At 43.4% G+C, this 57,671-nt stretch carries 44 protein-coding genes (1 of these 44 running past the window's edge); 23 read left to right on the forward strand and 21 right to left on the reverse strand.

The features are described 5' to 3' along the window. Positions 1-636 precede the first annotated feature (636 nt). The 4 genes from OD355_RS10825 to OD355_RS10840 form a co-directional block, all read right to left on the reverse strand. Complete coding sequence (locus OD355_RS10825; protein ID WP_263038497.1) at positions 637-1,779, reverse strand: dipeptide epimerase; 1,143 nt, start codon at positions 1,777-1,779, stop codon at positions 637-639. Positions 1,780-1,795: 16 nt separating this feature from the next. Further along, positions 1,796-2,779, reverse strand: a complete 984-nt coding sequence (locus OD355_RS10830; protein ID WP_263038498.1) for a C40 family peptidase — start codon at positions 2,777-2,779, stop codon at positions 1,796-1,798. A gap of 281 nt (positions 2,780-3,060) precedes the next feature. Then, a complete protein-coding gene (gene pckA, locus OD355_RS10835; RefSeq protein WP_263038499.1) occupies positions 3,061-4,665 on the reverse strand; it encodes a phosphoenolpyruvate carboxykinase (ATP) in 1,605 nt (534 codons plus the stop codon). 170 nt (positions 4,666-4,835) lie between these two features. Next, on the reverse strand, positions 4,836-5,759 hold the full coding sequence (locus OD355_RS10840) for a PfkB family carbohydrate kinase (protein ID WP_263038500.1): 924 nt from the start codon (positions 5,757-5,759) through the stop codon (positions 4,836-4,838). A gap of 182 nt (positions 5,760-5,941) precedes the next feature. Here OD355_RS10840 and OD355_RS10845 point away from each other — a divergent pair, with 182 nt between their 5' ends. The 4 genes from OD355_RS10845 (at position 5,942) to OD355_RS10860 (ending at position 8,218) form a co-directional block, all read left to right on the forward strand. Next, positions 5,942-6,337: a c-type cytochrome gene (locus OD355_RS10845; protein WP_263038501.1), complete on the forward strand. Its 396-nt coding sequence runs from the start codon at positions 5,942-5,944 to the stop codon at positions 6,335-6,337. Positions 6,338-6,349: 12 nt separating this feature from the next. After that, a complete protein-coding gene (locus OD355_RS10850) occupies positions 6,350-6,805 on the forward strand; it encodes a nucleoside deaminase (protein ID WP_263038502.1) in 456 nt (151 codons plus the stop codon). A 94-nt stretch (positions 6,806-6,899) separates the two neighbouring features. Further along, positions 6,900-7,505, forward strand: a complete 606-nt coding sequence (locus OD355_RS10855; RefSeq protein WP_263038503.1) for a superoxide dismutase — start codon at positions 6,900-6,902, stop codon at positions 7,503-7,505. Positions 7,506-7,588: 83 nt separating this feature from the next. Beyond that, a complete protein-coding gene (locus tag OD355_RS10860) occupies positions 7,589-8,218 on the forward strand; it encodes a hypothetical protein (RefSeq protein ID WP_263038504.1) in 630 nt (209 codons plus the stop codon). Between the two features lie 294 nt (positions 8,219-8,512). Here the strand turns inward: OD355_RS10860 and carA are convergent, their stop codons facing one another. The 4 genes from carA to OD355_RS10880 all read right to left on the reverse strand — a co-directional run bounded on the left by carA (position 8,513) and on the right by OD355_RS10880 (position 14,296). Continuing rightward, a complete protein-coding gene (gene carA / locus OD355_RS10865; RefSeq protein WP_263038505.1) occupies positions 8,513-9,643 on the reverse strand; it encodes a glutamine-hydrolyzing carbamoyl-phosphate synthase small subunit in 1,131 nt (376 codons plus the stop codon). Between the two features lie 72 nt (positions 9,644-9,715). After that, positions 9,716-11,929 carry a DUF4954 family protein gene (locus OD355_RS10870; RefSeq protein WP_263038506.1) on the reverse strand — a complete coding sequence of 738 codons (2,214 nt, stop codon included), beginning with the start codon at positions 11,927-11,929 and terminating at the stop codon, positions 9,716-9,718. Positions 11,930-11,933: 4 nt separating this feature from the next. Next, a complete protein-coding gene (gene glmS, locus OD355_RS10875) occupies positions 11,934-13,775 on the reverse strand; it encodes a glutamine--fructose-6-phosphate transaminase (isomerizing) (protein WP_263038507.1) in 1,842 nt (613 codons plus the stop codon). 143 nt (positions 13,776-13,918) lie between these two features. Continuing rightward, positions 13,919-14,296, reverse strand: a complete 378-nt coding sequence (locus OD355_RS10880; protein WP_263038508.1) for a DUF1573 domain-containing protein — start codon at positions 14,294-14,296, stop codon at positions 13,919-13,921. Positions 14,297-14,691: 395 nt separating this feature from the next. On the opposite strand from OD355_RS10880, the gene OD355_RS10885 reads away from it, so the two are divergent. Continuing rightward, on the forward strand, positions 14,692-15,795 hold the full coding sequence (locus tag OD355_RS10885; protein WP_263038509.1) for a glycosyltransferase: 1,104 nt from the start codon (positions 14,692-14,694) through the stop codon (positions 15,793-15,795). Here OD355_RS10885 and OD355_RS10890 read toward each other — a convergent pair. Further along, positions 15,792-16,799 carry a DUF3810 domain-containing protein gene (locus OD355_RS10890; protein WP_263038510.1) on the reverse strand — a complete coding sequence of 336 codons (1,008 nt, stop codon included), beginning with the start codon at positions 16,797-16,799 and terminating at the stop codon, positions 15,792-15,794. The two genes, OD355_RS10885 and OD355_RS10890, sit on opposite strands and share 4 nt — an antisense overlap. Positions 16,800-16,919: 120 nt before the next feature. On the opposite strand from OD355_RS10890, the gene OD355_RS10895 reads away from it, so the two are divergent. Next, positions 16,920-17,279, forward strand: a complete 360-nt coding sequence (locus OD355_RS10895; protein WP_263038511.1) for a DUF4157 domain-containing protein — start codon at positions 16,920-16,922, stop codon at positions 17,277-17,279. 5 nt (positions 17,280-17,284) lie between these two features. Here the strand turns inward: OD355_RS10895 and OD355_RS10900 are convergent, their stop codons facing one another. The 6 genes from OD355_RS10900 to OD355_RS10925 form a co-directional block, all read right to left on the reverse strand. Further along, positions 17,285-19,225 carry an ATP-binding cassette domain-containing protein gene (locus tag OD355_RS10900; protein ID WP_263038512.1) on the reverse strand — a complete coding sequence of 647 codons (1,941 nt, stop codon included), beginning with the start codon at positions 19,223-19,225 and terminating at the stop codon, positions 17,285-17,287. A 503-nt stretch (positions 19,226-19,728) separates the two neighbouring features. Then, positions 19,729-20,487, reverse strand: a complete 759-nt coding sequence (locus OD355_RS10905; protein WP_263038513.1) for an FkbM family methyltransferase — start codon at positions 20,485-20,487, stop codon at positions 19,729-19,731. 451 nt (positions 20,488-20,938) lie between these two features. Beyond that, positions 20,939-22,120: an MFS transporter gene (locus tag OD355_RS10910; RefSeq protein ID WP_396327193.1), complete on the reverse strand. Its 1,182-nt coding sequence runs from the start codon at positions 22,118-22,120 to the stop codon at positions 20,939-20,941. Positions 22,121-22,354: 234 nt separating this feature from the next. Next, positions 22,355-25,525 (reverse strand): glycoside hydrolase family 2 TIM barrel-domain containing protein, encoded by a 3,171-nt coding sequence (locus tag OD355_RS10915; RefSeq protein ID WP_263038515.1) that lies wholly within the window; start codon positions 25,523-25,525, stop codon positions 22,355-22,357. 99 nt (positions 25,526-25,624) lie between these two features. Further along, entirely contained in the window at positions 25,625-26,155 is a 531-nt protein-coding gene (locus OD355_RS10920) for a DNA-3-methyladenine glycosylase I (protein WP_263038516.1), read from the reverse strand. A gap of 30 nt (positions 26,156-26,185) precedes the next feature. Beyond that, a complete protein-coding gene (locus tag OD355_RS10925) occupies positions 26,186-27,877 on the reverse strand; it encodes an amino acid permease (protein WP_263038517.1) in 1,692 nt (563 codons plus the stop codon). A 122-nt stretch (positions 27,878-27,999) separates the two neighbouring features. On the opposite strand from OD355_RS10925, the gene OD355_RS10930 reads away from it, so the two are divergent. The 4 genes from OD355_RS10930 (at position 28,000) to OD355_RS10945 (ending at position 31,431) form a co-directional block, all read left to right on the forward strand. Continuing rightward, on the forward strand, positions 28,000-29,379 hold the full coding sequence (locus tag OD355_RS10930) for a dicarboxylate/amino acid:cation symporter (RefSeq protein WP_263038518.1): 1,380 nt from the start codon (positions 28,000-28,002) through the stop codon (positions 29,377-29,379). Positions 29,380-29,453: 74 nt separating this feature from the next. Continuing rightward, positions 29,454-30,437 carry a DedA family protein gene (locus OD355_RS10935; RefSeq protein ID WP_263038519.1) on the forward strand — a complete coding sequence of 328 codons (984 nt, stop codon included), beginning with the start codon at positions 29,454-29,456 and terminating at the stop codon, positions 30,435-30,437. Positions 30,438-30,441: 4 nt separating this feature from the next. Further along, the gene (gene hxpB, locus OD355_RS10940; RefSeq protein ID WP_263038520.1) at positions 30,442-31,098 is read left to right on the forward strand and encodes a hexitol phosphatase HxpB; all 657 of its coding nucleotides are present in this window, start codon (positions 30,442-30,444) and stop codon (positions 31,096-31,098) included. Positions 31,099-31,224: 126 nt separating this feature from the next. Then, entirely contained in the window at positions 31,225-31,431 is a 207-nt protein-coding gene (locus OD355_RS10945) for a hypothetical protein (protein ID WP_263038521.1), read from the forward strand. A gap of 71 nt (positions 31,432-31,502) precedes the next feature. Here the strand turns inward: OD355_RS10945 and OD355_RS10950 are convergent, their stop codons facing one another. After that, positions 31,503-33,518: a M3 family metallopeptidase gene (locus OD355_RS10950; RefSeq protein ID WP_263038522.1), complete on the reverse strand. Its 2,016-nt coding sequence runs from the start codon at positions 33,516-33,518 to the stop codon at positions 31,503-31,505. A 232-nt stretch (positions 33,519-33,750) separates the two neighbouring features. Continuing rightward, positions 33,751-35,376, reverse strand: a complete 1,626-nt coding sequence (locus OD355_RS10955) for an ABC-F family ATP-binding cassette domain-containing protein (protein WP_263038523.1) — start codon at positions 35,374-35,376, stop codon at positions 33,751-33,753. Positions 35,377-35,781: 405 nt separating this feature from the next. Here OD355_RS10955 and OD355_RS10960 point away from each other — a divergent pair, with 405 nt between their 5' ends. Both OD355_RS10960 and OD355_RS10965 read left to right on the forward strand, forming a co-directional pair. Further along, entirely contained in the window at positions 35,782-39,129 is a 3,348-nt protein-coding gene (locus OD355_RS10960) for a protein O-mannosyl-transferase family (protein ID WP_263038524.1), read from the forward strand. Positions 39,130-39,238: 109 nt separating this feature from the next. After that, positions 39,239-40,552: a UDP-glucose dehydrogenase family protein gene (locus tag OD355_RS10965; RefSeq protein ID WP_263038525.1), complete on the forward strand. Its 1,314-nt coding sequence runs from the start codon at positions 39,239-39,241 to the stop codon at positions 40,550-40,552. Here the strand turns inward: OD355_RS10965 and ytxJ are convergent. Further along, on the reverse strand, positions 40,549-40,878 hold the full coding sequence (gene ytxJ / locus OD355_RS10970) for a bacillithiol system redox-active protein YtxJ (protein WP_263038526.1): 330 nt from the start codon (positions 40,876-40,878) through the stop codon (positions 40,549-40,551). The genes OD355_RS10965 and ytxJ overlap by 4 nt on opposite strands. 98 nt (positions 40,879-40,976) lie before the next feature. On the opposite strand from ytxJ, the gene OD355_RS10975 reads away from it, so the two are divergent. The 9 genes from OD355_RS10975 (at position 40,977) to OD355_RS11015 (ending at position 53,479) form a co-directional block, all read left to right on the forward strand. Further along, positions 40,977-42,350 (forward strand): UDP-N-acetylmuramate--L-alanine ligase, encoded by a 1,374-nt coding sequence (locus tag OD355_RS10975; RefSeq protein ID WP_263038528.1) that lies wholly within the window; start codon positions 40,977-40,979, stop codon positions 42,348-42,350. A gap of 45 nt (positions 42,351-42,395) precedes the next feature. Beyond that, a complete protein-coding gene (locus OD355_RS10980; RefSeq protein ID WP_263038529.1) occupies positions 42,396-43,178 on the forward strand; it encodes a 3'-5' exonuclease in 783 nt (260 codons plus the stop codon). A gap of 122 nt (positions 43,179-43,300) precedes the next feature. Continuing rightward, positions 43,301-44,305, forward strand: coding sequence for a M28 family metallopeptidase (locus tag OD355_RS10985; protein ID WP_263038530.1), 1,005 nt, complete (start codon positions 43,301-43,303; stop codon positions 44,303-44,305). A 120-nt stretch (positions 44,306-44,425) separates the two neighbouring features. Then, complete coding sequence (locus OD355_RS10990; protein WP_263038549.1) at positions 44,426-46,315, forward strand: RecQ family ATP-dependent DNA helicase; 1,890 nt, start codon at positions 44,426-44,428, stop codon at positions 46,313-46,315. A 56-nt stretch (positions 46,316-46,371) separates the two neighbouring features. Continuing rightward, the gene (locus tag OD355_RS10995) at positions 46,372-46,884 is read left to right on the forward strand and encodes a shikimate kinase (protein ID WP_263038531.1); all 513 of its coding nucleotides are present in this window, start codon (positions 46,372-46,374) and stop codon (positions 46,882-46,884) included. Further along, a complete protein-coding gene (locus OD355_RS11000; protein ID WP_263038532.1) occupies positions 46,871-47,266 on the forward strand; it encodes a DUF423 domain-containing protein in 396 nt (131 codons plus the stop codon). The genes OD355_RS10995 and OD355_RS11000 overlap by 14 nt, the downstream gene beginning before the upstream one ends. Further along, positions 47,267-49,186, forward strand: coding sequence for a DNA primase (dnaG, locus tag OD355_RS11005; protein ID WP_263038533.1), 1,920 nt, complete (start codon positions 47,267-47,269; stop codon positions 49,184-49,186). 140 nt (positions 49,187-49,326) lie between these two features. After that, positions 49,327-51,165: an alpha-L-fucosidase gene (locus OD355_RS11010; RefSeq protein ID WP_263038534.1), complete on the forward strand. Its 1,839-nt coding sequence runs from the start codon at positions 49,327-49,329 to the stop codon at positions 51,163-51,165. A gap of 28 nt (positions 51,166-51,193) precedes the next feature. Beyond that, positions 51,194-53,479: a cation:proton antiporter gene (locus OD355_RS11015; protein WP_263038535.1), complete on the forward strand. Its 2,286-nt coding sequence runs from the start codon at positions 51,194-51,196 to the stop codon at positions 53,477-53,479. A gap of 5 nt (positions 53,480-53,484) precedes the next feature. On the opposite strand, the gene OD355_RS11020 is transcribed toward OD355_RS11015, so the two are convergent. After that, the gene (locus tag OD355_RS11020) at positions 53,485-54,000 is read right to left on the reverse strand and encodes a DUF4112 domain-containing protein (protein WP_263038536.1); all 516 of its coding nucleotides are present in this window, start codon (positions 53,998-54,000) and stop codon (positions 53,485-53,487) included. 147 nt (positions 54,001-54,147) lie between these two features. Here OD355_RS11020 and OD355_RS11025 point away from each other — a divergent pair, with 147 nt between their 5' ends. Further along, on the forward strand, positions 54,148-54,738 hold the full coding sequence (locus tag OD355_RS11025; RefSeq protein WP_263038537.1) for a superoxide dismutase family protein: 591 nt from the start codon (positions 54,148-54,150) through the stop codon (positions 54,736-54,738). Positions 54,739-54,813: 75 nt separating this feature from the next. Next, a complete protein-coding gene (locus OD355_RS11030; RefSeq protein ID WP_263038538.1) occupies positions 54,814-55,797 on the forward strand; it encodes a 1-acyl-sn-glycerol-3-phosphate acyltransferase in 984 nt (327 codons plus the stop codon). A 421-nt stretch (positions 55,798-56,218) separates the two neighbouring features. Here OD355_RS11030 and metK read toward each other — a convergent pair whose 3' ends face one another. Beyond that, positions 56,219-57,472, reverse strand: a complete 1,254-nt coding sequence (gene metK / locus OD355_RS11035) for a methionine adenosyltransferase (protein WP_263038539.1) — start codon at positions 57,470-57,472, stop codon at positions 56,219-56,221. A gap of 36 nt (positions 57,473-57,508) precedes the next feature. Beyond that, positions 57,509-57,671, reverse strand: partial view of a DUF4270 domain-containing protein gene (locus OD355_RS11040; RefSeq protein ID WP_263038540.1) — the 3' portion only. The gene runs 1,322 nt beyond the window's last position; the window shows 163 of its 1,485 coding nt (coding positions 1,323-1,485); its start codon lies beyond the right edge, outside the window — the gene reads right to left on this strand; the stop codon is at positions 57,509-57,511.

The raw sequence follows: 57,671 nt of genomic DNA on the forward strand, positions 1-57,671 counted from the left end.
GAAAATGAACTTGAGCTTCTTGCATTTCTCTGAAATTTAATAACGCTAAGCTACAAATTCATCCCCGGTTGGTGTGCATATTATTGCTCATGAATATTTCATGTGTGTATAATTAATTTTTTCTGTTTGCCACATGGAATAACCAGCTTTTTAGATTCATACTCATTCACGGTTGGTATAGATTCCTAATCTTTATGGCTATTTCATGTGTTAATATTTAATTTTTCTGTTTGCCACACGGAATAACCAAAACCTTAATCTTTATTATCATTCCCGGTTGGTATAGATTCTTAATCTTTATGGTTATTTCATGTGTGTATAATTAATTTTTTCTGTTTGCCACATGGAATAACCAAAACCTTAATCTTTATTATCATTCCCGGTTGGTGTAGATTCCTAATCTTTATGGCTATTTCATGTGTATTTATTTCGTGCGCCGCTTGCGGCTGTTTTTAATGGTCACATGGAATAGCCTTTATTCATCCGCGGTTGGTATGCAACCTTGCTTATGGCTATTCATGTGTTATTATTTTATTTTTTCTGTTTGCCACATGGAATAACCAAAACCTTAATTCTTTATTATCATTCCCGGTTGGTATAGATTCGTAATCATTATGGTTATTTCATGCATGTTTTTTAGAAAAGTTTCTTCACAGGCTTTACCCCGATGCCCGGCAGGTCATTTGGAATAATTTTCCCACCGGTAAATTTTGCTCCGTAGAATGCATCGTTTTGTATCAGCAGCGCGCCGTCAAGATCGGCGAAGTCCATGCCGGCTGCCAGTTGCGCAGCCGCGGCGATAGCACAGGAAGTCTCCGTCATACAACCTATCATTACTTTCATGCCTAAAGTACGCGCAAAGTTGCGCATCTGCCAGGCTTCACGCATGCCTGTACACTTCATCAGCTTAATGTTGATGCCGGAGAATACACCTTTCATTCTTTCCACGTCGCGCAGCCTTTGTACAGACTCGTCGCCAAACACCGGCAGGGGACTTCTTTCCGTGATCCAGGCATTATCGTCAGGCCTGTATTTATTCATAGGCTGCTCTACCATTACAACGCCTTGTTCTTTCAGCCAATGGATCATGTCAAGCGCCAGATGCTTGTCTTTCCAGCCCTGGTTGGCATCTACTGCCAGCGGCACATTGGTTGCTGTGCGCACGGCGTTGATAATGCGTTTGTCATCATTGCTGCCGAGTTTTACTTTCAGTATTTTAAATTGCCCTTCTACTTCTTTTATTTTCTTCCCGATCATCTCGTCGGTGTCTATGCCAATCGTGTAGGTAGTGTGTGGTATTTTATCGGTGTGCAGGCCATACATCTTATGCCAGGGTTGTTGCATCAGCTTGCCCGTGAGATCGTGCAAAGCTATATCTACTGCGGCTTTCGCGGCTGTGTTGTTTTCTGCCAGCTTATCTGTATACTCCAGGATTTCTTCTGTATGAAAAGGGTTGGCAAAAGCTGACAGGTCCATCTTCTTTAAAAATTCCATTACAGAAGCCTGCGACTCGCCAAGGTAGGGCGGCAGGGAAGCTTCTCCATAACCTGTGATGCCATCGTATGTTAAGGCAGTAAGTACTACAGGCGTGGTTTTGCGCGAACTGTTCGATATGCTAAACACATGCTTTAGTTGCAGATCATAAGGCATCCATTGCAATTTCAGTTTTGAAGTGCCGGGCCTTTTGTAAAATCTTGATGCGGTAGCCGGAAAACCAACCAGTGAGGCGCCGCCCAGCAACCCGAGTGATTTCAGAAAACTTCTTCTTCTTATTTCCATTGTTTACAGATATATTTTACCGGTACCAGGGATGCTCAAATATGCTCCAGGTGCCGTTTACAGGCTGGTTTAAAATTCTTTTGGCTGCCACATACCGGCTGTGGTTGTGTTTATCGTAGTTCTTATCAGCGGGGTTTAAACTGTTTATCTGCACATAGCCATCATTGGCGTGTATGAATTGTGCATTTTGCAGGTAAATGGCTGTGTGGATGATGTTGTATTTTGTGGAGTCTGTTTTGTCTTTTCTTCCAAAAAACAACAGGTCTCCTTTGGCCAGCTTACTGAAACTGCCAGCAGAATCTACGGGTGTGCCTGTGAGATACTGCTGGCGTGCATCGCGTGGCAATATAATGCCATGCATCAGGTAGGTGGTTTTGGTAAGCCCGCTGCAATCCAGGCCCCGAGGTGAAGTGCCGCCCCAAAAGTAAGGCACGCCTAAAAATCTTTTAGACAGCTTTTCAATACTTGTGCCGGTAAGCAATATGGATGTTTTCCAGTCATTCCATTTCTTTACGGCAGCGCGGTTAATGAATCCTTTCCTGCCATCGGGCAGGGCAACTTTATACAAGTGTTTTTGAGCGTTGAAATTTTCCAGGTATAAAATGTTGCCCATCACCACCTCGGTAACTATTTCGCCGTGCTCATTGGCTGTGGCGTAAACAAAACTGTTGTTGTCTGTAACAATCACGCGCGGTTGTTTATTTCTCTTATGCAATTCCAGCGAGTCGATAGGCGACAGCGGCGCGCTTGTCCAGCCTTCATATCCTTCCGGTGTCTGCACCTTTGTCCAGCCGCGGGTTTTAGCCATCAACTTCAATGGTGTGCCCAGCAAGGCCTGTGTTGTCATTTCTGCCCTATAGTCCGGTTCCCTGCGGATATTCAACACCGATTGTGAAACCAGCGCCCATGTTTCTGCGTGCGGTACTCCTGTAGTATCTGCCTGTGCATTAGAAGCGTGCGTGCAGCACAACAACAATACGGCAAGCATCCATCTTTGCATATTTTCAAGTTTATTGTTTAATGTAAAGTTATTGAAATTTAATTGTTGTTTATGGAGAATTTTTAAACAAAATGTGCTGTCAATGTCCCTGATAAAAGCCGATGGAGCGATGTACTTGTCATCCGTAAATATTTTATGTTTGTAATGGGAGGATATACATTACTCCCCATAGCGATAAGGATTCCTATGCGTGATTATTTTTATGATGTATATACATGCTTACCAAAAAAAAGAGACTGTCCCGCAATGAGACAGTCTCTGTAATAATTAAAATCGTGTAATTAAACTGTTGGACCTGCTGCCACCAGTTTTTTACCTTCTTCAGTATCTGTGTATTGCTCAAAGTTAGCAATATATTTAGCAGCAAGGCTTTTTGCTTTTTCTTCCCATTCAGAAGCGTTGGCATAAGTAGCTCTCGGGTCTAAAATATCAGAAACGTTTGGTAAAGATTTAGGATAAGTCAGATTCATTACAGGGATTGTATCTGTTTCTGCCTGGTCGATAGAGCCATCTAAGATCGCATCGATAATTGCTCTTGTATCTTTCAGGGAAATCCTTTTGCCTGTACCGTTCCAGCCTGTATTTACCAGGTAAGCTTTTGCTCCGTGCTCTTTCATTTTACCAATCAGTGTTTTAGAGTACATGGTTGGGTGCAATGAAAGGAAGGCTTCGCCAAAGGCAGGTGAGAAAGACGGGGTAGGCTCAGTAATGCCTCTTTCAGTACCGGCCAGTTTAGAAGTATAGCCGCATAGGAAATGGTATTGTGCCTGCTGATCGGTAAGGATAGAAACCGGGGGCAATACGCCAAAGGCATCTGCAGATAAGTAAACGATCTTTTTAGCGTGTCCTGCTTTGGAAGGAAGTACTATTTTGTTGATGTGGTAGATCGGGTAAGAAACTCTGGTGTTTTCAGTGATAGAGCCGTCTTTATAATCTACCTTTCCGTCTTCGCTTACAACAACGTTTTCCAGTAAAGCATCGCGTCTGATAGCTCTCCAGATATCGGGTTCTCTTTCTTCAGAAAGATCAATCACTTTAGCATAGCAACCACCTTCGTAGTTGAATACACCATTGTTGTCCCATCCGTGCTCGTCATCACCGATCAGGTAACGTTTAGGATCGGCAGATAAAGTAGTTTTACCTGTACCGGAAAGACCGAAGAATACGGCTACATCGCCGGCTTCACCTACGTTTGCAGAGCAGTGCATAGAAGCCATGCCTTTCAGCGGCAGGTAATAGTTCATCATAGAGAACATGCCTTTTTTCATTTCACCGCCATACCAGGTACCACCGATGATCTGAATTTTTTGTGTAAGATCAAACATTACAAAGTTCTCTGAATTTAAACCGTGTTCTTTCCAGTTGGGGTTGGTAACTTTTGAACCGTTCATTACCACAAAGTCAGGATTACCATAGTTTTGCAGTTCGTAGTGAGACGGGCGGATGAACATGTTGGTTACGAAGTGTGCCTGCCAGGCTACTTCCACGATGAACCTTACTTTCAGCCTTGTATCCGGGTTGGTGCCGCAGAAGGTATCTACTACATATAATTTTTTGTTTGAAAGCTGGTTGGTAACCAGGTCTTTTAATTCGTTAAAAACTTCTTTGGTTGTAGGCACGTTGATCTTGCCGTCCCACCAGATTGTATCAGCAGAAGTTTCGTCTTTTACAATATACCTGTCCTTAGGAGAACGGCCGGTGAATATGCCTGTTTTCACGGCAACAGCACCACTTTCTGTAACTATACCTTTTTCAAAGCCTTCGTTTGCAGGATCTACTTCTGCCTGGTAAAGTTCTTCGTAAGAAGGATTGTAAACTACTTCCGTTGTGCCGGAGATGCCGTACTGGCTGAGGTTGAGATCTTGTGCAGATTTTTGTGTTGCCATAGTTATTTATACTTTTTATTTATGAGAAATTAGAATTTGTTTCCTGAGGGTAATGGGCGCCTACTGTATTTCTAACCCGTCAGATGCAAAATTACTCATACAAAAACTAACAAAAAATGATTTTCGTCAGTTTTTGCATAAAATAACTATTTCGTAAAATAAAAGGTAACTTATTCGAGTGAATAATTGAAACTGCACAGGCTTATAAACTGCTGCAGCCTTTTGTTGACCTCGGTTTTAGTGATTTCCCTCAGTTTTTGTGTGCCTAGTTTTTCAACGCAGAAGCTGGCAACAACAGAGCCCATAATTACAGCGGTCTTCATATTTTCAAAAGAAATATCGTCTGTTTTGGCAATGTAGCCGATAAATCCACCCGCAAAGGAGTCTCCTGCACCGGTCGGGTCAAACACTTCTTCCAGCGGCAGGGCGGGAGCAAAGAAAACCTCGTCCTGGTTAAACAACAAAGCGCCGTGCTCACCTTTTTTGATCACCAGGAATTTTGGCCCCATCTGCAGGATTTTACGGGCTGCTTTTACCAGTGAATACTCCCCGGAAAGCTGGCGTGCTTCGCTGTCATTCACTACCAGCACATCTGTCATGGTCAGCACATCTTTCAGGTCTTCCAAAGCTGTTTCCATCCAAAAGTTCATGGTATCCAGCACAATCAGTTTTGGCCTTGTGTCAAATTGTTCTATCACACTTTTCTGTATGTTGGGGCTAAGGTTGCCCAGCAGGAGGTATTCAGAGCTTTTATAAAAGTCGGGTATTACCGGGTCAAAGTCTGCCAGTACATTCAGGTCTGTAACCAGCGTATCGCGGGTGTTCATGTCCATGTGGTATTTGCCGCTCCAGAAAAAAGATTTCTTGTCGCTGATCTTTTTCACGCCTTCTGTTTTCACGCCCTGCTCATTGAGTTCGTGCAATACGTCTTCAGGGAAGTCGTAACCCACAATAGATACCTGGTTAATATCGTTGATAAATTTACCTGCGGAGTAAGCGCAGTAGGTTGCAGAGCCGCCGATGGTTTTTTCTGTTTTTGCAAATGGAGTTTCAATAGCATCGAATGCCATGGTACCCACGATAGTTAAAGACATATGATTTAGATTAAAAATTTTCGCTGCAAATATAATTTTAATAAAAAGATTATTTTAAAATTAATTTATATGCTGCAGGCAGCTGCATTATTTATGATTATTATCATATCGATTGGCGATAAAATATGGTATCTTAGCAAATTAGAATAAACACTAACACAAAAACTATAAAATTTCCAGTTATGAAAAAACTTGTATTTTCTCTCTCTGTAGTATTGGCATTAGCAGCCTGCGGCGGAAACGATACTGCTACAACCACCACCACTGAAGCAGAAGCTCCTAAATCAATGGTAGAGGAAAGTGTGGCAGATTCACCGGAAGGCATTGCGCTTAAGAACCTGATGGCAAAAAGCGATTGTGCGGCTTGTCACCAGATAGATACCAAATCTATTGGCCCGTCTTATGTAGATGTGTCTAAGAAATATGACAACACGCCCGAAACAATCAAATACCTGGCTGAAAAGATTAAGAACGGGGGCAGCGGTGTTTGGGGACAGGTGCCCATGACTGCGCATCCCGATATGAAAGTAGAGGAAGCGGAAGCTTTGGCCAAAGACATTATGGCTTTAAAAAAATAAGGGTTAATATCCATGTACGGTTTAACCGGCTACAAGCCTGATGAATATTTTATGCGCCTCGCCCTTAACGAGGCGCATAAAGCTTTTGACATGGGGGAAGTACCCATAGGCGCTGTATTGGTGATGCATGAAAAAATCATTACCCGTGCACACAACCAGGTTGAATTGCTGAAAGATTCCACCGCACATGCAGAAATACTGGCACTTACAGCTGCTTACAACGTATTAGGGGCCAAATACCTGCCAGATGCTACTTTGTACATTACTTTAGAACCGTGCCTGATGTGTTGCGGCGCCATGTACTGGTCAAAACTGGGCAGGATCGTATACGGCGCTGCTGATGAAAAGAACGGTTATAAAAAATATACGGTTCAAAATCCTTTTCACCCGAAAACAGAGATCATCCAGGGCACCCTTGCCGAAGAATGTGCTATGCTTATGAAAGATTTTTTCAGGCTGCGAAGGTGATTCTACAAAGCAATCTTAACATTTTTACAGTACAATGTTTTTTTAATTAAGGAGTTATTAAGGTATATTTGTTTTAAACAAAAAACTAACAACTATGTCATTTACATTACCTGATCTGCCGTATGCATTTGAAGCTTTGGAACCGCATATAGATGCAAAAACTATGGAAATCCATCATGATAAACACCACAATGCTTATGTTACAAATCTTAATAAAGCTATTGAAGGTACAGAGCACGCCAATAAATCTTTGGAAGAACTGTTAGCAAATGCGGGAAGCATTTCGCCGGCAGTAAGAAACAACGGAGGCGGCCATTGGAACCATACATTTTTCTGGGAAATACTCAGCCCCGATGGCGGCGGGCAACCCGAAGGCGAGCTGGCAGCTGCTATTGATGCAGCTTTCGGATCGTTTGAAGACTTCAAAAGTAAATTCAACGAGGCAGCAGGTGCGCGTTTCGGAAGCGGCTGGGCCTGGCTTGTTGTGAAAGACGGCAAGTTGCAAATAACTTCTACACCTAATCAGGACAATCCTTTGATGGACGTGGCAGACGTAAAGGGTAAGCCCGTGCTCGGAATAGATGTGTGGGAACATGCCTATTATTTAAAATATCAAAACCGCAGGCCTGATTACATGCAGGCAGTATGGAATGTGATCAACTGGAAGAAGGTAGCAGAACATTTCAGCGCAGCACAATAATCAATAAATAGCAAGAGACAGGTGTATGCAAGTGCACCTGTTTTTTTATTATTTTTCAAAATTTGTCATAAACAATACAATTGATGCTTAAAAACACCCTGTTTGTCTTTGTAGCAATACTTGCCATATCCTGCAGCAACCGCATTGACAGAAAAGTAATGCTCTTTTACAATGGTGATGCCAGCATATCGCAATACAAGATCGTCAATAAAACGAACCAGCTTTTTTCCAGTAAAGAATTTGATATTTCAGGCTTTGCATACGCCGACCAAATTGAAATAGACAAAGACGGTAAAAAATACACCATTCCCATCCCTAAGCAAACGGGTTATTATGTATTAAACATCAGTAGTGATACTGTTTACGGCAGCCTGAAACCATCCAGGCCCTTAGTGATAGACAGCGCTAACACCGCACAGGCAAAGGCCCTGGCAGACAGCCTGCAACAACTGCTTGAAGGGAAAAATATTTCAGCCGCAAACCATAATTACAGGGTACTGCCTAATGAACTGATACTGGTGTCCGCCAATGTGGAAGGTGTAAGATTGTTCCCGCCTTACAAAGAAATGTACGGCACGGTTGAAGGTCCCGCGGATGGCTCAGCTCCTGAGATCTATAAATTCAATGCCACAGAAGAAGTGAAGTTTGAACTCGCCAACTACAGGAACATCTATGAGCCGGTAGTCCTTAAACGCAAGCCTGCTAAAAAATAATCTTCCGGCAGCAAAAACAGCAGCGGCAAAGATGTAACTTTTTTTAATTGATGCTTATATTATGCCTGGCATCATCCCACGCATTGATTTTACCGCCTCCCGGCGACCTCTCAGATGGCATGTGTGCAAACACAATGTAAAGAATGCGCAAGAAATTACAAACCAATCTTCGTGTGTTAACTTCCTTGGTGGGAATCAAACATGTCGCTAAAATCCACAACGATGTACGGTCAAAAAAAATAGAAATTGCTTTATGTACAATTTCTATTTTTATAAAGAGCCTTATTAAAAATTTTAATCCGTGGTAGCCAGTGTGTAATCTTGTTTGGTGCGTTTGATCATGTCAATAAAATCATCAAACAATATTCTGCTGTCGTGCGGGCCGGGAGTAGCTTCCGGATGATATTGCACAGAAAATACGGGCTTGTTTTTCATTCTGAAGCCTTCAATGCTGCCATCATTGAGGTTTATATGTGTTACTTCCACATCCGGGTTTTGCCTGATCTTTTCTGCATCCACTGCAAAGCCATGGTTCTGGGTACTGATCTCGCTCAAGCCTGTGATCAGGTTATTAACGGGGTGGTTAAGGCCTCTGTGTCCATGGTGCATTTTATAGGTAGGAATATTATTTGCCAATGCCAGCAGCTGGTGGCCGAGACAGATACCGAAAGCAGGCTTATCTTCTTTGATAATGCTTTTCACTGTATCAATAGCGTAATGCATAGCAGCAGGATCGCCGGGGCCGTTGGAAATAAAATAACCATCCGGTTCAAAAGCTTTGATCTCTTCTATGGGTGTATCGCCGGGGAATACGCGCACATAAGCGCCGCGCTCCACCATGCAGTTGATAATATTCCTTTTAATGCCGTAATCAAGCGCAGCAACTTTGAGTGGTGCATTCTCATCTCCTACGGAATATATTTCTTTGGTAAAAACTTCTCTGGAAAGGTCAAGGCCTTCCATAGGCGGCACTTTTGCCAGCTCTGCCTTTAAAGCTTCCACATCGTTGATCTCTGTAGAGATGATGCAGTTCATTGCGCCTTTGCTGCGTATGTGTGTCACCAGCGCCCGGGTATCTACACCGCCGATGGCCACTACATTATTTTCTGTAAGGTAGCTGTTCAGGTCTGTATCTGCCTGGTAGCGTGAAAATTTTTCTTCAAGGTTTCGTGCGATCAGGCCTTTTATTTTTACGGTATCACTTTCAACATCGTTGTTGTGTATGCCGTAGTTGCCAACATGCACACTGTTCATAATGAGTATCTGGCCGTAATAGCTGGGATCGGTAAAGACTTCCTGGTAACCCGTCATGCCTGTGTTGAAACAGATCTCGCCGGATGCCGTGCCTTTTTTACCAAAAGATTTGCCATAAAAAACCGAACCATCTTCTAATAATAAAATGGCCGTGTTAGCGTCTTGAGTCATTCTTCGAAAAATTGATTGTGCAAAAAAACTACATTATCAGCAGAAAAGCTGATAAATTCTCAAAAATATTATTTATGGTACAAACTTTTTCTGCAAGCTGTTTAACTTTCTCACAAACTCCGCAGTAATTTTTCGCTGTTCGATGATGAAACTGTTATCCTCAAACCTGCCTACTACGGCATCCATCTCTTCCTGTGAGGTGTACATCATCTGGCGGAAAGGATTGTCGTAATCCTTTTTCCTGGAGGCTTCTATTTGTGCCAGTATCCATTTTTGGGTGCGTTTTGCTTCTGCTATCCATTCAGCCAATAGCTCTGTGGAAAGGGCGTCCACATTGATTTTTGCAATTTCAAACAGAGAGGCGATGGCATGCATTGTTTTGTCAACGGTATAACGACCTCCTGCAGCCAGGTAATAGTCATGCACCTGCTGCCAGGAATTTATTTTGGAGGTATGGATATTTTTCTTCAATTGCATTACGCTCTTTTCCGGCATCAGCTGCCCGCCTATGTTGGTCCATTTTTCCCTGATAATATTTTTTTCTGTAAGCGCTTTCTTCAAGTCGTTTATGCTAAAAAAATTATTTTCTTCTGCAAATTGCAACAGGTGGTTAATGCCGTAAAAGCGTATCATTCCATTAAAAATATCATAGGCCTTTTGTATTTTGCTGACGATTGCCGGCCGCTTGCTGTTTTCCGCTCCCGGCACTGTAATAACGAGCTCATCAATTATTTTGCTTCGTGATTGTAATAATTCCCTGCCGGCCTGCCGTGCTTTCCCGATGGCTGAAGTACTGATATTGCTGTGTTGCTGAAAGGCATTGCCTGTGATCTCTTCAAGTAATTCCACAGCTTCAAAAAGCTCATTGACGGTGTCCGGAGCAAGATAGCCGTATTCTATATGTTGTATTTTTTCCACGCGGTTATCGCGGCTTTCATACTTAGCCACATTTCTCTGAAGTGCATACATATTGTACATAAACCAGTAAGCCGGCATTATTTCCAGCGTATTTTTCGCTTCATTGATGCTTACCAGTGAAAACGGAATGGTAATGTTCAGCTCGTAATCATAATCTCCTTTGGCCAGTATGGTAAAGTTGGCAAATTTGGAATTGTGCTTGATGCTTACACACAACCCCGGCCAGAAACCTCGCCCTGCCTGCATTTCACCGTCTGCACCTCTTGAGTTGTGGTTAGATCCTATGGTGGCGCCTGCCGGTATATTGCTCTGCCCGAGGATAAGCGCTGCACAAAGGAAAGAGTTGTTGTGGTGTTGTTCGTGTGCTGGAAAGATCAGTGAATTCAATACTTCACAGCAGGAGATGGTGGCGTTGCTGCCCAGGTAGGAATTGATGAGGCGGGCGCCGTATTTGAGCTGGGAGTTAGATGCCATAACAAACCGTACTGCTTTTACGCCATAGAAAATACGGCAGCCAAAGTCTATGATGCCGTTTACAAGTTCGCAGCCTTCGCCGATCTGGGATTTGGCATCCGGGCGCGATTTGATCGTGAGGTTTTTTAGTTTGTTTGCGCCCTTGATATAAGCGTCTGATCCGATCCACACATCATTTATGATGTTGGTATTCTTAATTACTGTCCTGTCACCAACCTTGCCGTAATATCCAGGTTCTGTACGGTATTCTTTCTCCGTAAATTCAATAAATTTCTTCAACAATTTTTCATCTTCCCGAAACCTGCTCCAAAGCCAGGCATCTCCGGGTTGCATGCCATTGAAGGGAATAACTTTTCTTCCGCCGTTTTCATTGCATATTTCCAGCCATATGCGTGCCGATTCGTTTTCCCCGTCTTTAAGAATACCATTGCCGAATTTAGCATGTGTAGTGGTTTTCATTTCATCTATCTGTACCAGTACTACTTCATTTCCTATGATATAATGCGAAATGTAATTCACGTGGTTAATGGCTACATTGTCTCCCAGGTCGCAGCTGATAATGGTGGAATTATAGAGGCCAACTTCTACTTTAAGATCATTAAATTCCAGGTAGTAAGGCTCTAATTTACCAATACGTGTCAACCCGTAAAACTTGCAACTCTTTACCAGGTCGGGATTGAATGCATCAGACACTAAAATATTGTTCCAGTTGTCTGTACTATTGCCGTTTTTTACCAGCACTTCTATCTCAAAAGCGGTGAGTTGCCTGTAACTGGTGCCGCTGCGGTTCTGTATATTCCTCAGGTAATATTCATCTTTGCCCTTTGGTATAAATTTTTTTTCAATAAAATTATATCCCAGGTCTGAAAGCGGATGTTTGCTGATATTGTTCATAACATTATTCTACGGTTACTGATTTGGCAAGGTTTCGCGGTTTGTCCACATCAAGGTCTTTTGCTACACCTGTGTGGTAGGCGAGAAGCTGTAAGGGGATTACATTCAATATAGGAGAAATGATCTCATCAGCTTCGGGCACAAATATCACATCATCTGCAAGAGCGGGTGTTATGGTATCTCCTTCCGTAGCAATGGCTATGATCTTTCCTTTGCGGGCTTTTATTTCCTGCATATTGCTTATCACTTTTTCGTGGTATTGGTCTTTGGTTGCAATAAAGATCACGGGCAGTTTCTCGTCTACCAACGCAATTGGTCCATGTTTCATTTCGGCAGCGGGGTAGCCTTCTGCATGTATATAGGATATTTCTTTGAGTTTCAATGCCCCCTCCAGTGCAATCGGGAAGTTGTATCCCCTTCCGAGAAAAAGACAGCTTACGGCATCTTTGTATTTCCGTGCTATTGTTTCAATGTATTCGTTCAGTTGTAAAATCTGTGCTGTTTTTTCGGGTACGGCTTCCAGCTCTTTGCAAAGCATGAGGTATTTTTCTTCAGATATGTTTTGCCTGTGTTGCGCAATTTTAAAAGCTGTTAAATATAAAACGGCAAGCTGGGCTGTGAATGCTTTGGTGCTGGCCACGCCTATCTCCGGCCCGGCATGCGTGTAAGCTCCTGCATGTGAAATACGTGCTATGGATGAGCCAACAACATTTACAATACCCAAAATAAGAGCTCCCTGTTCTTTTGCTTTTTCAATGGCTACGAGGGTGTCGGCCGTTTCGCCACTTTGCGATATGGCAATGATCACATCTCCTTTTTTTACGATGGGATTCCTGTAACGAAATTCAGATGCGTATTCTACTTCTACAGGAATACGGCAGGTTTCTTCTATAAAATACTCTGCTGCCAGGCCTGCATGCCAGCTTGTGCCGCAGGCGATGATGATGATCCTTTCTGCCTGTGTTATTTCCGGAAGATATTGCTCTATACCGCTTAAAATTATTTTTCCTTCATCTGCATACAACCTTCCACGCAAGCAATCAAAGACGGTCTTAGGTTGTTCGAATATCTCTTTCAACATGAAATGTTGGTAGCCGCTTTTTTCTATGGATTCTAGCTTCAGGTCAAGGGTGGTAATAAATGGTGTTTGTTTTTCATTACCCAGGTTTTTCAAGATCAGTTCATCTGCTTTTACAATGGCAATTTCATAATCATTCACATAAACTACTTCTTTGGTAAATTCAATAATGGGCGATGCATCTGAGGCAAGGAAATGTTCACCTTTGCCAATGCCGATCACCAGCGGGCTTCCTTTCCTGGCGGCGATAATAGTATCCGGATCACTTTCTTCTATCAATAGGATGCAATAAGCGCCTACGACCCTTTTCAAAGCTACGCGTACCGCTGCTTCAAGCGAATTATTATTATTATTGAGGTAAATATCTTCTATAAATTTCAGAAGTACTTCGGTATCTGTATCGCTTTCAAACCGGATGCCTTTTTCAAGAAGCTCTTCTTTTAAAACACCAAAGTTTTCAATGATGCCGTTGTGTATCATTGCTATTTTCCCGTTGCAGGAAAGATGCGGGTGTGCGTTCAGGTCGCTCGGCTCGCCATGTGTAGCCCATCGTGTATGGCCAATGGCAATCTTTCCGTTGATATTTTTACCGATGACAGCTTCTTCAAGGTCAGCAACTTTTCCTTTCTTTTTATAAACATTCAGCTTATGTTCATGTATAAGCGCAATTCCCGCGCTGTCATAGCCCCTGTATTCAAGCCTTTTGAGGCCTTTAACCACTACGGGGTAAGCATTTCTGTTTCCTATGTATCCTACAATTCCGCACATATATATCTATTTTGTTTTATGCAAACGATTGCGCGAAAATAAAAATAATTTTATATAAGCGTGGTATTGTTGAGAAAAAATAATATAAAAATAAAAAAAGCAATACCGCGCGGTACTGCTTTTTTCAATGTTGTTCAGTTATGTTATTTTGGTACTACTTCACCTTCAATGGTAAGAGACATAGCCTGGTAGCCTGCAAACAGCACAGTGAGTGACCTGTTGAAAGCGCCCGGATCTGCTGCGTTGTAGCCCGCTTTGATAGTGCCTTTTTTACCCGGCATTACGGGGGTCTTGGCAAATTCAGGTGTAGTACAGCCGCAAGAACTCATTACATGAGTAATGACCAGAGGTTTATTGCCGTTATTGGTAAATGTGAATGTGGTGGATGTAGGCGTGCCCTGTGGTATTTTACCGAAAGAATGTTTTACTTTGTCGAATGTTACAGGAGCTTTTTGTGCCTGTTGCGCATAAATAAAGGAAGCTGAAAATACAAATAAAGCAATTAATAGGATCTTTTTCATGTGTGTATATTTTTTATTTTTCTTTATGGTCACATGGAATAGCCTTTATTCATTCGCGGTTGGTATGCACCTTTGCTTATGGCTATTTCATGTATGTATATTGTTTATTTTTTTTATGGTCACATGGAATAGCCTTTATTCATTAACAGTTGGTATGCAACTTTGCTTATGGCTATTTCATGTGTGTATATTATTTATTTTTTCTTTATGGTCACATAGAATCTATCATAAAAGTCTTATGGACATTTCATGTATATTTCTATGTTTTAATAGTGGTTTTTAGTTGTCATACATCTTGTAATTCAAACCGGATGCGGTTTAGACAAAGGTTCTAAAAAAAAGTTTAAATAAAAAAACAAAAACAGAGCAGGAGCTTTATTATAAAGTTAATATTTATGAATACACTTATTTTATACCGGAAACATAGGGGGAATACCTACTCATACTACAGGTTTATACGTGAACTGATTGAAAGGTTTGGCCTTGAACATGTGCGCGAAATTTATTTTTATAAAACAGATACTGATGTTGCTGCCTGTGCCGATAACAGCATATTTTTATTGCCGTTGGCCGATGCTACCGGATTGAACCTGGCGTGGTGGTACAATGTAAAGCTGCCGGCTATTGCCAGGAAACTAAAAGCCGAAAAGGTGGTGTATATCAACTGCCTCCCGGCAAAAAAGATACGTGCGCCGCAGAAGTGTATTTTTACCGATGTGGAATTTATAACTCAGGCAAATAAGCTTACCAACTACCAGAAATACCTGAAGAAAAACCTGGTTGCGCGTTTGAAACATGCACAAAAGGTAATAACTTATTCCGGCCATGCAAAGCAGGTATTGCAAAATTTTATTGCTGCAAAAACAACAACGCCTGAAGTAGAGGTGATACCTGCGGCAGCAAACCATATGTTTATGGAGAGATCTTTTAATGAGAAAGAGATCCGCAAAGACAACCTGACCTTCGGAGAAGAATATTTTCTTGCTAAAATTGATCCGCATGAAGAGCAACAGTTTGTTGAATTATTAAAAGCCTTCACGGTATTTAAGCAATGGCAAAAAAGCAATATGAAAATAGTGGTATCCGGGCTGGAAAGCAGTATCACCAACAGTTTAAAGAGAAAGGCCGCATCTTATAAATTTAAAGATGATGTGGTTATACTTACGGAGGAGCATGAAGATGTGTACGCCGAAATCATTTCCGCAGCTTATGCCTACCTGCTTGTTACCGGTAAGGATGCAGATATAATGCCCGCTGTGGAGGCCATGCAGTCGCAGACCTTATTAATGTCATACGGGTTGCCGTCCTTAAAAGAAATTGCTGGCGCTGCCATGACACAACTTATAGAAAATGATTATGAGGCATTGGGCCGGCAGATGATAGAAGTATATAAAAATGAAGAAAAACGGGAACAGCAAATTGAGAAGGGCTCAGCGCTGATTTCTTCGTTTGATTATGAAATCTCTAAACAATTACTGTTTGATCTGTTGCTGCATTAAAGCGCTTTATATTTCTCCTTGTAAGCCAGAAGCCACGCTGTTACATTATTATAGGTGGCTAAGCCTTGGGGCTGGTTGTTAGATTTCAGGTATTGGTTGTAAATCGCGGCGGCATATTTTTCAAAAGGATTCTTGTACCGGTTAAAGAAATCAGCCAGGTATTGCATGTCCTGCTTTACCAGCGTATCCAGCAGTTTTTCATTGGCAATGGCCAAAGTACTGTCGCGGTAATAAAGCTCATTATTGGCATACCGCATCAGTTGAAAATAGGTGGAATATTTAAAATAATTTTCCGGAGAATTCCTGGCCGTGATGTAGCCTGCAAAATTTGCTTCATCTTCTGTGCCGTAGCCCAACTGGTGCGATATTTCATGGCATACCACGAAAGGAAGCAGGAATGCGGGTTGCCTGGTATTGACCTGTGCTTCATTTGTAAAAGGATTGAGATAACCGCTGTAACCTAAGTAATTGCCCAGCACGTTGTATACAGGCACTTTGATGCTTTGAAAACGATAGCTGAGAAAAGGGTAGGTTTTAGCGCTGATGTCGTAAGCATTGATAGCTTCTGCACGAATGTTTTTATAGGAAGTGTCTATGTCTCCTGGTGTGAACAACGAGCGGTACTGATTGGTTTTTAAGATAAGTTCTTTGGCTAAATTATTCAGCTCTTCTGTGCCGTATTCTTTTTTGGGAGATAGGTTTAATTGCCTGGCAATACCTTCCCGATCATAATTCAACCCCCATAAAATATGGAACAATATATATACCCACATGAAGCCTGAAGCCAGTGAAAATGCGCTTTGCAGCAGATGATGCTTTTTATTTACCGGTCTAAAGAGTTTTACAATAAATTTTATAACTCCAAAAAGAAACCATATCACCGCAATGGTGTATAATACATCGCCGATGCTGAAAGGCAACCAGCCAGATACGATTCGTAAAAACGAGGAAATATACCTATAAATACCATTGCTGTAGAATCTTTCTACCGCAGGCGGGAACATAGAAAATATTTTTATAGCCCAGCATAAGATGAGTAAGCTAATAATTGTTTTAGATTTGAGGCTTTTAAACATTTTCCTGACAGGTTTTAATCTAACAAAACTAAAGTTTAAATTTGTAACGTGGCACTGGACAATAATAAAGTAGCTATCAGGGAAAATTCGCTCCTGGCAAGGCTTGGCGCGATCAGGCTGCGTGAAAAGCGCATGGCGCTTACGTTTGGCAGCACCATCCATTTATACAATGTATCTAAAGAAAAGTTCCTGCACAGCAGTTCCTGGGTGTGCCATGAGCTCAAGCACGTAGAGCAGTACAAGCGTATGGGCTTTTGGAAATTTCTCTGGAAATATCTGGCTTACTCTGCAAAATACGGCTATCACAACAATCCTTTAGAAATAGAGGCGCGGGAAGCAGAATGCGACACCGGCCTGCTTGCGAAGTACAGCATAGATGGCAGAACAAATGAAACCACGACTGCATAAGGGCTTTAACCTGCTTCAAATACCAGGATCTTCTCAAAAAGATTTTCGTATTCCTTGTTGGTTGCTATTATTTTCTGCTGTATGCCTTCGTATTTCTTTTCCAGCTCCTGAAATTTTTTAAGGTCGGCATAGGTTGCCGGATCAGACATTTGTTTTTCAATAGCAGCTTTATCTGTGTTCAGTGCGTTGAGTTCTTCTTCTTTTTTTTCCAGTTGCCGCTGGTATCTTTGCTGTTCCTTCTTTTGCTCCCGGCTAAGTTCGCTGTGCTTCGGCTGCTGTTGCTTTACTTCTTCCTGTACAGGAGCAGGTACTGCTTCAGCAACGGCTTCCTGCCGGGCTTTCAGCGCCATCCTTTCCTTCCACTCAATAGATTCGGCGTAGCTGCCCTTAAACTCTTTGATCTGTTTTTCTTCATCGATCTCCCAGATCTTATTGGCCACTTTAGAGATGAAATACCTGTCGTGGCTCACGAATATAATGGTGCCTTCATAACTGTTCAAGGCCTGTGCCAGTAAATCTACGCTGAACATGTCCAGGTGGTTGGTAGGCTCATCCAGCAACAGGAAGTTAGACTTGCTTACGATCACTTTTGCCAGTGCAACCCTTGCTTTTTCACCACCGCTGAGAATTTTTATTTTCTTATCTACATCATCACCGCTGAACATAAAGCCGCCGAGGAGGGAGCGCAATTCCAGCTCGGTTTTGCCGCTGCCGCAGGTCTGCAATTCTTCAACAATGGTATTTTCCATGTGCAGGCTTTCCAGCTGGTGTTGTGCATAGAAACTTTCTTCCACATTGTGGCCCCAGATTCTTTCGCCTTCAAACGGTTCGGTGCCTCCTATGATACGCAGCAGGGTAGACTTTCCTTTGCCGTTAGCGCCGATAAAAGCGATCTTATCACCGCGTTCTATTTCAGCAGACGCATTCTGAAAGATCACATTCTCGCCGAAACTTTTAGAGAGGTTTTGCAATGCCACAAGTATTTTCCCGGGCTGTTTATCAACCTGGAAGTTTATGCGCAGGTTGGGTTTTTCCAGCTCCACCTGTTCAATCCTGTCCAGTTTGTCGAGGCGCTTAATGGCGCTCTGCGCTGCTGCGGCTTTGGTAGCCTTGGACCTGAAGCGTTCTATAAACCTTTCCTGCTGGCGTATGTATTCCTGCTGGTTCTCATAGGCACGTTGCTGTAATTCAATCCTCATCTGCTTTTCAGCTTCGTAGAATTCGTAATCACCTGAATAGATATGCAGTTGCTGCTGGTACAGTTCCACAATTTTATTCACCATGCGGTTCAGGAAAAATTTATCGTGCGATACGATCACCACGCTGCCCTTGTAGCTTTGCAGGTATTTTTCAAGCCATTCGATGGAAGGGAGGTCGAGGTGGTTGGTAGGTTCATCCAGCAGCAATACATCGGGTTGCTGCAAAATCATTTTTGCCAGCAGTACACGCATGCGCCAGCCGCCGCTGAAAATCTTGTAAGGGCGTATGAGCTCTTCGTTTGAGAAGCCAAGACCGTGCAACACCTCCTCTGTTTTGTGCTGAATGTTGTAGCCGTCCAGCACATCCATTTCATGGAGGTAATCCGTATAAGTTTGTAATAATTTATCGTCGTGATTGCTTTCAAGCAGCCTGCCTGTTCTTTCAATTTCTTTTTCCAGGAAGCGAACCCGCTCAAAGGCGCCCATAGCTACTTCAAGAATATTTTCGTTGGTATCAAAGCTCAGCAGGTCCTGGTGCAGGTAGCCAACAGACACATTCCTTCCGCGCTCAACACTTCCTGATGAAGGCATGTATTGATTTGTAAGGATCCTGAGCAGGGTAGACTTACCGGTGCCGTTATAACCGATCAGGCCAATACGCTCACCCGGGTGTATATGCCAGGTAGCATCACGTACGATCACCCTGGCGCCAAATTCGAAGGTAACATTATTCAAACCTATTAACATGGCGCAAAAGTAATGAATATCTGTAATCCGGCGTATCCGAAGTTTATGATACTATCATTACCGGTCTTTTTAAATGATACAGGTGCTATTCTTTATTGTATCAATTATGATGAATTATGTAAGGTGAAAACCCGACATGGCGTAAAAAGCTGGTGTACATTTCTGAGTCTTTTGTATCTCATCGGAAAGTGGTAGCGGATTAGAAGCAATCGCAAAAATTTACTGTGTTTTTCTTCTTACATTTCTTGATGTTTGCTTAGCGGTTTTTGCGTAATAAAATGCTTGCCTCCGGCTCAGGCACAAAGCGGAAGGGATTAATCGCCGGGAGGCGATAGAAAAGAAATTCGTGGCGGCGGCGCCATGAATAACAGGTTCTGGCAGGGTTTGACGCAACAAATGCAAAGAGGGATGATTTGTGAATCTCATCCCTTCCGTAATTTTAAAAATCGCGGAAAAGATAAAAATAAACAGGTGGCTATGACGCCAAGAATAACAGGTAAAGTTTAATGGCCGTTTGCAGCGTAAGCAATAAAAAAATAATTATACCCTTTTTGAAACTGGCCCCGGAACTCTGCTCTGTTTAATGCCGGTTTATTTTCTAAAAAATAAGATAAGGTATTTATTTCCATGTTCATCTCGCTCATAAAATCAAACATCATGTCTGGCGTTATATGGTATAGATCCGCTGCTCCGTATCCGAATTCAAACAGGATAACAGGTTTATACTTTTTGATCAGGTTTCTTGCGCCGTCAAACACAAGATATTCCGCTCCTTCAACATCTATCTTTATCAGGTCAATTTTCAAATTTGCAGGTATCAGAGTTTCAAGGCAATGGGTGGCGACCTGTATAGTTGTACACCGGTAGTCGATATCAAAGTGTCTTTTAGCCAAGCCAGACACCGCCGGCCGGTCTATAAAAAAATGAAACTCAGACATGCCGTTTTTATTACTAAGAGCGCAATTCAGGATCTTTACTTTTTTGCTGAATTTCCTGTTTAGCTCTGTACAGATGTCTGGGATGGGCTCAAAAGCAAAATGCATACCATGAGGCGACGCCTTCAAAATCTTCTTTAGTATATCACCTTTATTTGCACCAATGTCAATGCAGTTACTGTCTTTCTTCAATATTTTCTTAAAGACATCAAAGGTTTGATAGTTATATTCATCAAATGGCGGATTTCTGAATTTCTGATACAGTTTATAAACAATGTATCCAAGTTCCTTAGCAAACTCTTTAACTATTGAAGACCGGCAATACATAAGTCTTATTTAAGGTTAATACTTAAGATTTATACATTAGTGTTATTGCTTTTGAACAACAAAATAAATCAACACAAAATATTTATATAAAAAGTGATGTATATTTGTTTATACGCAATTTTTTGCTATAACGCTACAGTAGTACAGCTTTTCCAGCTTTCACTGTTTGACTGAAAAATATTTATAATTCACGCAAAGAGCGCAGAGTTTTTTCGCAAAAGCGGCTAAGTGTATGAAGATCTCTTTGCGTACGCTGCTTTACTTGGCGCTCTTTGCGTGAAAATAACAAGTTATTGTTCTCGCCAAAATCAAGGAGGTTTAGACTGCGTTTATTCTTCAAATTATAATGGAGTATGTCATCACATAATATTATCGGGAATAGCAGATCATCAAATTTTTAATCTTCAATTTTCAATCTGCAATTTGTAATTTTCAATCTGCAATTTCCAATTCACACCATTTTATACTTATTGTACACACGCCTGGAGATAAACCAGTAACAAATAATGCCAAGCACACAAAGCGTGGCGCTGACAATGTACAGTTGTGAAAAGCCCAGCAGCCCGGTGATAACACCACCGATGAGCATGCCCAGTGCAAGGCCCAGGTCAAAACCCAGCAGGTACGTAGAGTTGGCAGTGCCGCGCTGATCGGGACGAGACATGTTGATATACAGGGTCTGCATAGCAGGGAACATCATGCCGTAACCCACACCGATAAACAAGCCAGAAGCACAGAAAGCAATAATATTGTGAAACAGGGCAAACACCAGGAACGAGGCAGCTACCGTGAACATGGCTGCTATATTCACCGTGTGGATATATCCCCGGTCTACAAATTTACCAGAAAATATCCGCGACATGATAATGCCGCCGGCCCAGAAGATAAAGAAGATGCCTGCATTCGGCACGCTAAGCTGCTTGCCGTATTGCGCTACAAACGGGCCGATGGTGCCCCACGCAAAGGTTGGAAACAATTGATTTAAAAAAATCGGCCAGCTGTTTAGCAGGAACAGATTCTGTAAAGCTATTTTTTTGTGTTCTATCGGCTTGCGCTTACGGGTAGTAATAAACAAGCCTGCAATAGTGCCCAGCGTACCCATGCTGATGGCGCACCAGAGCAATACGTGGAAATTGTAAGCCTGGTAAATGTAGATGGCAATGAACGGGCCTACTGCCATAGCCACATTATTAAAAGTGCCGAAGTAGCCTATGCCTTCCGCGCGGCGGCTGGCAGGCAACACATCTACCGCAATGGTGCTGGATGCAACCGTGCCGCCGCCCCACCACAGCCCGTGAAAAAAACGTACAATCACAAACAATAAAACGGAAGTGGCAAAAAAGTATCCTCCGAACGTAAGCGTGTACAGTGCAAAGCAGATCACCAGGATTTTTTTCTTTGAAAAAACATCTACCAGGTAGCCGGAGAACGGCCGTGTAAGCATTAACGCAATGGCGTAGGAGGCAAGCACAATGCCGGTTTTGGTCTGCTCTACGTGCAACTGCTCGGTAATGTACAGCGGAATAGTAGGCATGAGCAGGTTAAACGAACATGCCATTAAGAAATTAGCAAGCGATACTTGTATAAAATTTTTATTCCAGAGAGGCGCCTTCATGCTGTACAATTGCTGCAAAATTACACTTTTATATGTACAGTTTTTGTTAATCCGGGATTTCACTTCGGCTCGAAAAGCTTTCACGATATGCCATTTCTCGATGGAAATTATTTGTAGAATTAGTTTAAAAAAGAGGATGTATCAAAAGTAAATAAAAGCGTTGAGAATCGCTTAATGAAGCCTTTCCCATCCTCCAATAAAAAGAGGCTGCCCCGGAATGAGACAGCCTCAAAACTTTATAAGACTACTTTATTAAAGCGGTTTTATCCAATAGCTGTATTCGTGGTTCTTGTAAGGAAGCTGGTATTTTTTGATAGCCGGCGACCCCCAGGAATCAATACCGGCAACACCTGTCTGTAACATATCTATGTGCAGATAGGTCTCATTTCTTTTGTTCAGTTCACCGGAGTGGTATTGTTTTTTATTGGTTTCCGGGTCAAGGTCATCAAGGCTGTAGGGTAGCGCAGCAAAGCTCAGGAGCGTATCTGCATATTCAAACAATATACCTTTGCCCGTATTGTCTGTGAATTTCACCCAGCGCACATCTGTTTTATTGCCACTTTCCTGCGGTCGGGCATAAGGGAAGTATTGATTGTCAACAGACTGCTTATAGATGCCTACATTAGAAGCAGTCTTCCTGTCCCAGTAGTTTTCCCAGGGACCTCTGCCGTAGAACTCAATATTGCTGTATGTTTTGTTCAATTGCATATTGTTGCCGTAGCGCAGCAGCATCTTGTGGTTGCCGGCGTTTGCAGTAAAATTATTCTTTACATTCACCACACCGTCGGGGTAAATGGTGTAAACAATACGTTGTGTGGCCTGCCCGTCCAGCAGCTCTTTGGTAAAGCTTACCTGGTAATTGTTGCCGGCTTTGGAAATATTGGCCGAAGTAACCTTTCCTTCTTCGTAAGCATTTCGCCACATCCGCATGCTTTTGTTCAGCCCGGCACCATGGTCATTATCCACCGGTGCGCGCCAGAAGGATGGCAGCGTATTACTAAAGATCTCTTGGTTGTTGTAAGTGTAAGACTTCAGTATTCCGTTTTGCTTATCAAAGCTAATGTTGAAATTATTTCCCTGTACATTGAATTGATTTTCATCGGCAGTAATGCTACCGGAGGCCGTATGCGTGCCGGCAGGCTTTGCTTCTTTCAGTAAGAACTGTTCCGCTGCTATCTCGTAATCCTTTTCCAGTAAGGGTTCTGCTGATTTTAAAGTGTAATATACGTTTAGGAAATACTCTTTACCCGGCTTGAAATTGTTGTTGAAAGGAATGGTTGCTGTAGAAGTGCTTCTTGGTTGTATGGCCAGGTTGGTAAGCTTGCCGTTCTGAACTGGTTTTCCATCTTCCAGCAGTTCCCAGTTTAGCTGGTAGTTGCTGATATCGCGGAAGAAGTAGCTGTTGTTGATCCTGATCTTATTGTTGCCTTCGTATGTGGTCTTTACAAACTGGTGTACTTTTTTTATTTCCACGGCCATAGGTGTAAGCTCACGATGGCCGGTAACTACGCCTTTCACGTTAAAGTTGTTATCGCTCATCATCACCGGGTCTACGGGTTTCTCAAAAGGAAAGTCGCCGCCGTAAGCAATAATGCGCCTGCCGTTTTTCACCGTATCAATTCCCTGGTCTATCCATTCCCAGATGTAGCCGCCCTGCAGCTTGGGGAGCGATTCTATATGGTCCCAGTATTCTTTAAAATTGCCCAGGCTGTTGCCCATGATGTGTGCATATTCACTCATGATAAAAGGCCTGTTTTCTTTGGTTTGCTTGCTGTATGCAGGCAGGTAGTCGGGGTGGGGGTACTGCGGCACGATCATGTCTGTATTAAAATCAGTCTCTGCGCGCTCGTATTGTACGGGGCGGTAATCATTTTCTTTCAGCCAGGTATAAGCATCGTACATGTTGATGCCGTTGCCGGCCTCATTGCCCAAAGACCAGATCAGCACAGATGCATGGTTTTTATCGCGCTCATACATTCTCTGGTTGCGGTCCATATGCGGCACTTTCCATTCAGGGTCGTTGGCAAATGTGTAGCGCAGATCGTAATACCTGCCATGAGATTCTATGTTTGCTTCGTCTATCACATACAGTCCATAGATGTCGCAGAGATCCATAAAATAAGGATGCGGCGGGTAGTGCGAATTTCTTACGGCATTTACGTTCAGCTTTTTCATCATTTCCACATCTTTCTGCATATCGGCTTTGCTAAGCACGTGGCCATTGTTGGGATGTACTTCATGGCGGTTTACACCTTTAAAGAAAACACGTTTGCCGTTTACCAGCACATCGCTGCCTTTTATTTCGATGGTGCGGAAGCCCACTCTTTGCGGTACTACCTGCAATATATTGCCGTGCCTGTCTTTCAGCGTCAGCAGCAGCGTGTAGAGGTAAGGTTTTTCTGCAGACCATTGCTGTACATTGGGTATCTGCTGTGTTTTAAAGGAAAATTTGTTCCTGTACCTTCCCAATACGGTTTTAATGCCCGACTTGTCTTGTGCTATAATTTTTCCAGTCGCATCCTTTAAAGCCATTTCCACCGTGAAGCTGTCCGGTTTGCTGTGCAATACATAGCGGCCCGTATCCACGCGGTAATTATTTACCTGGACATGGATGTCCAGCACGCCGTTTTTATAAATTTTATCCAGCAATGCAGTTGTTTTCAGGTCCCTGATATCGAGCAGGGGCGTAGCATACAGGAAAACTTCCCTTTCAATGCCTGAGAACCTTACCATATCCTGTGCTTCCAGGTAGCTGCCATCGCTCCAGCGGTATACCTGCAGCGCCACCAGGTTTTGGCCGGGCTTTACATATTTGGTGATGTCAAATTCAGCAGCCAGCTTACTGTCTTCGCTGTAGCCCACTTTTTTACCATTCACCCAAATAAAAAATGCAGACTTTACAGCGCCAAGATGTATGAATACCTGTTTGTTTTCCCAGTCCTGGGGAAGCGTAAATGTTTTACGGTAAGAGCCGACAGGATTATTATCTTCCGGTATATCAAAAGGAGGGTTTAGCGTACCGCCCGATTTTGCCCTGCCCACAAAATCATAATGATGGTTGATGTAAATAGGATATCCGTAGCCGTTCACTTCCCAGTTTGCAGGCACCATAAAATTGGTCCAGCCTTTCTGGTTATCGTTAAAATCTGTTTTATAGAAATCTGCAGGACGTTTGCGCGGATCCTGCACCCAGTGGAAGCGCCAGTTGCCGTTGAGCGGCATGTACCAGTTGGATTTTTCCGGTTGAAAGTTTTCTGCCTTATGCTGGTTTTCATAGCCGAATATATTCGCACGCATAGGCAGGCGGTTAATTTCTACAATAGATGGCGTAAGGAGTTCTGCAGGCAATGCGGCATCCTGGGCAAAAGCCGGGCACTGTAGTAAAACGATCGCATAGAGACACAGTGTAAATTTCCTGAACATGTTGTGAAAGTTTGAGTAGAGGTGAAGTTACAAAAAAACGGGTTTCCGTCAACAGCGAAAGTGTTGATAAACGTTTGCGTAAATTGTAAAAGAAAAACTTTAATGATGTTTCCGTAGCTTTTTATACACGCTGCAATTCTTATCATGTGCGCCTTCCAGCATACCTATGCTCATGAGGAACTCATTTACAATTTCACTCCCGGTAAACAGGAAAGTTTCTTTAAATAGTTTGGTCCACGCTTCTCTTGTTTTCGGGTGATGCTGATCCAGCCAGTTGCGGAATGATCCGTATGCCTGTTGCAGTTGTTGAATGCGCCGGGCGTTTTCTATGGCTGCCCGGATCTTCAGCCGGTTGCGGATAATGCCGGCATCCTGCATCAATCTTTCAAAATCTTTTTCTGTGAAAGCAGCTACTTTTTCTATGTTGAAGTTGTGGTAAGCCTGCCGGAAGCTGGCCTGCTTGTTTAGGATGGTAGTCCAGGAAAGGCCGGCCTGGTTTATCTCCAGCACCAGCTTTCCGAACAATTCATTATCATCTTCAATGGGGAAGCCATAATGATTATCATGGTAATCCTTGTGGACAAGGTCTTTTTCCTTTGTAATGTTTTTTACAAAATCACAGTAAGACATGTATGCACCGTTGTTTTAATTTGCAAAAAGCTACACATCTTTTTCCATCCTGCTTTCGCCTTTGATATAAAAATAGAAGTATATAAAAAAGTGTACTACGGCCATGATGTAAGCAAACATGGCAATGCCGTCCATATGCCCGGCTTTTGCGCCGTGGATATAGCCTAGTATGCCCAGCAGTAATGTAGAGCCAAAGCCTGTAGCCGCAGTAACGCGGTAGCTTTTCCTGTGCGTTTGCATAGGCTCCTGCTTGCCTAAAATGCTCCCCCTGATGCCGCTGTACAGATACACATCCAGCCCGATCATCATCCAGGCAACAAGGCGTATCCAGGTATCTACGGGCAGGAACACCATCATGCCGAGGCAGGTAATAATGCCTAATACAGGTATGAGCGGCACCAGCGGTGTTTTGAATTTACGTGGTGCACCAGGATTCACTTTCCTTAATACAATAATGCCTAAACAAACCAGGATAAAAGCAAAAAGGGTACCTATGCTTGTCATTTCGCCAACTACTCTGCCCGGTACAAACGCAGCAAACACGCTTACAAAAATCATAAACAGCATATTTGATTTGGCAGGCGTCCTGTACTTGGGGTGTAGCCTGGAGAAAGATTTAGGAATGAGCCCGTCGCGGCTCATGGCGTAGAATACGCGGCTTTGGCCTAAAAGCAATACCAGTATCACCGAGGCATAGCCGAGTAAAATAGCAATGATGATGCTTGTGTTCAGCCAGGGATAAGCAGCCACTATTTTACCGTCTGCACCTGCGTTGCCCATGTGCTCAATAGCAATAGCAACCGGTGCCAGATGATCCCCGCCGCTCTCGCCTTTGAAAGCCGAATAATGCGCCACGCCTACCATAACATAAGAAAACAATACGTACAATACTGTACAGATCAGCAGGGAGCCGAGGATCCCTATCGGCATAGACCGCCCCGGGTTTTTGGTTTCCTGCGCCGCGGTTGAGACCGCATCAAAACCAATGTAGGCAAAGAACACAATGGCAGCAGCACGGATCACACCCGTCCAGCCAAATTCGCCAAAAGTACCCGTGTTCTCCGGTATCAGGGGAACAAGGTTTTCTGTACGTACATATTTAAAACCTACAAATATAAAAACCAATACAATAGCCACTTTCAATATTACAATGATGGTATTGACCAGCGCAGACTCTGAGGTGCCGCGAATCAATAACAAAGACATGACGGTAACAATAAACACAGCAGGAAGGTTAATGATGCCTGCCGCTCCTGTGGAGGTAACGTCAAAAGGGGTGATCATAAGCTGTTCGGGCAAAGCAACGCCATAGCTGGAAAATAATTTTCCCAGGTAACCCGACCAGCTCGAAGCAACTGTAGCAGAGCCAACGGCATATTCCAAAACCAGGTCCCAACCGATGATCCAGGCTATAAATTCACCCATAGTAGCATAGGAATAGGTGTATGCACTGCCGGAAATAGGGATCATGGAAGCAAACTCAGCATAACATAATCCGGCAAAGGCACAGCCCAATGCAGCTATAACAAAAGAGATCATAATACCAGCGCCTGCGTGATTGGCCGCGGCCATGCCGGTGATGGAAAACAGGCCCGCCCCGATAATAGCGCCTATGCCCAATGCTATCAGCGCCCCGGAACTGAGCGTTTTTTTGAGGCCATGCTCAGATTCTTCAGATTCTAATATCAGGGAAGAGATTGACTTTTTTGAAAATAAACTCATTTGCTGTTATTTTAGATATTATAGGCAAAATAAAGACTATTTTTATAAAATATTTTAATTAACACTTATTTTCTTAAAAATATGAATTACTGTATATTGCAAGGCTTAAATATTATTCTCCAATGAACAAAAGATCGTTAGGATTACTGGCTGTGCTTGTTTTTACAGTTGTAGCCATACTTCATCTATTAGATGTAAGAAACTGGGTTAACATCAACGATACGGTGTTGTTTACTTCGCGTTGGTTTTTTATAGCGGTAATCGTGCTGTTTGCTTTTTTAAAAAGATCGCTCACTACCTGGATACTTGTTGCCATGGCCATAGGTGTGGAAATAGGTATGGATTTTCCTGCTTTTTCACAGAATCTTGCTTTTTTAAGCAAAATATTTTTGCGGATGGTAAAGACTATTGTGGCGCCTTTGCTGTTCTCCACCCTGGTGGTGGGCATTGCCAGCCACAGCAACCTGAAGCAGGTAGGAAGAATGGGGTGGAAATCCCTTTTGTATTTTGAGGTTGTTACTACAATAGCGCTGCTCATAGGTTTGTTGTTCATCAATATTACCAAGGCAGGTGTGGGTATTGAAATTCCGCCACAACTTCTTTCAGAGCTGCCAAAATCAGTACCCAAGACCTGGCAGGATCATATTATTGATATTTTCCCGGAAAATATTATCCGGTCTATCTATGAAGGAAATGTATTGCCTATTGTTGTATTCAGCGTGCTGTTTGGCATTGCCATGGCTATGCTCAATGAAACCAAGAAAAGGCCAATGCTGCAGTTTGCAGAAAGCCTTTCGGAAATCATGTTTAAGTTCACCAATCTGGTTATGCTTTTTGCGCCGTTCGGTGTGGGTGCGGCTATTTCCGTTACGGTGGGGCATTTGGGCATAGATATACTCAAAAACCTGGGTATGTTGCTCATCACTCTATACCTGGCATTGCTGTTCTTCCTGGCTTTTGTAATAGCGCCTATACTCTTTTTTATTGCCAAAGTGCCGCTGAAACAATTCATCAAAGCGGTGAAAGAGCCCGTATCCATTGCCTTTGCCACTACCAGTTCAGATTCGGCATTGCCTATTGCCCTGGAAAATATGGAAAAATTCGGTGTGCCCAGGAAGATCGTCTCTTTTGTAATACCTACAGGCTATACCTTTAACCTGGATGGCACTACGCTGTATCTGTCTCTTGCCGCGGTATTTGTAGCCCAGGCGGCGGGCATGAATTTATCTTTCGGAGAGCAGTTTATGATCGGCTTGTCGCTGATGCTTACCAGTAAAGGCGTGGCTGCCGTGCCGCGGGCATCGCTGGTGATACTGATTGCTACTGCACAGACATTTAATTTTCCTATATGGCCTATTATGGCTATTTATGGTATTGATGAGCTGATGGATATGGCCAGGACTTCGGTGAACGTCATCGGTAATACACTGGCGAGCGTGGTAATCGCCAGGTGGGAAAACGAGTTTGACGATAAGAAAGCGCTGGCATTTGAGGCTGATTAATAACATTGAGCATGCTAAAAATATAAATTATTGTGATGGATAATTATTATTTTCGCTTGCCGAAATAAATATGTATGCTTAAGTTTTTCAGGGTTATATGTTTACTTATCTCTTCTGTATTTGCACTGGAGGCAATAGCACGCCCTGTAACCGTGAAAGCTAAACTCACAGACCAGTACGGCAGGTCTGTAAAGAACCTGAAGATACAATGCAAGACTCCGCAGGGAATGATAGACATACCGTTTACTTACGATAAGCTTACCAATATTTCCTTTACTGCCGGCATGGGAGACTCATTGTTCATCAGCGGCTTTGAGTATAAAAGAGTACATCGCACCACAACTGAAAATATACTGAAAAAGAAACATGTTGAACTGCCAAAACCTTTCTATTTTACAGACCTGGTAAACCCGCAGTTTTACATTCATTACGGCGGGCTATGGTTGTTGCTGTTTATTGTGTTTGCTGAAACAGGGCTGTTTTTCGGCTTTTTTCTGCCCGGCGATTCCCTGCTATTCATCTCCGGTGTGGTCAGTCAGAACCTGGCGAAATCTTTTATTGATACCGGCAGTGATTTCGGGAACCTGCTTCTGGTGATTGTATTAATATTCATAGCAGGATTCCTGGGCGATTGGGTAGGATATACTTCCGGCGCGCGAGGCAGGTATATTTTTTACAGGATGAAGGATACCTGGTATTTCAAACGGAGATATCTGGACGATGCTAAAATATTTTATCGTAAACACGGACACATAGCCATTGTACTTGCCAGGTTTTTTCCCATACTCAGAACCTTTGCACCTATTGTTGCCGGGATCGTAAGAATGGAAAAGAAGAAGTTTATGTTTTATAATGCATTGGGATGCGCCTGCTGGGTGATCTTGCTGGTTGGAGGCGGACATTATCTGGATGCATATATCCGGGAAACTTTTCATTTTGAATTGAAAGACCACCTGGAAATGATCATTGTAGGCCTGATAATAATAACTACAGCGCCTGTATTGTATAAAATGATCAGGCCTACAAGGCCGGGATCAAGGAAAATTATTAAGAAATAAGTATATGGCACAAATAACTACGGTGATTTTTGATATGGACGGGCTGCTCATAGACAGTGAGCCATTGTGGAAAGAAGCCGCAGATGAGGTTTTTGATGAGCTGGATATTCTGCTTACGAAGGAACAGTACCTGCACACGACCGGCATGCGCACCTATGAATTCCTGGAATACTGGCTGAGAGAACATGAACAACCGCTGGACGATATAGGATTTTTACACAATAAGATCGTAGAAATAGTTATTGCCAAGATCAATCAAAGAGGCGAACCCATGAAAGGTGCCCTGGCGCTGATCCGGTCTTTTAAGGCAGCAGGCTTTAAAATTGGCATTGCATCTTCTTCACCGATAAATATGATAGAAGCCGTGGTGCAGAAGATGGGCATCGGCGATATGGTAGACGTATTGTCTTCGGCTGAAGACCTGGACTATGGCAAGCCGCATCCGCAGGTATTTATGGAATGTGCCAAAGCATTGGGTGTACGTGCCGATAGTTGCATTGTATTTGAAGATTCATTTCATGGCATGATAGCGGCTAAGGCCGCGCGGATGTACTGTGTGGTGGTGCCGGCTCCCGAGTTGTTCCATGAAAAGCGCTGGTTTGCTGCCGATCAGAAATTATACAGCCTGGAAGATTTTGACATGCACAGCTTCAACGGTTGATAATGCAGCCGCGGTGCAGGTTAATTTTTTTATCACTTTAATGTGTAAATTAAAAAAATCTATTACTTTTGGTAAGTATTAGGTTAAAATATTCACTTATTTTATAATCTTAAAATTTAAAAATTCATGGATACTTCAAAAATGATTAAAGCTTATTGCTTAAAGACAAAAGAAAAAGACGTGCCAATGCAGGATGCAGTGATCTCTAAAACTTCAAGAGGGGGCTACATAGCTAAAGGACACGATGGTAAAGGAAATAAAATGAGTGCTATACTTGGTGAAGCCAAAGCTTTACAGGCTATCAAAGACGGTGTTGCCAAGCAGGAATTTTAATAATCACCCGCAGAAATAATAGAGCCGGCTTCGTTCAGAGGCCGGCTTTTTATATGTGGTATGGTATGCTGTTAGCCAAAGGCTCTCTTCAGCAGGCTTTCTACTTTTGGTTCACAGCCTCTGAAATCTTTATAGAGCTCCATAGGATCTTTGCTGCCGCCGGATGACAACAGGATTTTGAACCTGGCAGCAATTTCCGGGTTAAAAATACCATGCTCTTTAAAATACCGGAAAGCATCTGCATCCAGCACTTCAGCCCATTTGTAAGAATAGTATCCCGCTGAATAACCCCCCTGGAAAATGTGCGAAAAGCTCGGGCTGACGGCTGTTTCAGGATTGGCCGGGTACAGGTGGGTAGCCTTTGTTTCCTCTGTCTCAAAAATTTTTACATCGTTTACCTTATCGGGGTCTATATGGTAAGCCATATCCAACAGGCCAAAGCCCAGTTGCCGCAATGTCTGGTAACCTTCCATAAAACTTTTACTTTGTGCTATTTTTTCAATTTTCACATCAGGGAGTACTTCGCCGGTGCGGTAATCTTTGGCAAAGGTTTTCAGGAACTCGGGCTCATAGCAATAATTTTCCAGGAACTGCGAGGGGAGCTCCACAAAATCCCATTTCACAGATGTGCCCGACAGGTTGGGGTATTGGGTATCTGCCAGGATTCCATGCAGTGCATGGCCAAACTCATGAAACAAAGTGGTTACTTCCTGGAAAGTAAGCAGGCTGGGCGTTTCAGCGGTAGGTTTGGTAAAATTGCATACGATGGAGATGTGTGGCCTGTAGTCCTTACCGCCTTTTTTGTATTGCGGCTTATAGCTGGTCATCCAGGCGCCGGCACGTTTACCTTTCCTCGGGTGATAGTCGGTGTAAAGCAGAGCTTTGTATTTACCGCTCTCTACAACCTCATATGTTTTTACTTCCGGATGATATTTTGGAATGTCGTTTCTTTCAGAAAACCTTATTCCGAAAAGTTTTTCTGCCAAACCGAAAACCGCTTCTTCCACTTTCTCCAACTGGAAATAAGGTTTCAGTTCCTCATCATTCAAATCAAATTTTTGCTTACGCAGTTTTTCGGCATAGAAAGCATGATCCCAGCTTTGCATTTCTTCAATTCCGTCAGCCTTTGCAAGGGCTTTGAGTTCATCAATTTCTTTTTGAGCAAAAGGTGCAGCTTTTTCAAGCAATTCATTCAGGAATTTATAGACTTGTGCAGGTGATTTGGCCATACGTTCTTCCAGCACATAAGCGGCAAAGTTTTCGTAGCCGAGCAATTGAGCTTTTTGTTTACGCAATTGAATGATTTCTTTGATCAGGTTTTGGTTGTCAAATTCGCCGTCGTCGAAAGATTTTTTACCGTTTGCCAGTACCAGTTCTTTCCTCAGTTCCCTGTTTTCGGCATAGGTTATGGCAGGGATGTAGCTGGGATATTGCAGCGTGATCACGTACCCTTCAAGGTTTCTTTCTCTGGCCTCTTCTGCATATTGCTGTAATACAGGCTCGGGAATGCCTTGAAGGAGTGATCTGGCGGTAATGTGTTTGTAATAAGCATTGGTGGCTGCCAGTACATGCTGGCCGAATTGCAGTGACTTCAAAGACAGGTCCCTGTTGATGGCTTCCAGCTTCTTTTTATCTTCATCGTTGAGCAACGCACCGCTGCGTACAAAACCTTTGTAAGTTTCATTCAGCAGCATTTGCTGTTCTTCATTGAGGTTGTATTTTTCTTTTTCGCCGTAAACTTTTTTTATGCGTTCGAATAATTTGGTGTTTTGCGAGATTTTAGATGAAAATTCGGTCAGCAAAGGTGAAACTTCCTGTGCAATTTTCTGTATTTCATCATTGGTTTCGGCCGAATTAAGGTTAAAAAAGATATTCGACACCACCTCCAGTTTTTCGCCGGAATAGGCTAAAGCTTCTATTGTATTTTCAAAACTTGCCTCTTCGCCGTTTTCAGTTATGGCATCAATCTCCTTTTCAGATACAGCGATCAATTCTTTAAATGCAGGCAGGAAATCTTCCTGCTTTATTTTATCAAACGGCGCTGCATTTTCAGGGGTATTGAAAGACTGAAGAAGGATATTATTCATATTTTTTTTGTATTAATTTTTAAGGTGCAAATGTACAAAAACGTTGGTGATTAATTGTCTTGCAGGCAGGTGCCTGCAGGCGCTTGCCTGCAATTATCTATGCAGCAACGTGTGATTATTTAAAACAATTAACAAGTAGTTGTTTGAAAAAGAACAGCTCGCTATTAAAATAAGCGCGCACTTTTATAAAAAAAGGAACGCGCCTCGTGGCGCGTTGATATGATCATTATTTTTACGCGTACATCTCTTCTCTCAATTGCTTTACTCTTTCATCTTCCAGGTATTCATCAAAGGTTGTGAGGCGGTCAATGATGCCTTTGGGAGTTATCTCTATCACGCGGTTGGCAACGGTCTGCATGAAAGTATGGTCATGAGAGGTCAGTAAAACTATGCCGGGGAAGGTCTGGCAACCATCGTTGAAGCTTTGTATACTTTCCAGGTCAAGGTGGTTGGTAGGCTGGTCAAGGATGATCACATTGGGATTTTGCAGCATCATTCGGCTGACCATGCAACGCACTTTTTCACCTCCGCTGAGCACATTGGTTTTCTTCATAATATCGTCACCCGAGAAGAGCATTTTCCCGAAAAAACCCCGCAAAAACGGTTCATCGGCATCGGTTACATGCGCAGGCACGTATTGACGAAGCCAGTCGAGCAATGGCATAGCATCGTTAAAATATTCCTGGTTTTCTACCGGCAGATAGGCTTTGGTAATGGTGGTTCCCCATTCAAATTTACCGTTGTCGGCTTTTCCTTCGTTATTGATAATATCAAAAAAATGAGAAACAGCCAGCGGGTCTTTACTGATAAAGGCTATCTTATCGCCCTTGTTAACATCAAATGTTATATTGTCGAAAAGTGTTCTGCCATCAATGGTTTTCTTCAGTTTTTCTACGCTCAATATCTGGTTGCCCACTTCGCGCAACGGCTGGAAGATAATGCCCGGGTATTTCCTGTTAGATGGTTCAATCTCTTCAATAGTGAGCTTTTCCAATGCCTTCTTCCTTGAGGTAGCCTGCTTGGATTTGGAAGCGTTGGCGCTGAAGCGTGCAATAAAATCCAGCAGAGCCTGGCGCTTATCTTCCATTTTCTTGTTCTTATCCGATATCTGGCGGGCCATCAGTTGTGAGCTCTCGTACCAGAAGGTATAGTTTCCGGTAAATATTTTTATTTTCTGGCGATCCACGTCGGCTACGTGCGTACAAACCGCATCCAGGAAGTGACGGTCGTGGCTCACCACTAAAACAATATTCTGGTAGTCTGCCAGGAAGTTTTCCAGCCAGCCGATGGTGTCTATGTCCAGGCCGTTGGTAGGCTCATCCAGCAATAAAATGTCCGGATTGCCAAACAGCGCCTGTGCAAGCAGCACGCGCACTTTCATGTTAGAAGGAATGTCTTTCATCAGCATCTGGTGCATATCATCCTTTACACCCAAGCCGCTGAGGAAGGATGCCGCATCGCTTTCAGATTCATAGCCGCCCATTTCACCGTATTCGGCTTCCAGGTGGCTGGCCTCCATGTAATCGTCTTCCGTAGCGTCGGGGTTGGCGTAGATGGCATCACGTTTATGCATCACGTCCCACATTTTTTTATGGCCCATCAGCACTGTATTCAGCACTGTCTGTTCATCAAATTCAAAGTGGTTTTGCTTCAGGAAAGACAGCCGTTCTCCGGGTGTAACCTCCACAGATCCTTTGTTCGGCTCAATCTCTCCGCTCAGGATCTTTAAAAAAGTAGATTTTCCCGCACCGTTGGCGCCGATGATGCCGTAGCAGTTGCCTTTGGTAAAATTGATGTTTACCTCGTCAAACAAAACTCTCTTTCCGTAAGCAAGGGTAATATTTCTGGCACTTAACATGAATAAACTTCTCCTTTGGTTTTTGAGGCGCAAAGGTACGAAAATCAATCGTCAATAAGAAGTGGGGCCCGGAATGTTTTACCACAGCCCGAAATAATTCCTCATACCGTCACATGATAACTCCACAACTCCACATCTCCACACCTCCACACCTCAACAACTCCACACCTCCACACCTCCCCACCTCAACAAATCCACAAATCCCCATCTCCACAACTCCCCATCTCCACACCTCAACAAATCCACACCTCCACATTTCCACACCTCCACACCTCCACAACCACACATCATCACCTGATAACTCCATCACCTAAAATATCTTTTTACAAATTTGTAGTTTTTAATTAGGTTTGCGCTTAATTAAATTAGGCAAAGTCTAAATTTTTTTAAGCATAAAATATCCAGATGAACTTTAAAAAGATCAATAACATAGTCGGTTGGGCTGTGTTTTTTATTGCAGCTATCGTGTATATATCTACCTCAGAAGCCGGCGGCAGTTTCTGGGATTGTGGTGAATTTGTGAGCAGCGCTTACAAAGTACAGATACCGCATCCGCCGGGCGCGCCATTGTTTGTGCTTCTGGGCAGGTTTTTCATTATCCTTTTCGGTGATAACCCGCTGAATGCGGCAAAAGCCGTAAATACCATGAATGCACTTGCCTGCGCTTTCACCATCTTATTTTTATTCTGGACCATCACGCACTTTGCGCGTCGCATCATCAACGGCAACAGGCCGTTTTCGGAAATGTCCCGCGACCAGGTGTGGACCATCATGGCTTCCGGTGTTATCGGCGCTTTGGCATTTACCTTTACAGACTCCTTCTGGTACAGCGCTGTGGAGGGCGAAGTATATGCACTATCATCTTTCTTTACTGCTATTACTTTCTGGGCTATCCTACGCTGGGAGCATATGGCAGATCAGCCTGGAGCAGACAAATGGATCATTTTTATTTTCTTCCTGATGGGACTGGCCATTGGCGTACACCTTCTGAACCTGCTTACAATTCCTGCGATTATCCTGGTGATCTATTTCAGGAGAAGAAATGAATTTAATTACAAAGAAATAAGAAAATGGTTCCTGCGTTTAATGATCGCAGGCGGTATACTTGGTTTCATCGCTGCGCTGATAGGCGCGCCTGCTGTTGAATACAATGGTACGGAAGGCATCGGTACCGACGCTACTCCTGCCGGCCTCATCCTCTTCCTGGTAGCTGCAGCCATCGGTGTATTCTACCTGGTTGAGAAAAATGCCAAACCTGAAAATAAAGAATCTTATGGAGGCGCATATATTTTCCTGGTAATGAGCGCTGTTATCCTGGGTGTGGTACAGTTAGGCATTATCCAGTATACTATTAAAGTTGCAGGCGCTATGGACAGGGTATTCGTAAACTCGTTTGGCCTGCCATTTTTTACAGGTTTTGCCTTCTTTTTTATATTGGTAGCCGTGGGTTTATATTTCGCCATCAGGTATGCCAACAGGCATGGCTTTAAGTATCTTGCACTGGGATTGTGGAGCGCAGCATTTATCCTGATCGGCTACAGCACCTACATTACTACGCTCATAAGAAGTAATGCCAACCCGTCTATAGACATGTTCAATGTAGACAACCCGATGAGCCTGGTGGGCTATCTGGGACGTGAACAATACGGCGATTTCCCCATATTGTACGGGCAAAAGTTTACTGCCGAAAGGCCAACTTATGTAAATACAGGTAAAAACTACGCAAAGAGTACGGATATTGACCCGAATGCAAAACCTGAATATATTGTTACCGGCAATAAACAAAAAGCCATGTACAACAAAGCAGATAAGATGGCTTTCCCGCGTGTATGGAACAATGGCAACGACAGGGGGCAGGCAGATTATTATGCATCATTCCTCGGGATCGGCAAATACCAGGATCCTCAGACCGGTCAGGTGCGGTGGGAGAGAGAGCCCAATTTCATAGACAACATTAAGTTCTTTATCGGGTACCAGAACTACTACATGTTCATGCGCTATTTCCTTTGGAACTACAGCGGCAGGCAGAACGATATGCAGGGCAATGGCGGCGGCGATGTGCGTGGCGGCAACTGGATCACAGGAATTTCTTTTATAGACAACCTGATGTACGGCGACCAGAGCGTAATGCCTGACAGTCTTAAACACAACAAAGCCCGCAATGCATTCTTTGCACTGCCGCTGATACTCGGGTTGCTGGGTATGTTCTATCATTTTAAAAAGAAAGGAGATGATGCATTTATTACCTTCATGCTTTTCTTTATGACCGGCTTTGCCATTATCATTTACCTGAACCAGGCTGGCAACGAACCACGTGAACGTGACTATGCTTTTGCCGGCGCTACCTATGCTTTTGCTATCTGGATAGGTATAGGCATTTTCAAAGTAAGGGAATGGTTTGAGAAAATATCAAAGCCGAAAATGGCTACGGCATTGGCTTTTGCAGTTTGCCTGCTGGCAGTGCCGGTAGTAATGGCACAGCAGGGATGGGACGATCACGACAGGAGCAAGAAAACCCTGGCGCCCGATCTGGCCATCAATTACCTGGAAAGCTGTGCACCGAATGCCATACTTTTTTCTTTTGGCGACAATGATACGTATCCGCTGTGGTATGCCCAGGAAGTTATGGGTGTGCGCCCGGACGTACGTGTGGTAAACACCAGCCTGCTCGGTATTGACTGGTATATCAACGGGCTGCGCAATAAAGTAAACCAAAGCCCTGCCATAGACGTGATCTACAGTCGTGAACAGATGGAAGGCGACCGCAGGAATGTGATCTATTACAACCCCAACCCTGCGTTTCCTGAAACACAATACTACAACCTGTATGATATGATGAAGGATTACGCAGGTGTGGATAATCCCCAGACCATGGTAACCTTACAGGACGGATCTAAATACAATACTTTCCCTGTAAAGAAAGTGTTTGTGCCTGTTGATGCCAATGTTGTGCGCAATAACGGTACTGTAAATGCCACAGATACTATTGCAGATGCCATGATGTTTGATATTCCTAAAAATTACCTTGCTAAGAATGACTGGGCTATTCTGAATATTATTGCTGCTAACCAGTGGAAGCGTCCTATATATTTTACCAGCGCAAGCACTTACCAGATAGGGCTTGGCTTTGAGCCATACTTAAGAAAAGAAGGCATGTCTTACAGGCTTACGCCTGTGAAACCTAAACAGTCAGCTTTTGGTGAATCCGTGAATGCTGAAAAAGGCTATCCTATCGTGATGAATAAATTTAAGTTTGGCAATGCAGACCTGCCGGGCGTTTATTTTGATGAAGAAAACCGAAGGCACCTGGTTTCTATCCGCATGGCTTACGGGCAACTGGCGCTGGAACTTATAGAGCAGGGAAAGAAAGAAGAAGCTGTAAAAGTATTGCATAAAGTAGATAAAGGTATGCTGCAGGAAAATATGCCTTATGGCATGGTATCCAGCAACAATATGCATAACCAGGCTTCGCTGATATTGTTGCAGGCTGCTGCATTGGTGGGTGAAAAACAGTTATTTAATAAGATAGCTTCATCACTTAAAAAAGACCTGAACCAGCAGATCAATTATGTAAATGTTTTAGGCACAGACAAGGTAGGGCCTTATGTCACAAATGAGGCTTCGCGTTCGCAACAATTTTTGCAGATGATAGATCAACTGGAAAAAGAAATAAACGATGCGGGCGCTGCTGCGCGCCTGGAAAACCGGCAGGCAAAAACTGCTGACAGCATTGCAGATACGGTAGCAAGATAATATGGATGCTTTGTTATGCATAGGCCGGAATACAAACTTCCGGCCTTTTTTATTGTATTATTTGAAAGATAAATGAACTAAATTTGTGCGTAAAAATTAAACCAGTCGAATGAAAGTAGTTGTAGTAGGCACAGGCTACGTAGGCCTTGTAACCGGAGCATGTTTGGCCGACGTAGGCGTGGATGTGTGTTGCATAGATATCGATGAGCATAAAATTGAAGGGTTGAAGCAGGGCATACTGCCCATCTATGAGCCCGGGCTTGAAGAGATTGTAGTAAGGAATTATAAAAAGAAAAGGCTTACATTCAGCACCAGTCTTACAGAAAATCTGAAAGATGTTGAAGCTGTGTTTATTGCCGTGGGCACACCATCCACCGAAGACGGCAGCGCAGACATGCAATATGTGATTGATGTGGCTTGCGAGATCGGCAGGCACATGCAGGATTACCTGGTAGTGGTTACCAAGAGTACAGTACCCGTAGGGTCTTCTGAAATTATCCGTAAAACCATCAGTACAGCGTTGCAGAAACGCAATGTGGACATAGCTTTCGATATGGCATCTAACCCCGAGTTCTTAAAAGAAGGCGCCGCCATAAAAGACTTTATGAGCCCGGACCGTATTGTGATCGGTGTAGATTCAGACAAGGCTAAAGAGATCATGGATACTTTGTACAAGCCTTTTTTGCTCAACGGTTACCGCATCATTTACATGGATATACCTTCTGCAGAAATGACCAAGTATGCCGCAAACGCCATGCTGGCAACGCGTATAAGCTTTATGAATGATATAGCCGTGCTGTGCGAGCTGACGGGCGCCAACATAAACCATGTGCGCAACGGCATCGGTTCAGACCCGCGCATCGGTAAGAAATTCCTGTATGCAGGCACAGGCTATGGTGGCTCCTGTTTTCCGAAAGATGTGAAGGCATTGATTAAAATGGGTATGGAAAACAACCATCGCCTGAGAATTTTAGAAGCCGTGGAAAACATCAATGATGAACAGAAGAAAATTCTCTTTGCCAAAATAAATAAATATTTTGATGGCAATCTCGCAGGTAAAACAATCGCTGTATGGGGCTTAGCATTTAAGCCAAACACAGACGATGTGCGCTTCGCACCCGCACTGGTGCTGTCAGATGCATTGTTGAAAGCAGGCGCCCATGTAAGAGTCTTTGACCCTGTAGCCATGGAAGAAGCCAAAAAGCATTTGCACGACACCGTTACCTGGTGCAATGATGTTTATGAAACTGTAGAAAATGCAGATGCCATCGCATTGGTCACAGAGTGGAATGAGTTTCGCTTGCCTGACTGGAGCAGGATAAAGTCTTTAATGAAAGGTAATGCCATTTTTGACGGCAGGAATATTTACGATGATGTGATGCTGCACAAAGCAGGCTTTGATTACTTCGGCATAGGCATTTAGCTCAATGCTCTTGAAACCTCGAACATATCAATGGAATAATGGCTTTCGTGGTAAATGCACTGCCCGTCGCGGATCACAAGTACCTGTGGCGATTCATGCATCACATGAAAAGTGGAAGTAACGGCATTGGATACTTCACGGTATTTTCTTAAATCCAGGAAATGAAAATCTGCCTCCGGAACATCGGTTGATTTTTCAAAGCGGTTCAGGGCCACCGAGCTGATTCCGCAACTGGTGCTGTGCTTAAAGATTACCTGCGGCTTATCAAAAGAGTGGTTAATGATATCTTTTATCTGTTCTGTGTTTTCAAGTTTGTGCCAGTTCATATTTTTTCGTTTTTAAGGTTCATATTAACTTACCTTTTATCCGTCTTACATCAAAAATACATAATTTTACATCATAACTAAAAGTATCAGCACTTATAATGAATGTTCATTTTATTTCGATCGGAGGAAGCGTAATGCATCAGCTGGCAATCGCATTGAAAAAGAAAGGCTATAAGGTTACAGGTTCCGATGATGAAATCTTTGAACCGGCTAAATCTAATCTTGAAAAGGAAGGAATTTTACCAGCGGAAACAGGATGGTTTCCTGAAAAAGTATGCTCTTCACTGGATGTTGTTATCCTGGGCATGCATGCCAAAGATGATAACCCGGAATTGCTGCGTGCACGCGAGTTGGGCCTTAAGATATACTCTTTCCCTGAATACATTTACCAGGAAAGTAAAAGCAAAAAACGTGTGGCCATTGGCGGAAGCCATGGCAAAACTTCGGTTACCGCCATGCTGATGCATGTGCTGAAAAATTGTCTTTCAAGTTTTGACTATCTCGTAGGCGCCAGGCTCAAAGGCTTTGAACAAAGCGTGAATATTACAGATGCACCCGTAATTGTTTGTGAAGCGGATGAATACCCGGCAAGCGCCATCGAACGCCGCCCTAAATTTCACTTCCTGTATCCCCACATTGCCGTATTAACCGGCATTGCATGGGATCACATCAATGTATTTCCCACTTTTGATAACTACCTGGAGCAATTCAGGATATTCATAGGCACTATATCGCCCAATGGTATTCTCATCTACAATGAGTCCGATGAGGTTTTACATAAGCTGGTTGAGGAAACCAGGCGCCAGGATATACGCTACCAGGCATATGCATTGCCGGTAAATACTGTTAAAAACGGCATCACCAGCATTGAACTGGATGGAAAAACTACGGAGTTGAAAGTTTTTGGTGAACATAATCTTATGAACATCAACGCCGCATTTTATGTATGCAAAGAACTGGGCATTACTACCAAAGAGTTTATCAAAAGCATTGCATCGTTTGCGGGCGCGGCCAAACGCCTGGAACTGCTGGAAAGTAATGAATCTACGAGCATCTACCGCGACTTTGCACATGCACCCAGTAAGGTAAAAGCCACTATTGATGCGGTAAAGCAACAATTCCCCAACAGGAGGCTGATAGCCATTCTTGAACTGCATACATACAGCAGCCTCAATGCAAACTTTATGTCGCAATACCGCAATGCCATGCAAAGCGCTGATGAAGCTGTCGTTTTTTATTCCAGCCATGCTTTGGAATTAAAGCGTATGCCCCCATTGCATGCGTCGGTTATTGAAAAAGGTTTTGATAAAGAAGGGTTGAAAATAATGACCAACCGGCAGGAGCTGGAAGATTACCTGCACCGCCAGGATTATGCCGGCAGCAATCTTTTGCTGATGAGCAGCGGAGATTATGAGGGAATAGATGTAGCGCTGCTGGCGAAGGAACTGATTAACGCTAAAGTTACAGGGTAACTTCAGTTCAATTCATTATTTTTTTTCCAATTATATTTCGTTGACATGAATTTACAGTTAAAAAGGCCGATTGCTTTTTTTGATCTTGAAACCACCGGCATAAATACCGCGAGCGACCGTATAGTAGAGATTGCAATTCTAAAAATTATGCCTGATGGCACACAGCTGAAGAAAAGAATGCTGCTGAATCCCGAAATGCCTATACCCAAGGCTGCCAGCGACATACACGGCATTACCAACGAAATGGTAAAGGATGCGCCCACATTTAAGCAGGTGGCAAACGAGGTAATGCAGTTCCTGGAAAATTGTGATCTCGGCGGCTACAACAGCAATAAATTTGATGTGCCTGTGCTTATTGAAGAGTTCCTGCGCGTAAACATCAATTTTAACATGGATGGCAGGAAAATGATCGATGCACAGAAAATATTCCATAAAATGGAGCAGCGCACGCTTACCGCTGCTTATAAGTTTTATTGTGATAAGGAGCTGGAAGATGCCCATAGCGCGCTTTCTGATGCTACAGCCACGTTCGAGGTGTTGTGCGCACAGCTTGCCCGCTATACCCATATCGGTACTACGGTGGAAGACATCCTGGCATTCACAGGCGAAGAAAAGTTTATAGACATTGCCCGCAGGTTTGTATACCAGAATGGGGTGCCTTGCTTTAATTTTGGTAAGCACAAAGGCAAGCCCGTGGAAGAGGTATTTAAAATTGAACCGCAATATTATGACTGGATGATGCGCGGCGATTTTCCGCTGCATACCAAACAGAAACTTTCTGAAATGTTCAACGCTTACACCTTAAAAAAGTTAGGCAAAGTTCATTAATACAGCTGTAATATTTGTTGATGAAATGGGCCATAAGCATGTTGCATGCCAACCTCGGATGAATAAGCGAAACGAAGTTCAAGTAATTTCATGTGCAACTGAAAACAAATAAAAATACACTCATGCATAAGAATATTTTTGCCATCCTGTTTTTCACTTTTTGTATTTTATCTGTTCAGGCTCAAACGCCCGTGGATAAAGGGCTACAGCAGATCAATAAAAACAATGCTGAAGCTGTAATCAGCTTTCTCGCTTCCGATGAGTTGCAGGGCCGGGAGGCCGGCACGCGCAATGGCAGCATTGCCGGAATGTACCTGGCATCATGTTTTAAAGAGATCGGCCTTCAGCCGTTGAATGGCGCCTACCTCCATCCTTTTGCTGCCTGGCAGCCTGCAGGTAAAGCCCGCAGCGGCTGGGAATCGCATCCGGATTCACTTCCGGCCATACAGTCAAAAGGCATATACCGCAGCCTTCCCTTGCGCAATGTATTGGGTGTGATACCCGGTACACGCACTGATGAGTTTGTAGTTGTGGGCGCGCATTATGATCACCTTGGTATAGACGAATTGATAAAAGGCGATGGTATATTCAATGGTGCTGACGACAATGCTTCGGGCGTATCAGCAGTGCTACAGATTGCAAAAGCCTTCAAAGCAAGCGGCAGCAAGCCTTTACGCACCGTCATCTTTGCGTTGTGGGATGGGGAAGAGAAGGGCCTGCTGGGTTCCAAATATTTTACTGCTACATTTCCGCAAATAAAAAATGTAAAGAGCTACCTCAACTTCGACATGATCGGCAGGAATAATAATGAGGCAAAGCCGCAGCATGTGGTATTTTTTTACACCGCCGCCAATAAAGCGTTTGAGCAATGGTTAAGAGCTGATGTGGCAAAATACAAACTGCGCCTGCAACCGGATTACCGTGCCTGGGACAATCCCGTAGGTGGCAGCGATAACGGGTCTTTCGCCAAAGCAGGCATACCTATTTTATGGTACCATACAGACGGGCATCCCGACTACCACCAGCCTACAGATGAACCGTCGCGACTTAATTGGGATAAACTGGTTGAGATCACCAAAGCGGCATACCTCAATGCATGGAATATGGCGAATGTTGAGCAATACTGATACCTTTGTATGCAGGCTAATTGTGTTGCCTGGTTGGAGATAGCAGCTGTCTGCATTTCAGCGTACTTATTCTTACATTTGTTATTCAAATAAAAGAGTTTTATTTCTACGCCATTAGACATACTACAACAGTTTTGGGGGTTTGATGCGTTCAGAGGCAGGCAGCACGACATCATAGATGCTGTGTTGCAGTCACACGATGTGCTGGCCATATTGCCGACAGGCGGTGGTAAGTCTGTTTGTTTCCAGGTGCCGGCCATGCTTATGGAAGGTGTATGCATTGTAGTTACACCCTTGATAGCCTTAATGAAAGACCAGGTAGAACACCTGCTGGAAAAAAATATCCCGGCGTTTGCCATTCATTCCGGTTTGCAGCCTGCAGAGATCATTGCCGCGCTGGATGATGCAGCTGAAGGCAAAGTCAAATTTTTATACATTTCGCCGGAAAGGATTGATACGCCTGTGTTCCAGGATTTTTTACAGGATGCAAGCGTATGCCTCATAGCAGTAGATGAAGCGCATTGTATTTCGCAATGGGGATACGATTTCAGGCCTGCATACCTGAAGATAGCCAGATTGCGCCTGGCGCTGAAAGATGCGCCGGTTATAGCTTTGACAGCTTCTGCCACAGAAGAGGTACAAAAAGACATTATTGAAAAGCTATACTTCAGAAAATTTTCGATATTCAGGCAGTCATTCGAAAGAAAAAATCTTTCCTACAGCAGTTTTAAGGTAGACAATAAAATTGCTAAGCTTACTGAAATATGTAAAAATGTAGCAGGCAGCGCAATTGTATATTGTAAAAGCAGGCGGCTGACACAGGATGTGGCGGCTTTTCTAAATGCACATAAACTGGATGCCGATTTCTACCATGCAGGCCTGGAACCAGAAGTGCGCGCTCTGAAACAGGAGCAATGGATGAACGGTGATAAACGTATTATGGTATGCACCAATGCTTTCGGCATGGGCATTGACAAGCCCGATGTGCGTGTGGTTGTGCATCATGATATGCCGGACTGCCTGGAAAATTATTACCAGGAAGCAGGCCGGGCAGGGCGCGACGGCAACAAATCCTATGCAGTACTGCTATACACAGAGAGGGACATTACAGAACTAAAGAGTTTTGTAAACATACGCTTTCCGGCATTTGAAGTGATTAAAAAAACTTACGGCTACATTGCCGACTATTTACACTTGCCCAGCGGTACGGGAGAAGGGCTGTCATTTGATTTTGATTTCGTAGCCTTCGTGGAAAATTTTAAGCTGGATACATTGCAAACCATGTATGCCATAAAAGCCATAGAACAGCAGGGGCATTTCCAGTTGAACGACAGTATTTTTCTTTCATCAAAAGTGCAGTTCATAGCCGACAGGGACAACATAGAAGCTTTTGAAGATGCGTACGAAGCGCTTGAGCCCATCATTAAAGTACTGTTACGTACTTACGAAGGCATTTTCTCCAAAACTGTGTCTATAAATGAAGAGCGTATTGCACGCAAGCTGCATATCAGCGAAGCAGATGTGTTTGCGCAATTGAAGCAATTACATGCATTGCGGCTGATCCAGTACATTCCCCAGAAAGACAATCCGCAACTGCTGTATTTGATGAACCGCTCAAAGGCAGAAGATATGTTTTTTAATCACAGCGCATATCTTTCAAGAAAAGAAAAATATAAGCAGCGACTGGCTGTAATGCTTAAGTATGCCGGATTACAGCAGCAGTGCCGCAGCGCATACATCTCAGCCTATTTTGGTGATGAAGCTGCGAACGACTGCGGAGTTTGTGATAATTGCCTGAATAAAAACAGGAAACCTTTGTCTAAGGAGCGCTTCGATGCCATTACTTCTCAACTGCTTGATGTGATCCGTCAAAAACCTGCTACAATCACCCAGCTCCTTGCCGAATTAAAGCATTACGGCAAAACGGATCTGTGGAAGGTGATCCGTTTTTTGCAGGCAGAAAAAACAATAAGACTTGACAGTGATGGCAGGTTGCATGCCAACCGGTAGTAAAATTTGTTTTTACTCTACCCGCATTTTTTTATATTCGCACAAATCGGCAAACGATGTCAAAAATTTTCCTGGTGGGCATGATGGGCTCAGGCAAAACTACCTGTGCTAAGAAATGGGCAGGTGCGGTGAATGCAAATGCCTATGACCTCGATGCATTGATTGAAGAAGAAGAGGGCTGCACTATAAGTGGAATATTTGCGCAAAAAGGCGAAGATTATTTCAGAAAAAAAGAATCGGAATTGCTGAGGACTTTTGCGCAGAAAGATAATTTTATCCTGGCTACAGGCGGCGGAGCGCCCTGCTATTATGACAATATGCAGTGGATGAATGAACATGGCACTACTATCTGGCTGAACGTAAGCAGTGGCGTGCTTTTCAGCAGGCTGAAACATGCACGGGAACATCGCCCGTTATTGCGCTCGCTGGATGATGATGCATTAAAAGAATTTATTAATAAAAAAATGGCAGAACGGGAAGCCTTCTATTCACAGGCGCAACATATTTTTACTGATAAAGAAATTACTAAAAAACATTTTAAAAAATTATTTGATAATGATGATAAATAAAACTTTCCTGATCACTGCATTTATTTTAGGAGCACTGGCTGTAGGACTGGGCGCATTCGGCGCGCATGGCCTAAAGAAAATTGCCACACCGGACTACGTGCAAACCTTTGAAACCGGCGTACGATACCAGTTTTATCATGTATTTGCACTGGCGCTGGCCGGCATTATGATGCAATACACCACAAGTTCTATGGCATATTGGGCAGGCCTGTTATTTATCCTGGGCATGGTATTGTTCAGCGGCTCCTTGTACATGCTTACCTATTTTGGTATTTCAGGAAATACATCCATGCGCTGGATCGGCGCTGTGACACCCATCGGCGGACTCAGCTTTATGGCCGGCTGGGTATTGCTTGCGTTGAGCGTTTTAAAAATAAAATAATTGATCTCCCAGGAAACCATACAGCAAATCCATAACCGCACAGATATTATTGATGTGGTAGGAGAGTTTGTAAAGTTAAAGAAGCGCGGCGCTAATTACCTGGGCTTGTGTCCTTTTCATGGTGAGAAAACGCCTTCTTTCACCGTTTCGCCCAGCAAGGAAATATTTAAATGTTTCGGTTGCGGCAAAAGCGGCAACACCATTACCTTTCTCATGGAGCATGAGAAGTACAGTTATGTAGAAGCCCTCAAGTGGCTTGCAGGCCGCTACAATATTGAGATTGAAGAGAAAGAAGTAAGTGACGAAGTACGCCAGCAGATGCAGGTTGCAGACAGCCTGTATATCCTCAATAACTTTGCTGCAAAATATTTTTCAGAACAATTGTGGAACACAGATGAGGGCAACAACATTGCCTTGTCTTACCTTGAACAAAGAGGGTTTACCAAATCTATTCTCGAAAAATTCCAGGTAGGCTATAGCCCTAATGCTTATGATGCATTTACACAGGCCGCTATTAACGGGCAATACAACACCGATCTGCTGATAAAATCGGGCCTTACTGCACGCAACCAGCACAATGATTCATTAAGAGACAACTACCGCGGCAGGATTATTTTTCCTGTACACAACATCAGCGGTAAAGTTATCGGCTTTGGGGCACGCGTGATCGGCAAGGCAGAGAATACACCCAAGTATATCAATACGCCTGAGAATGAGATTTATGTCAAGAGCAAGATACTGTACGGCACCTATTTTGCCCGGCAGGCTATAGATAAGGCCGATGAATGCCTGCTGGTAGAAGGCTATACCGATGTGGTAAGCCTGGCGCAGGCAGGTGTAGAGAATGTGGTGGCAAGCGGCGGTACATCCCTTACAACTGAGCAGTTGCGCCTCATAAAAAAATATACTTCCAACCTCACCATTATTTATGATGGAGACAGCGCCGGCGTAAAAGCTGCCATGCGCGGCCTGGACATGGCCTTGGAAGAAGCCCTGAACGTAAGGCTGGTGCTGATTCCTGATGGAGAAGACCCTGACAGCTATGTAAAAAAGGTAGGTGAAAAGCAGTTTAAAAAATTCATTGCAGAGCATAAAAAAGATTTTATTCTTTTTGAAATGGAAATACTGTTGCGCGAAGCGGGCAATGATATTGCCAGGAAGAATGATGCGGTCAACAAAATCGCAGAGAGCATCAGTAAAATAAATAAGGCCGAAGATTTTACCAAGCAGCAGGAATACATCAGGCAATGTGCCTCTGCCATGAAAATTGATGAAGGCGGCTTAACCAACCTGGTAAACAAATATACCCGCGAGCAGATCGTACGGCTGGAGAAGCGAGAGGCTTTTGCAGAACAGCGGCGGGAAGTGGAAGTTGAGCAGCAGAAAGATACTTATTTTAAGGTTCGTGATGATATACAGGAAAAAAATCTGCTGCGTGTGTTGATTGAATTTGGCCTGAACCAATGGGATGAGCAGCGCACCGTAGCAGAATACATTTTCAATGAGCTTGAAGACTTTCCGCTACATCATGAAAAGTACGAAAAAGTTTATGAACTGTACAAAAACAGTTACCTGCAAGGCATGCAGCCAACGGCTAAAACCCTGATGTATACGCACGATCCGGAAATAGCGCACACATTGGTAGACATCACTATATTTCCTTATGAGCTCAGCAAGCGCTGGGAGGAATTGAGCAACCGCATTACAGACAATAAAGAAGAGGAAGAAAAGAATGATGTAAGGCTTACGGTGCTTTACTATAAGCTCCGTAAAATCAAAAGCATGATCGATGAAAACCAGGAAGAGCTGGAACATGCTCCTTCTGATGACGTTACTTTTCAGAAACTGCTGATCCATCAGCAATTGAAAAATTTTGAAAGGGAGATTACCGACCAGATCGGAGCAGTGATCGTGAAATAGCGTTGGCCTGTCTTCTGTCAGCGATAGCTCAGTAGCGCATCTTATCTTATTTACAATACAAACATTACAAAATAGCTACACGAAATTTTTGGCTCACTGTTGCCATTTTATTATCTTCCGAAACTTAAAAAATACAGGAAATGATCAGGAAATTTACGTTGAAAACAGCGCTTATTTTTATTTTTGGTTTATTGTTTTTACAGGCCTTTTCACAGAATCAGCCAAAGGATAAAATGGAATGGTTCGCAGATGCCAAGCTGGGCATATTCATCCATTGGGGCATTTATTCTGTTAACGGTATTTCAGAATCCTGGTCATTTTTTAATAATTATATTCCTTATAAAGATTATAAAGACCAGATCAACCATTTTACCGCGAAAAATTATGACCCCAAATACTGGGCTGAGCTCATCAGACAGAGTGGTGCAAAATATTCGGTGATCACCACCAAACATCACGAAGGCGTATCCCTGTGGGATAACAGGCAGCCCGGAGCGCTTTCCATTCCCGGGCATTCACCTGCAAAAAGAGATGTGCTTACACCGTTTATACAAGAATTAAAAAAGACAGGCTTAAAAACAGGACTGTACTACTCTCTTCCCGACTGGAGCTATAATGATTATGATGTTTTTACCAGCGCTATTAAACGCTATGATATAAATAAAGAACCGGCACGCTTCGAGCGTTTTATCAACTATTACCAGGGACAGTTGAAAGAATTATCAGCCCAATACAAGCCTGACCTCATCTGGTTTGATGGAGATTGGGAGCACACTGCCGAAGAATGGAAAGCCAAAGAGACAAGGGAACTGCTGCAATCCTACAACCCTGCCATTATTTTAAACTCCCGTTTAAAAGGGCATGGCGACTATGCCACACCTGAACAGGGAGTGCCTGTGCAGCAGCCTGAAAGTCAATACTGGGAACTTTGCTATACCATGAATGATTCATGGGGATACCAGCCGCTGGATAAAAAATACAAATCATCCAATATGCTTATACGCACCCTGGTTGACTGCATCTCGTTGGGAGGAAATCTTTTACTGGACATAGGCCCTAAAGCAGACGGCACCATCCCGGCTGAGCAGATAAAAATTTTACAGGATTTGGGCAGGTGGACCAGCAAGCATGCAGAGGCTGTGTACGGCACACGACATGGTATAGACCAGAAACATTTTGACGGAAAGAGCGCCTTATCAAAAGACAGCAAAACATTGTTCCTGTACCTGGCAGATAACCCGAACGGTTTGGTGTGGCTAAAAGGTATTGAATCTAAAATAAAGCATATTGACGTGGTGGGCACAAAAACAAACCTAAGCTATGTGAAAGAGGGAAATAATTTCTGGATCACAGTGCCGGCAAATGTTGTTGATAAGGATGTAACCGTGCTTCGCGTAAGTTTTGATGAACCATTAAAACTGGCAAATGAAGTAATAACGCCGGTTTCGGCAGGTACGTATCTCAACGCTACGCATGAAACTACGATGAAGGTACTGAAACGGTTATCGCATGATGTAAGCAACGGCAACAATCCTTTTGCAGGCAAAGGTCTGGCGGTAAACAAATACGAAGCTATAGATTTCATCAAAGATGCGGCGGTAAAAAAATGGATCACCAAACATGCTGAAGTATTGGGTAATGGCATCAAAGGCATAGATGGCGGGCACTTCGCAGGCCCTACAGCCCTGTCGCCGGATAAGCAAACGCTCTATCTTTTTATTGAAGGAAAATCAAACGGGCAGGTGCTGCTGAAAGGCATTAACAACAATATTGCCCGGATAAGAATTGTGGGAGAAGGTTCAATTATCAACGATTATACCATTTACGATAAACTGTACTGGAGCGCTACACCAGGCATCATCAGTATACAGGTGCCGAAAGAAAGGCTGGATGCGCATGTAACGGTTATAGCTGTGTTGCTTGATTCGCCTGTAAGCTTATTCAGAAGTGAAGTAAAACCCATTGAAAGTAATTTATAACAAATAAAATCTAACATTTAAAAAATTTATGGAGCATCATCTGCCGCAACTTATACAGGACTTAGCTTTGATACTGATAGCAGCCGCCGCTGTTACCATAATATTCAAAAAAATTCGGCAGCCGCTGGTGTTGGGGTATATCATTGCAGGCTTTTTTGTAGGCCCTTATTTTTCATTTTTCCCCAATATTGTTGATGCTTCCAACGTATCTATCTGGGCAAATATCGGGGTAATATTTTTATTGTTCAGCCTGGGGCTGGAATTTAGTTTTAAGAAACTGATCAAAGTTGGCGGCTCGGCATCCATTACAGCTTTTGTTGAAATAATCTTCATTGTCACACTTGGTTTCTTTGCAGGCCAATGGATGGGCTGGAATTATATGGACAGCCTTTTTTTAGGCGGTATGCTGGCAAGTTCCTCTACAACCATTATCATTAAAGCGTTTGACGAGCTGGGTGTAAAGCATAAGAAGTATGCGCGTATTGTGTTTGGTGTGCTGGTGGTAGAAGATATTGTAGTGATCTTACTGATGGTATTGCTTTCTACGCTGGCCGTGAGCCAGCAGTTCAACGGCAACGAGCTGATGTTTGCTATTGCAAAACTTATATTTTTCCTTATTACCATTTATCTTACCGGCATTTACGTGCTCCCCACAATTTTCAGGCTTTCCAGGAAAGTGCTCGACGATGAAATGATGCTCATTATCTCTATCGGGTTGTGTTTCGGCCTGGTGGTGCTGGCTACGAAAGCAGGGCTTTCTGCCGAGCTGGGCGCATTTTTAATGGGCACCATCCTGGGCGAAACGCTCTACTCTGAAAAAGTAGAACACCTTATCAAGCCGATGAAAGACCTGTTCGGTGCAGTGTTCTTTATTTCCATAGGCATGATGATAGACCCCGCAGCCATGCTGGCTTATAAATGGCCCATTCTTATTATTACCTTATTAACACTGGTAGGAAAATTTATGCTCACTACATTTGGGGCTGTGTTGTCGGGCCAGCCTTTCCGGCAATCAGTACAGGTAGGGGCAAGCATGGCACAGATCGGGGAGTTTGCATTCATCGTTGCGGCGCTGGGCTTGTCACTGAATGTTACCAGCGATTTCCTGTTCCCGGTGGCGGTAGGCGTATCTGCCATCACTACATTCACCACGCCGTACATGATCAGCTATTCTGATCATATTCACAGATTCATGGAGAAAATGACGCCAAACTCCATGCTGCGTGCCATTGATAAATATTCAGACCAGTTCCAGACCATACAACAGGAGAGCGGGTGGAAGAAACTGATAAAATCTTATTTCGCAACCATCTTATTAAACACAGTGGTGATAGTTGCTCTTGTACTTGGCGGCCACAATCTTTTAATGCCTTTCCTGGAAGATTATCTTGCCAACAGTATTACAGCCCGCATCATTACTTTGTGTGTGGTTATTCTTGCATCAGTACCGTTTCTCTGGGCCATCACTATTCAGCGTATTCAACCCAAAGTGTATAAAGAACTGTGGAAAGGCAATTATTTTTCCCGCGGGCCTATGGTGCTGGTAGACCTGCTGAGAATACTCATAGGTATTATCATTGTGCAGTTTATTATTTACCGGTTCTATCCAAGCCTGATCGTTTCGGTATTGGGCATACCGCTGACCTTGCTGTTTCTCTATTTCCTCTCTACAAAAATACAATCGTTGCACAACCTGATCGTGAAAAGGTTTTTGTATAATTTTTACGAGAGAGATATATATGCCAAAGAAAAGCTGCGCCTTGAAAAAGATGATAAAGAGAAATACAAGCGAAAGATTGATTCACTCTGGAGCACTTACGTAGCTGAGTTCGAAGTGGGGCAGTATGCAGAATACATCGGCAAGCGGCTGGATGAGCTTGCTTGGCGCGAGAACTTCGGTATCAATGTAGCTTACATCAAGCGCGGTGAGAAAGTGGTATACACACCCAATGCACACGACCGCATTTTCCCTTTTGATAAAATCGGGTTGCTGGGCGATGAAGAACACATCAGGGATTTTGAAAATAAAAAATTCCGCATGGAAGAAGTGGGACAAAATTTTGTGACCCAAACAGGGCTGGAAGATTTTGTACTGATGAATTTCCTGGTTACCCGCAATGCTTCTTTCCTTGGCAAAAGTATCAAGGAGATCGAACTCCGCGAAAAGACAGATGGCCTGGTTGTAGGCATAGAGCGCGATGGCAAACGGCTTTTAAACCCGCCTTCGGCTACGATACTTTTACTGAACGACCTGGTATGGATCGTAGGCAACAAGAAGCTTATCCATCAGTTCATGAAAGAAAACAATTTGTAGCTTAATTACCATACAGGCAAATTCATTGCTTCTAAAAGCCATTTGAGTGCCTGATAAGCTACCCAGAACACCAGTATCATTACTGCGACCAGCGCTACCAGCATAATCATGATGTAGGGCTTTGCGCTGCCAGTGTCTTTGCCTTCTGTGTAATGTTTTCTGAGCAGATTCACGTTTCGCCTGTTGGCTTTGAATTTGAAATCAAATATCCAGCCCAGGACAGGTATGGCTCCAACAACGGCATCCAGCGTAATGTTGCCGATCATTTTCATAGCTACTTTGCCCGAAACGCCGTGTTTAAACATGGTCACCACCAATACAGCAGACATCAGGTAGGTAGCTATATCTCCGGCATAAGGCACAAAGTTCAGCAGCGGGTCAATGCCGAATTTATGGCCTCCAACTGAAAACTGGTCATCCATGAGCTTACTCATACGTTCAACCCATTTTAGCCTGTCATCCTTAATAACTCCTGCATTTGTACCCGGAGGTTTTACGTAGGTAGTATTTTTTTGATTCATGTTGTAATAATGCAGATTGCAGTGCAAAAAATATTCCAAACAAATATTGAAACATTGATGCAAAACAATATTTGTTAAAAGGCTGACTGCAAATCACTTGCGCACGTATATTTCTTTATATTTGAATCGAACTAAAACAAAAACTCCATGAAACATTATTTTTTAATGGCAGGCATTGCTGCGATGTCAATTTTTACCTCATGCGGAGATGCCGCCACCGATAGCACAACAGATTCTTTAAACGGGGATACCACAGCGGTACAGGAACTTCCCAAATCTGCTGAAATTGCCAAGGCTGATCTTTTTCAGACTGCCGACAGCGCTAAAACAATTGGTACGGCTAAATTCTACGATGCAGGAAACGGCCAGATAACCATGGATCTGCAGATCAACTATCCTGAAAGGGCAGACAGCGTGGTGGCAGTACATTTTCATGAGCATGGCGATTGCGGCAACAAAGGTGAAAATACGCATGGCCACTGGAACCCCACCAATGAAAACCACGGTAAATGGGGTACGGCTCCTTTCCACTCCGGTGATATAGGCAATATACAGTTAGATAATAAAGGTATTGGCAGCGTATCTGTCACTACAGACCGTTGGAGCATAGCTGATACGGCCAAAAACAACATCATCGGCAGAGGCATCATTGTACATGGCGGCACTGATGATTACAAAACTCAGCCTACAGGAAACTCAGGGCCAAGAGTTGGCTGCGGTGTAATCAGGAAAATGTAATGGATTTATTCTCTTATATAAGCTCCTGCGACGGAGCTTTTTTTATGCATGTACATATCGGCGTAATTGTTTATTTTGCAATTTAATCTTAACCCCAGCTTTAGTTTTATGTTTTATGCTGTTGTGAAAATACTTGTGAGGCTTGCTATGCATTGGTATGCCGGCAGTTTAAAACTTATAAATGCGCATAAGGCTGACTACAGCAAGCCGTCGCTGATCATTTCCAATCATCCGAATTCTTTCTTTGATGCATTGATCATATCCATACATAGCCCTAAGCCTTTGCATTTCCTGGTGCGCGGAGATATGTTTCGCAAACGATGGGCAGATAAGGCTTTGCGCTCATTGAATATGATACCGATATTCCGCAAACGAGACGATAAAAACTTTGCAGCCCAAAACGAACAGTTATTTAACGATTACAGTGCACTCTTGAAAAAAGGAGCACACATCATTATTTTCCCGGAAGGCAATTCGCATAACCGGTGGCATTTGCAGCCATTGCGCAAAGGCGGCTCGGTAAAATTGATTGAACAATGTGCAGAGAATAATGTGTGGATCAATATACAGCCGTACACCATTACCTACAATTCTTTCAGGCAAATGCCCAAGGCAGTGCATTTGCGTGCCGTTGAACCATTGGCTGCCAAAGATTATTATCAGCATGGCGTATTGAATACAGCCATGCTGGTAGATGCTATGCAACAACGATTGTCAACGAATATGCATGGTCCTGAAACAACCGCACTGAAGAGAAGTTTTGCTGAAAGGGCGCTGTTGTTTGTACCTGCTGTTGTGGGCTACATTACGCAATATTGGTTTTATAAGTTGTGGAAGAATTTCGTAGCCAGGAAAACCAAAGGATCCATATTCTTCGATTCTGTATTATTTGGGGTTTTGTTTGTTACTTATCCATTGTTTGTATTGATCGCCAGCCTTATTATCGGCGGGTTCGCTGGCAACCGGTGGGGACTGGCAGCTTTTGTGTTGCTGCCGTTTACAAGCTACTGTTTATCGAGGTTTCAGCATATTACTGTGGAGAAGCCTGTTGATTCTTAATTTTGTCATATAAGGTGTCTTTTTTTCCATGTCAGGTGTTTTTTCACCTGACATTTTACGAATATAGTGAGCTTATAATATAGTAATGATTCAAAAACTGCTGTAAAAACATTGTGGATGACTATTATGGTGTCAGGTAAAAACACCTGACACGGCGGGAACCTGCTGTGAAAACATTGTGGAATGACTATATGGTGTCAGGTGAAAACACCTGACACGGCGGGAACTGCTGTGAAAACATTGTGGAATGACTATTATGGTGTCAGGTAAAAACACCTGACACGGCGGGCGAAAAAATTACAAATAGATACTACTCATGCCAGGTGAAAAATACCCTGGCACGGCATAAAAGTTAAGTCATCAGGCAAGCATAAAAAAGACACCCGCAAAGGTGCCTTAAAAAATGTTACAAGTAGAAAAGTTATTTCAGTTTAAATGCTGCTTTTACTTTAGAAATATAATCCAGTTTTTCCCAGGTAAAAAGTTCCACTGTTTTCTGGATTTTCTTGCCGCCGGGCAGGTTGTATTCTTTGGTAACCGTCTCTGGAGTTCTGCCCATGTGACCGTAAGCAGCAGTTTCGCTGTAGATCGGGTTGCGGAGTTTTAAATTTTTCTCAATAAAGTATGGACGGAAATCGTAGATCTCGTCTACAATTTTAGCTATTTCGCCATCGCTGAGGTCTACCTTGGCTGTGCCGTAAGTGTTTACATAAATGCCCATAGGCCTTGCAACACCAATGGCATAAGAAACCTGTACCAATATCTCGTCTGCAACACCCGCTGCCACTAAGTTCTTGGCAATATGCCTTGCAGCATATGCCGCGCTCCTGTCTACTTTGCTCGGGTCTTTGCCGCTGAATGCGCCACCGCCGTGTGCACCTTTGCCGCCGTAAGTGTCTACAATTATTTTCCTGCCTGTAAGGCCTGTATCGCCATGTGGCCCGCCGATCACGAATTTACCGGTAGGGTTGATGTGGTATTTGATCTGATCGTTGAAGAAATGCTTGTATTTCGGATATCTTTTTATTACACGGGGAATTAAAATTTCGGTCATATCCTGCCTGATTTTGGCAGCCATGTTTTCATCTGTATCAAAATCGTCGTGCTGTGTGGATATAACGATGGTATCAATTCTTACCGGCTTGTTGTTTTCGTCGTATTCAAGTGTTACCTGGCTTTTGGCATCCGGGCGCAGGTATTTAATTTGTTTGTGTTCGCGTCGCAGCGCAGCCAATTCTATCAGCAGCGTATGCGCAAGGTCTAACGCCAGCGGCATGTAGTTCTCTGTTTCGTTGATAGCGTAGCCAAACATCATTCCCTGGTCGCCGGCTCCCTGGTTTTCCTTATCGCTTTTTTCCACTCCCTGGTTTATATCTGCAGACTGCTCGTGTATGGCAGAAAAGATACCGCAACTGTTGGCCTCAAACATGTACTCGCTCTTGGTATAGCCGATTCTCCTGATCACTTCACGGGCAATTTCCTGCACATCCAGGTAAGCGTTTGACTTTACTTCACCTGCCAGCACTACCTGCCCTGTGGTTACCAATGTTTCGCATGCCACTTTGCTTTTGGGGTCGCTTGCCATAAAATAATCTATTAATGCATCTGATATCTGGTCTGCAACTTTGTCGGGATGTCCTTCTGAAACACTTTCGGATGTGAATAAATAAGCCATAAAGAAAAATATATTCTTTTTAAATAATGATAAAAACTATTGAACAGGGCTGTAAATAATGTTTAAACGGATTTTATGTGCGCTGGCGGCCGTATTGCCGAATAGTTTGGTTCTTTGTATAACAGGTGCATTCAGCTTGGTAAACTGGTTGTTGCCTGCTTTGGCCTGAATAGACACATTCCTGGATAAAACTTCACTG

This window comes from Haoranjiania flava (genome assembly GCF_025631005.1).
GTDB lineage: Bacteria > Bacteroidota > Bacteroidia > Chitinophagales > Chitinophagaceae > Haoranjiania > Haoranjiania flava.

What these genes read in the sequence shown, in the direction of transcription:
- OD355_RS10825 (WP_263038497.1), bottom strand. Translation starts at nt 1,779, where the DNA reads ATGGAAATAAGAAGAAGAAGTTTTCTGAAATCACTCGGGTTGCTGGGC.
- OD355_RS10830 (WP_263038498.1), bottom strand. Translation starts at nt 2,779, where the DNA reads ATGCAAAGATGGATGCTTGCCGTATTGTTGTTGTGCTGCACGCACGCT.
- pckA (WP_263038499.1), bottom strand. Translation starts at nt 4,665, where the DNA reads ATGGCAACACAAAAATCTGCACAAGATCTCAACCTCAGCCAGTACGGC.
- OD355_RS10840 (WP_263038500.1), bottom strand. Translation starts at nt 5,759, where the DNA reads ATGTCTTTAACTATCGTGGGTACCATGGCATTCGATGCTATTGAAACT.
- OD355_RS10845 (WP_263038501.1), top strand. Translation starts at nt 5,942, where the DNA reads ATGAAAAAACTTGTATTTTCTCTCTCTGTAGTATTGGCATTAGCAGCC.
- OD355_RS10850 (WP_263038502.1), top strand. Translation starts at nt 6,350, where the DNA reads ATGTACGGTTTAACCGGCTACAAGCCTGATGAATATTTTATGCGCCTC.
- OD355_RS10855 (WP_263038503.1), top strand. Translation starts at nt 6,900, where the DNA reads ATGTCATTTACATTACCTGATCTGCCGTATGCATTTGAAGCTTTGGAA.
- OD355_RS10860 (WP_263038504.1), top strand. Translation starts at nt 7,589, where the DNA reads ATGCTTAAAAACACCCTGTTTGTCTTTGTAGCAATACTTGCCATATCC.
- carA (WP_263038505.1), bottom strand. Translation starts at nt 9,643, where the DNA reads ATGACTCAAGACGCTAACACGGCCATTTTATTATTAGAAGATGGTTCG.
- OD355_RS10870 (WP_263038506.1), bottom strand. Translation starts at nt 11,929, where the DNA reads ATGAACAATATCAGCAAACATCCGCTTTCAGACCTGGGATATAATTTT.
- glmS (WP_263038507.1), bottom strand. Translation starts at nt 13,775, where the DNA reads ATGTGCGGAATTGTAGGATACATAGGAAACAGAAATGCTTACCCCGTA.
- OD355_RS10880 (WP_263038508.1), bottom strand. Translation starts at nt 14,296, where the DNA reads ATGAAAAAGATCCTATTAATTGCTTTATTTGTATTTTCAGCTTCCTTT.
- OD355_RS10885 (WP_263038509.1), top strand. Translation starts at nt 14,692, where the DNA reads ATGAATACACTTATTTTATACCGGAAACATAGGGGGAATACCTACTCA.
- OD355_RS10890 (WP_263038510.1), bottom strand. Translation starts at nt 16,799, where the DNA reads ATGTTCCCGCCTGCGGTAGAAAGATTCTACAGCAATGGTATTTATAGG.
- OD355_RS10900 (WP_263038512.1), bottom strand. Translation starts at nt 19,225, where the DNA reads ATGTTAATAGGTTTGAATAATGTTACCTTCGAATTTGGCGCCAGGGTG.
- OD355_RS10905 (WP_263038513.1), bottom strand. Translation starts at nt 20,487, where the DNA reads ATGTATTGCCGGTCTTCAATAGTTAAAGAGTTTGCTAAGGAACTTGGA.
- OD355_RS10915 (WP_263038515.1), bottom strand. Translation starts at nt 25,525, where the DNA reads ATGTTCAGGAAATTTACACTGTGTCTCTATGCGATCGTTTTACTACAG.
- OD355_RS10920 (WP_263038516.1), bottom strand. Translation starts at nt 26,155, where the DNA reads ATGTCTTACTGTGATTTTGTAAAAAACATTACAAAGGAAAAAGACCTT.
- OD355_RS10925 (WP_263038517.1), bottom strand. Translation starts at nt 27,877, where the DNA reads ATGAGTTTATTTTCAAAAAAGTCAATCTCTTCCCTGATATTAGAATCT.
- OD355_RS10930 (WP_263038518.1), top strand. Translation starts at nt 28,000, where the DNA reads ATGAACAAAAGATCGTTAGGATTACTGGCTGTGCTTGTTTTTACAGTT.
- OD355_RS10935 (WP_263038519.1), top strand. Translation starts at nt 29,454, where the DNA reads ATGCTTAAGTTTTTCAGGGTTATATGTTTACTTATCTCTTCTGTATTT.
- hxpB (WP_263038520.1), top strand. Translation starts at nt 30,442, where the DNA reads ATGGCACAAATAACTACGGTGATTTTTGATATGGACGGGCTGCTCATA.
- OD355_RS10945 (WP_263038521.1), top strand. Translation starts at nt 31,225, where the DNA reads ATGGATACTTCAAAAATGATTAAAGCTTATTGCTTAAAGACAAAAGAA.
- OD355_RS10950 (WP_263038522.1), bottom strand. Translation starts at nt 33,518, where the DNA reads ATGAATAATATCCTTCTTCAGTCTTTCAATACCCCTGAAAATGCAGCG.
- OD355_RS10955 (WP_263038523.1), bottom strand. Translation starts at nt 35,376, where the DNA reads ATGTTAAGTGCCAGAAATATTACCCTTGCTTACGGAAAGAGAGTTTTG.
- OD355_RS10960 (WP_263038524.1), top strand. Translation starts at nt 35,782, where the DNA reads ATGAACTTTAAAAAGATCAATAACATAGTCGGTTGGGCTGTGTTTTTT.
- OD355_RS10965 (WP_263038525.1), top strand. Translation starts at nt 39,239, where the DNA reads ATGAAAGTAGTTGTAGTAGGCACAGGCTACGTAGGCCTTGTAACCGGA.
- ytxJ (WP_263038526.1), bottom strand. Translation starts at nt 40,878, where the DNA reads ATGAACTGGCACAAACTTGAAAACACAGAACAGATAAAAGATATCATT.
- OD355_RS10975 (WP_263038528.1), top strand. Translation starts at nt 40,977, where the DNA reads ATGAATGTTCATTTTATTTCGATCGGAGGAAGCGTAATGCATCAGCTG.
- OD355_RS10980 (WP_263038529.1), top strand. Translation starts at nt 42,396, where the DNA reads ATGAATTTACAGTTAAAAAGGCCGATTGCTTTTTTTGATCTTGAAACC.
- OD355_RS10985 (WP_263038530.1), top strand. Translation starts at nt 43,301, where the DNA reads ATGCATAAGAATATTTTTGCCATCCTGTTTTTCACTTTTTGTATTTTA.
- OD355_RS10995 (WP_263038531.1), top strand. Translation starts at nt 46,372, where the DNA reads ATGTCAAAAATTTTCCTGGTGGGCATGATGGGCTCAGGCAAAACTACC.
- OD355_RS11000 (WP_263038532.1), top strand. Translation starts at nt 46,871, where the DNA reads ATGATGATAAATAAAACTTTCCTGATCACTGCATTTATTTTAGGAGCA.
- OD355_RS11010 (WP_263038534.1), top strand. Translation starts at nt 49,327, where the DNA reads ATGATCAGGAAATTTACGTTGAAAACAGCGCTTATTTTTATTTTTGGT.
- OD355_RS11015 (WP_263038535.1), top strand. Translation starts at nt 51,194, where the DNA reads ATGGAGCATCATCTGCCGCAACTTATACAGGACTTAGCTTTGATACTG.
- OD355_RS11020 (WP_263038536.1), bottom strand. Translation starts at nt 54,000, where the DNA reads ATGAATCAAAAAAATACTACCTACGTAAAACCTCCGGGTACAAATGCA.
- OD355_RS11025 (WP_263038537.1), top strand. Translation starts at nt 54,148, where the DNA reads ATGAAACATTATTTTTTAATGGCAGGCATTGCTGCGATGTCAATTTTT.
- metK (WP_263038539.1), bottom strand. Translation starts at nt 57,472, where the DNA reads ATGGCTTATTTATTCACATCCGAAAGTGTTTCAGAAGGACATCCCGAC.